We start from the raw sequence: 56,730 nt of genomic DNA, 5'->3' as shown, positions 1-56,730 counted from the left end.
GCGTGCCGTGATGGCCAGGCTGGCCGACGACATCCTGGCCGTGCTGGCGACCGCCGACGTGGCCAAGGCGATGGCCGACATGGGCATCGAGGTCAGGCCGCAAGGGCCGGACGAGTTCCAGGCCTTCATCCAGTCCGAGATGCGGCGCTTTTCCGAGATCACCAAGCCGCTCAACAAGCCATCCACCTGAACCGGCAGAACCTCCAGCGATGACCCAGCCCATGACCTCTCCGTCCGAATATTCCTTCAGCCGCACCATCCCCGTGGACGAAAGCTACGACCTGGTGGTGGCCGGCGGCGGCCCCGCCGGAACGGCCGCGGCCGTGTGCGCGGCCCGGCTCGGCCTGAAGACCCTGCTGGTCGAGGCCACCGGCTGCCTGGGCGGCATGGGCACGTCGGGCCTGGTCGCGTCCTTCGGCCCGGTGTCCGATGGCGAGCGCATGCTGGTCGGCGGCTTCATGAAGGAGCTGCTGGAGACGATGTGGCGCCAGAAGGCTTTCGGCCCGCACGTGGTTCGCGAATTCCTGGACGGCCAGCTCAATCGCTGGGTGCCCTTCAAGCCCGAGCATCTGAAGCGCATCCTTGACGATTTCGCCGTCGCGGCCGGTGTCGAGCTGCGCTTCTTCACGCGGCTGATCGAAGCGGACGTGCAGGACGGACGCGTGCGCGGCGTGGTGCTCAGCAACGTCGAGGGCCTGCGCTACGTCAAGGCGCGGACCTTCGTGGACGCAACCGGCGACGCAGCGCTGGCCGCGCTCGCGGGCGCCGAATGCAAGGTCGTGCTGCGCGACACGGACACCGTCGCGCCGAGCACGCTGTGCTCGCTCTTCGGCGGCATGCGCTGGGACGATCCGGCCTACGGCGACGACTGGCGCGGCATCGACGCGGCCAAGGCCCGCACCAAGACCGAGCTGCTGGAACGGGCCATCGCGGATGGCCACTTCACGCAGGCCGACCTCTTCATGCCGGGCATGAACAAGATCGGCGAGCGCACGGCCAGCCTGAATGCGGGCCACGTGTTCAACCTGAATCCGCTGTCCAACCGCAGCCTGTCGGACGGCATGGTTTTCGGACGCAAGCTGGCGGTGGAATATCTGGAGTTCTTTCGCAAGTACGTGCCCGGCTGCGCCGATCTCGAGCTGCTGGCCACCGCGCCGGTGATGGGCGTGCGCGATTCGCGGCGCATCGTCGGCGAGTTCGAGCTGGGCATCGAGGACTTTCGCAACCGGCGGCAGTTTCCCGACCAGATCGCGGTCTACAACCGGCCCACGGACGTCCATCCCACCGATACCTCCAAGGCCGAGTACGAACGCTTCCTGCGCGACTTCGACGGCAAGGACAACCTGGGCCGCGGCAACAGCGTGGGCATTCCGTACAGCATCCTGGTGCCGCGCGGCTCGCAGAACCTGTGGGTGGCGGGGCGCTGCCACTCGAGCGATACCAAGGTGCATGGGTCGATCCGCGCGCAATCGGCCGCCTACATGATGGGACAGGCCGTGGGCACTGCCGCAGCGCAGTCGGTCGCGAGCGGCGAGCCGGCCTGCGACCTCGACACGCAGGTGCTGGTCGAAAAGCTCCGGGAGCACGGCGCCTACCTGCCGCAGAAGACGCTGGCGAGAACGATGACGCGCTGAGCGGCTGCCCGGTGCGGAACGCGGGCACCGGCCACGGCGAAACAAGATGCCGCCACGGTGCCGATTGCGGAATCCCATGCCGATTCACGTGCCCACTTCGATCTGAAAAGGAACAGCGAGGCTTCTATGCTCGTGGTGAACGACCCCTGTCGTCTCTTCGCGGCTGCGGCACCCGCGCCTTTTCCATTTCGATTGGAGCTGTTCCCATGTCCCTGCAGGATTTCAAGGTTCTCACCTTCGACGTCGTCGGCACGTTGATCGATTTCGAGGGAGGCATGCTCGCCTACCTGCGTTCGGCAGTGCCCGATGCGCGCGTGAGCGACGACGAGTTCCTGGGCGCCTACCGCCAAGCCCGTGCCGACGGCCACGCCGGCTGGTATCCCGACGACCTGGAGCGCTGCTGGCACGCCATCGCGCCCGCGCTGGGCCTGCCTGACAGCGATGCGCTGGCCCGCGGCCTGCGCGATTCGGTGGCGCAATGGCCGCCCTTCCCGGACTCGGTGGAGGCACTGAAGCGGCTGCGCAAGCGCTTCAAGCTGGTGACGATGACCAATGCACAGCAATGGGCGCTGGCCCATTTCGACAAGACGCTGGGCTCACCCTTCGACATGCTGCTCAGCTGCGACGATGCGCTGTGCGAAAAGCCCGACGCGCGCTACTTCGCGTACGCGCGCGGCCGCTTCGAGGGCGCCTGGGGCTTCAGGCAGGCCGACAACCTGCACGTGGCGCAAAGCCAATACCACGACATCGGCATCGCCAAACAGCTGGGCATCACCACCTGCTGGATCGAGCGCCGCCATGCGCAGAAGGGGTCCGGCGGCACCATCGAGTCGAAACGCACCGAGCCCGACTACCACTTCCACACGCTGGCCGAACTGGCGGATGCTGTTGAGGCCGCGGTAGCTGCGCGCTGACCACGTGCGGATCGTTCCGCACCAGGCCGCGGGCCTGCGAGACCAGGGGTGTCCAGGCACAACTCGCCAAGAAACAACCTCTTGACGCTTCACACCTGGCCACTGGATCGGGGTCAGGGCACGCCTCCAGACCCTCGGTACTCGGTCGAGCAAAGCCCCTTTGATAAGCGCAGGCTCATGCCCGTGGTAAATTGCCACAAAACGCGACATCCTCGATGTCTTCGAACTCCATCCGTGTTGGCGCCGAACTCTTCAGCATCGCCCGCGAGCAGGGTGACTTGATGTCGCGCTCGGCTGCTCAGCAGATTGAGCATTGGGCCCGCATCGGGTCAGCCCTTGAAGCGTGCGGCCTGACGGTGCCTGAGGTTGCACTGCTCCTGAAACGACACACCGAGGGGGTGGCGGCCAAGGCTGCCGGCGATTTCGACCTCTGGGCCTTCAAACGTGAGCGCCAGTCGACGGACCTGGCCAATGCGCGCAGCGGCCGTGTCACGCAAGCGCAACTGAGTTGGTTCTCGGACGGCCGTGCGCGCAGCGTCAAGCTCGCGAACTCTCCGTACTGAGGAACGTATTCATGGCCACCGAGCCTGTGCTTCCTCCCGACGACAGTCCCCTCGACAAAGAGACGATCGATCTCTTCCTATCCAACATGGGCACTGACATGGTCCTTGTTGGCGGGCAAGCACTCGCCTTCTGGATGGATCGATTCGGCATCGAGGCGGAAGGCGCTGCCATTTCGAATGATGGTGACGCACTCGGCAAGGTGGCGCGAGCGATGGACCTCGCTCAGACAATCACAGCCCGCGTCGTGCTGCCGAAGAAAAGCAGCATGACGGCGATCGTCGCGCAACTGCGAATCCCCACGGCAGGAGGCAAGGAACGCAACATTGACGTCTTGCACACGCTCTATGCTGGCGCCAACCCAAAGAAGTCGACGCTCTTTACCAAAAGGGTTATCGCGGACAGCGTAGAGGCTGAATGGCGTCCAGGCCGTTTCATTCGTGTGATGGACCCACTCGACGTTCTTGAGTCCCGCGTGCAAAACGCGGTGGGTCTGCTCGAAGAGAAAGGCCCACACATGCTCACGCAGGTGGAGTGGGCGATCCGAGTGGCCAGTGAGGCTCTACGTCGCATCGCCCAGGACCCGGAGTCCTCTAAGGGGCTTGGCGGCAAGATCCGGCGGATCTACACGCTGGCGCGCAGTGGCGTCGGGCGGCGCCTTCTGTCAGAGCGCCACATCGAGATTCTGGGCGCTGTGGATGTGGAGCTCCTGAAATCGCTCTCGCCGGCGCACACCAAGCAACTCGATCTTGTTCAGAAAGCGAAGGTCGAGAGGCAAGCCCCGCGCGAATCTGGGCATCCTCCTCCGTCGGCGCCGCGCTAATGGGGAAGCATGCAGTCCTGCGGCGCATGAGCGCCTTGATGGCCAGATGAGGCCCGTGGCCGGGGGTGAATCCGCCCGCCTGCGGCAGGCCGAATAGGCGCTCTTGTGGTCGTTCGAGAACAGCCCAGGGGGTCCCAGCGGCGCAGAAAATCTGCCGCGCAGACTCCTAGACCGCTTGCCGCAGCGAGGCGCGCGCGCAGGCCAGGAAGGGCTCGATCAGGGGACTCTCCCAATCGCTGCGCCAACAGGCGGCGATGTCCATCCTTGCATCGGCGTTCCGCAGCGCCCTGAACACCACGCCCGGGGGCCGGCCGATCCGGGCGCAGGCGGGCAGGATGGCCACGCCCCTGCCTGCGAGGACGAGCGCCAATGCCGACACCATGGTCTCGACCCGCTGCGCGACCGGCATGCTGACATCGTGCCGCCGAAGCATCGAGGCAATGACGGATTTGTCGACGTCTCCATCGGGCACGGGCAGGCCGATCAAGGGCATGCCTGACAGCCGCTCCATCGGGATGCTGGACATGCGGGCCAGCGGCGAATCCGCACGCACGGCCAGCATCAGCGGCTGGGTTCCGATGCGTTCGGCCGCAATGCCCGCGTGGGCGATGGGCGGGATGCAGATCGCCACCGACACCTGCGAATCGGCGAGGGCCGAGACGTTGTTGGCGGCATTCAACTCCACATACTGGATCTCCACGTCCGGCAGCTTGGCCCGAAGCGTGTTTTCCAGGCGAGGAAGCACCAGGTAGGACAGCACGACCATGGTTCCGACCGTGAGCCGGCCCCTGCTGCCTGAGCCGATCGCCCGTGCCGCGTCGAAGCCTTCGTTGGCAAGCAGCAGTGCCTCCTTCGCACGCTGGAAGAGCGCATTGCCGGCGTCGGTGATTTCCATGCCGCGCGCCGCCCTGCGGAACAGCGGCGTGCCCACCGCCGCCTCCAGGTTCTTGATGTGGACCGACAGCGGCGGCTGGGCCATGTTGAGCCGGCGTGCCGCCTTGCCCACGCTGCGTTCCTCGGCCACGGCCACGAAGTAGCGAAGCGTTCTGAAGTCCGGTGCTGCCATACGCTGATCGTATGCCTTTTCAAGAAAACAGTATTGGACTCGATGTTGCCGCGCATCAATCATTTGCGCATGAAAAAGTTTCCGCGTCTTCCGAAGTCCGAAATCTGCGAGATGTCCGCCGTGGCGCTGCGCACGCTCGTCGCGCAGCGAAAGCTCTCGCCGGTGGAGATCGTCGAAGAGGTATTGCGCCGCGCCGACGCCGTCCAGCCGCACCTGAACTGCTTCATCACGCTGTGCCACGAGCAGGCGATGGCGCAGGCCCGCGAGGCGGAAAGCGCCGTGATGAGGGGCGAGCCGCTGGGCCTTCTGCACGGCCTGCCCTTCACCGTGAAGGACATCGTGGACACCGCGAACGTGAGAACGACCTACGGTTCCCTGCTGCATCGCGACCACGTCCCCACGCAGGATGCCGTCGCCGTGGCGCGCATGCGCCAGGCCGGCGCCATCCTCATCGGCAAGACGACCACCTCCGAGTTCGGCGCCAAGTGCCTGACCGACGCGCCCCTGTTCGGAAGCACCCGCAACGCATGGGATGCGACGCGCACGAGCGGCGGCTCGAGCGGCGGGGCGGCCGCATCGATTGCGGCGGGCATCGCGCCGCTGGCCATTGCCACCGACGGTGGCGGCTCGACCCGCATTCCCGCCGCCTGCAACGGCGTGGTCGGCCTGAAGCAGAGCCTGGGCGTGGTGCCCCACAGCCAGGTGCAGGACGCATTCGGCAACTACACCTACGTGACGCCCACCACGCGCAACGTGGCCGACACCGCGCTCATGCTGCAGGCCATGACTGGCGCCCACGGGTCCGACCCCTGGTCACTGGGTGTGCCGGCGCAGCCTTACTTCGACGCGCTGCGGCCCGGCGGCGATCTGCGCGGCAAGCGGATTCTTTATTGCGCAACACCCGCGGGACGCCCGATCTCCGCCGACGTCGCCGCCGCCTTCGAAGCCGCCCTTGCCACCTTGCGTTCGATGGGCGCGCAGCTCGAGCAGCTGCCCGGCGACGGCTACGACGTCGAGCCGGTGTGGCGGGTGATCAACCACACCAGCTGGCGCGGCCGCTTCGCGCCGCTGGCCGCGGCGCATGCCGACCAGCTGAGCCCGTCCTTGCTGCAACAGCTCGCGCTCGCGGAGCACGTCGACGGAGTCGCCTTCCAGCAGGCCATGTTCGCCAGGACCGCGCTCTTCCGCAGGGTCCAGGCCCAGCTGGAGAGCCACGACTTCATCTTCACGCCGACGCTCTCGCGCACGGCGCTGCCGATCGACCAGGACCTGTTCGGCAGCATCGAGATCGACGGCGAGGCGCATGCCGAAGTGCGGGCGAACTGGTTTCCGTGGACGATGCCCTTCAACCTCACGGGCCACCCCGCCATCAGCCTGCCGTGCGGCGCGGGCCGCGACGGCCTGCCCATCGGCATGCAGCTCGTCGGCCGGTTCCGCGAGGACCTGCAGCTGCTGCAGGCCGCGTCGTTCTTCGAAGCCGCGCACAGGCCGGCGAACGCGCTGCCCACCCTCGCTTTCTGAGTCCGCCCCTCCGTTTCGTTCTCAACCCAGCAGGTACCCACCATGGCCTCTTTCCTCAAGACACTCCTTCTCGCTGCGTCGATCACCCTGATCGGCGCCGCCGCGCATGCCGATGCGCCCATCCGGCTGGTCATCGGCTTTCCGCCCGGCGGCGCGCTCGACAGCCTGGCGCGTTCGCTGGCCGAGGACTTGCGCACCACGCTCAAGGAGCCCGTGCTGGTGGAGAACCGGCCCGGCGCCTCGACGCGCATTTCCATCGAGGCCGTCAAGGCCGCACGGCCCGACGGCCGCACCATCCTGCTGGGCTCGACGCCGCCCTTCGTCCTCTTTCCGATGACCTATGCGCGGCTGAACTACGACGTCGACAAGGACTTCATCCCGGTCGCGCACCTGGCGATCGTGCCCAGTGTCCTTTCCGCCGGCGCAGACCAGCCGTTCAAGACGGTTCCCGAATACGTCGCATGGGTGAGGAAGAACCCCGCCGGCGCCAGCGTGGGGCTGACCAACCTCGGAGGCGGACTGCACTTCAGCGTGCTGCAGCTGTCCAAGGCCATCGGCGTGCCGCTCGCGCCGGTCACCTACAAGGGCGGCGCGCCGCTCGCGACCGACATCGTCGGAGGCCACGTACCGCTCAGCGCCGACGCACTCGCCAGCCAGCTCGAACTCCACCGCGCGGGCAAGCTGCGGGTGCTGGGCGTTGCGGGCACCCGGCGGCTGAGCTGGCTGCCCGACGTTCCGACGATCAAGGAGTCGGGCTACGACGCCTTCGACCGCGCCAACGCCGCCTATGCCGCTTTCGTGCCGGCAGGGACGCCGAAGGACGTGGCCGCCAAGCTGGAGGCGGCCCTGCTCGCCGCCATGCGCAATCCGCAGGTGCGCGCACAAGTCGATCGCATGGGCCTGGAGCCGACGGGGCTCCCCGGCGCGGAAGTGACGCGGATCATGAACGAGGACCGCGCGTACTGGCGCCCCATCGTGAAGGCCTCGGGGTTCAGGAGCGAAGACTGAATCGACGATGGCCGACGACGACGACGCCGGCAGGGCCGACTGGGCGGTGCTCGTTGCCGCGAGTTCGGGCGCGCTGCTGTGCTTTCTCAATCTCAGCGCACTCAATGTCGCGCTGCCGGCCGTGGCGCGGAGCCTGCACGCTTCGCCGACGCAGGCGAGCTGGATCCTGCTGTCCTACATGCTGGTCAGCACCGTCTGCATCCTCAGCTTCGGACGCCTGGCCGATCTCTGGGGACGGCGCCGGCTCTTCCTCGCGGGGCTGTGGCTCTTCGTGGCCGCCTGCGCGGCATGCGCCCTCGCACCCACCGCCGAACTGATGCTGGCGAGCCGCATCGCCCAGGCTGTCGGCGCGGCCGGCGTCATGGCCAACGCCAGCGCCTTGGTGGGCGATGCCTTCGGCCGCCGCAGGATGGGGCTGGCGCTCGGCGTGCTCGCCATGGTTGCGGCGCTGGCCCAGGTCGTGGGCCCGCTGGCGGGCGGCTTCGTCGTGTCGTGGTGGGGCTGGCGCGTTCTTTTCATGCTCAACGTGCCGATCGGGCTTGGCGTGCTGGCGTGGTCCTGGAATGTGCTGCCCCGCAGTGCGGCCGCCGGGGCCGAACGCTTCGACCTCGCAGGCGCGGCGCTGTCCCTCGTCGGCATCGGATGCGTGACCTATGCCCTCTCGATGGCCGGCACCCGCGGATGGACCAGCACGCCGGTGTGGGCCTTCATGCTTGCGGGGCTGTGCGCCATCGCCCTCTTCTGCGGCGTTCAGATGCGCGTGGCCAGCCCGCTGGTCGACCCGTCGCTGTTCGGCGACCCGGGACGCCGGAGCGCTTACGCGGGCATCCTGCTGCTGTCGATGACGCAGGCGGCACCCCTGCTGCTCGTGGCCTTGTACCTGCAGGCCTGCGCAGGCCTGCAGCCGTCGCAGGCGGGCCTGCGCATCGCACCGGTGGCATTCGGCATGCTGATGGCTGCGCCACTGGCGGGTGCCCTGACGCGGCGCTTCAGGCCCGAGTCCATCTGCGTGGCCGGCATGCTGCTCGCGGGATGCGCCCTGGCGCTGCTGGCCGCCCTGCTGCAGCCGGCGATCGGCGCCGTGCAGCTGTCGCTGTGCCTCTGGGTGCTCGGCCTGGGCATCGGGAGCTTCGTGACGCCGAACAACACATCGATCCTCCAGAGCGTGGCGCCGCGGCGCCGGGGCATCGCCAACGGCGTCCGGTCGACGCTGCAGAACACCGGCATCATGATCGGCACCGCGCTGACGCTGAGCGTGGCGATGGCGCAGCTTCCGTCCGGCTCGCAGCGCCTGATCCTGGGCGGCGGCGGCGCAGGGCTTTCGAACGCGGATGTGGCGACCTTTACCCAGGGCGCCAGTCAGGCGCTGGTTGTGCTGGCGGTCCTTTGCCTTGCCGGCGCGGCGCTGATCGCGAACAACCGGTACCGAGCCGGCCGGCTGCAATCCGCACAATGAACACGGCGGCAGGACGGCATCGACGGCGCGCTGCGCCCTTCTCCGGCTCTGCGAGCAGATCCTCGACCCCGAGTCAGCGCGGATGGGGAAACAGCCGTTCGATCGGGCAATGCGTCTTGATGAACGGCGACTTGATGACGATGTAGCTGAAGTACTTGGAGATGCCGATGTTGCGTTCGAGCAGTTCCTCGATCACTTCCTGGTAGTGGTTGACGCCGCGCGTCAGAAAGCGCAGCAGGTAGTCGTAGCCGCCGCTCACCAGGTGGCACTCGAGCACCTCGTCGACCTCGCGGATCGCGGCCTCGAAGCGCACGAAGTCCTCGCGGTGGTGGTCCTGCAGCGTGACCTCGGTGAACACGGTGAGCGTGTCGCCGAGCTTCTCGAGCCGCAGGTGCGCGCCGTAGCCGGCGATGTAGCCGGCCTGCTCCAGGCGCTTGACGCGGATCAGGCAGGGGCTGGGCGACAGGCCGACCGCATCCGCGAGATCGACGTTGGTCATGCGCCCGTTCTGCTGCAGCTGGGCCAGGATGCGCAGGTCGAGTCGGTCGATCTTGAAAGCTTCAGACATGGCCATCCTGAAAAAACGAAAGAGGATCCGATTCTGCTTTGCCGGCGCGCTGCCGGAGTAGTGCTTTCCCGCTCAGGCCGCCAGCGCCGCGCGCACGTCGGCGGCGTCCAGCACCTCGTCGAGCGTTTTCTTCAGGCGCGCGAACATCTGGGCGAACTCGTCCTCGGTGAAGGTGAGCGCCGGCGCAAAGCCCAGGATGTGGTCGCCGAAGGAGCGGAACACCAGGCCGTTGCGGTACCCCGCGGCAAAGATGCGGTCCGCGAGGCCCAGCGCCGGATCGAAGCCGCGCTTGCCTTGCTTGTCGCTCACCAGCTCCAGCGCACCGAGCAGGCCGCGGTGGCGCGCATCGCCCACCAGCGGATGCGCGCGCAGCGCATCGAGGCCGGCCGCGAAATGCGCCGCGCCGCGCCGGCCGTTGGCGAGCACCCCGCCCTCTTCGTACAGGCGCAGCACCTCGAGCGCGACCGCGGCGCTCACCGGATGGGCCGAATAGGTGGCGCCATGGCCGACCGGCACGCCCGCCGGCGCGCCGTCGGCGATGCCGGCATAGACCTTCTCGGACATCATGGTCGCGCCCATCGGCACGTAGCCCGAGGTCAGGCCCTTGGCCATGGTCATCAGGTCGGGCTCCACGCCTTCGGCCTCGCAGGCGAATATGGGGCCGGTGCGGCCGAAGCCGGTGATGACCTCGTCGACGACGAACAGGATGTCGAGCTCGCGTGCGGCATCGCGCATGGCTTTCAACCAGCCCTTGGGCGGCACGATCACGCCGCCCGAGCCCTGGATCGGCTCGCAGAAGAAGGCGGCCACGTTGTCCGCGCCGAGCTCGGCCACCTTGGCGCGCAGCGAGGCCACCGACGCGGCGATCAGGGCCTGCGGATCGGCGCCGTCCGCGTGGCGGTACGGGTTGGGCGACGGGATGTAGTGCTGCGTGGGCAGCGGCAGGTCGAAGCCGCGATGGAAAACGGGCAAGGCCGTGAGGCCCGCGCCGGTCGACGAAGAGCCGTGGTAGCCGCGCTCCAGTGCGATGAACTGCTTCTTCGACGGTTTGCCGATGGCGTTGTAGTACTGCACGATGAAGCGCACGGCAGCATCGACCGCCTCCGAGCCGCCGAGCGTGAGGTACACGCGCGTCAGCGATGCGGGCGCGATCTGCACCAGCTTTTGCGCGAGGCGGATGGCCGGCTCGCTGCTGAAGTGGAAGTAGCCGGTGGCGTACGGCAGGCGCCGCATCTGCTCGGCCGCGGCCTGCACCACGCTCTCCTGGCCGTAGCCCACGTTCACGCACCACAGGCCCGCGAAGGCGTCGAGCAGTTCATGTCCGTTCGCATCGGTCAGCCATGCGCCGCGGGCCGAGGCCAGCACGGTGGGGCCGCGCTGCTCGTGCGTGCGCCAGGGCGAGACGGGGTGGATGAGGTGGGCACGGTCGATGGCGTCGAGCGTGGCGTGGTGCGGCAATGCGGTGGGGTGTGTCATGGTGGGCGGAGGTCGGGCCTTTGGATGTCCAAAAGCTTAGGCCGCACGCCCCTTGCGCGGGTGCTGCATTGAGGGCCTTGCACAAAGCAGACTGCGGTTGTGCGGGTCGCGGCAGCAGATCCTGCCGTCGTGCACAGGTCATGGCTGCCTTCACGCCGGCCGCACCCGGCCGGTGGCGGCCACACCCAGTGCCAGGGCAAAAATAGCCATCAGCCCGAGCCCCAGCAATTGACCCGCAGGCGTCTCCGAGGACCTGGCCGGCGGGCTGAAGCGCGGCTGGGCGGCGAAGTCGCGGAAGCCGAAGCGCACTTCGTTGAACAGGTAGGGGTAGTAGTAGGCCCGCAGCCGCGCGTGGAATTCCGCGATGCGATCCTGATAGGCCAGCTGCGCCTGCAGGTCGGTATCGGCCTGGCGGTGCAGTGCGGCCTGCACGCCGACGCCCGGCAGCAGCCATCCCAGCCGCGAGGTCCAGCGCTGGCGCGCGAGCAAGCCTTCGCGGTACGCCGCCACCTGCGGCGCCACGCTCTGGTCGCCGAGCTGCTGGAAGGCGTAGTACCACTTCCAGTGAAAGCCCGAAGGCAGCGGTGCCGTGTGCCGCCATTCGGGGTGCGTGCGGAAGAACTTCTCCATCGTGGCCTGCGGCGGCAGGTCCCAGGCGGCATGCACGGCCTGGCGCTGCGCCAGCATCAGCTCCACGCCCTGGTGCACCGGCAGGGCGCGCGCAAGCGCCGCGTTGGCGATGGTGGGCAGGACGAGCGTCAGCACGGCCCAGCAGCCCATGAGGGCCATGGCATTGGCGGCGGAGCTTCCGCTTCGCGTCGCGACCAGCAGCGCCAGGCCGCTCCAGAACGCGAGGTAGGCAGCCGTGGCGCACAGGACGGCGGCCACGGTTGCCATCGCGCTACCGCTGCCCGGCGCACCGGCGAGCACCGGCAGCACGAGGCAGCCGAAGACCAGCGCTGTCCGCAGGCCCGCGCGTCGCAGCCACAGGCGCCGGCCGGCGCCCGGCATGGCCAGCAGCGTGCCCAGCCGGCCCGAACGGCGCTCGCTCGAGACCAGGTCGTGCAGCAGCGCGATCAGGAACAGCGGCGCCAGGTACACCAGCACGAAGGCGAAATCGAAGCGTCCGGCCAGCGCCAGCTCGGGATTGAAGCTCTCGCCTTCGTGCAGTTGGGCCTGCAGCGCCAGTGCGCGCACGCGCAGCACGTAGGGCGCGGCGTCACGCAGGCCGAGCGCGAGGAACGCGGCCGGGGACGGCGCATCCCAGGTGCCGTGGAAGGTGTAGTACGCGGCGGAGCCGGCGTCGCCGCCCTGCGCGTACTTGCGCGCCTGCGCAGCCAGGTCCTGCTGCTGCAGCGCAGCCAGGCGCGCGATGGTCTGCTGCTGGCGGGCCACCTCGCGCATGCCCGAAAGCACGGCCAGGGCTGACAGCGCCAGCAGCAGCGCCAGCGCAGCGACCGCCAGCCTCGATCGCACCAGCAGGCGCCATTCGTGGGCGAGCCAGCTCATCGCGCGATCCTTCCCAGACGGCGCGTGGCCAGTGCCAGGAGGCCTGCGAGGGCCGCCAGCCAGAGCAGCAGCACACCCGCGGCAGGCGCCGCGCGGCGCAGCGCCTCGGCAGGCGCCGCGGCCTCGTAGCGGAAGTCGGCAACGCCGTGCCAGTGGTCATGGCCGATGCGGCTGTCGCGGCTGGAGCGGTCGCCGGCGAAGCTGAGCTTCTCGGCCTGCAGCCGGTTGAGCGTCTGCACCAGGCGGTAGCGGTGGCGCTCGGCCTGCTCGACGAAGCGGCGGTAGTTCTGCAGGTCGGTGCCCGCCGCGGCCATCGAGAGGCGGCGCAGCGCGATCACCGGGCTCAGCAGCGCGGCGCCATCGACGAGGCGCAGCTGTGCGGCCTGGCGCTCGAAGCCGGCGCCGGCGTAGCGCTCGAAGAGCGCGCTGGTGAGCCGCTCGCCTTCCATGCCCAGCAGCCCCTTGTAGTTGACGGGAAGGTCCTCCACGCGAGCGACGCCGTACTGCGCGAGCACCTTCTTCCTGAAGCCGGCGAAGTAGGGGTCGTCGGGATCGTGGCTGTCGCCCAGCGCGGCCAGGTCGTGCGCCACCGCAATGTCGGTCTCCAGGCGCGTGGACAGCGCCAGCGCCGAGGCCGCGAGTTCGGGCGCCAGGCGCGGCACGAGCACGACGCCGATCGCCCAGATCGCGAGCAACGCCACGAGCGCGTCGCGCCCGCGCGCGAACCATGCCGACAGGCCGACGATGCCGACGGCCCAGATCAGCAGCCACAGGCCGTAGCCCGCCGCCAGCGCGGCGGCGAGACTGGCAGGCGCCGGTGTCGTGGCGCCGATCCAGAAGAGCGCCAGCAGCGCCGGCAGCAACGCCGCCGCCGCCACGCCGCCCAGGGCCAGTACCTTGCCCGCCACGATCTGCCACGGCCGGACGCCCTGGGCGAGCAGCACGCGCAAGGTGCCCGATTCGCGCTCCCGCGCCAGCGCCGCATGGCCGATGAAGACGAGCAGCAGCGGTGCCAGCACCTGCAGCACGAACGCCGGCGTGAGCTGGCCGAAGCGCAGCAGCAGCGACGACTGCCGCACATCGCCGAAATTGGCGCTGTTCTGCCGATGCCCCTCGAGGAAGAGCGTGTGGCCCGTGTAGGCGTCCACGCCCGAATCGAAGGCCGCCAGCGGGTTCAGCGGCCGGAACACGAAATGCCCGTAGTGCACCATGCGGTGCGGGTGCCGGTCGGGCTGGGCCTCGAACTCGTGATCCACCTGCGCCTGGTGGCGCGAACGTTCGGCATCTGTCGTGCGGCGCTGCTCCCAGGCCGTGAAGGCGGCGACGGCCGTCAGCAGCAGCAGCAGCGCCAGGCCCAGTACCGCGACGTGGTCGCGCCGCAGCAGGCGCCATTCCTCGCGCGCGATGCGCAGTGCGGCGCTCATAAGGCAACCTCCTGGCCCGCGTAGCGCCGGTGCAGTGCGCGCACGTCGAAGCGCTCCGCGCCCTCGGCGGCGACTTCCTCGATCAACCGCCCCGCTTCGATGAAGCCGATGCGATCGGCCACGTCGGCGGCGCCGAGCAGGTCGTGCGTCACCATGAGCACGGCCACGCCCTGCGCCCGCAGCAGTCCGAGGATGCGGCTGAACTCGGTGGTGGCCTGCGGGTCCAGGCCCGAGGTGGGTTCGTCGAGCAGCAGCGCCGGCACGCGGCGCGCCAGCGCCAGGGCGATCGACACCTTCTGGCGCATGCCCTTGGAAAACCCGGCGACGCGCCGCTCGTGCGCCGCGGCATCCAGGCCGGCGGCCGACAGCGCCTCGTCGATGGCCTGCGCACCGGCGGGCTGGCCCGCGAGGTGCAGCAGGTAGGCCACGTTCTCGCGCGCGCTCAGGTGTTCGTAGAGCGCCACGTTCTCCGGGATGTAGGCGAGCTGGCGTCGCGCGGCCGTCGGGTCGGCCACGGGATCGGCGCCGTTCACGCGCACGCGGCCGCTCGCGGGCTGCACGAAGCCCAGGAACAGGCTCAGCGTGGTGGTCTTGCCCGCGCCGTTGGCGCCCAGCAGCGCGTAGATCTCGCCGGCGCGGACCGTGAGGTCCAGCCCATGCAGGATGGTGCGCGCGCCGTAGCCGGCAACGACGCCGTGGGCTTCGAGGGCGGGGTGGGGGGCGGCCGCGGCATGCGGCGGCAATGGCAGGTCGGTCGGGGTCATGAGGGGCATCCGCTCGCGTTCAGAACCTGGCCTGCAGGCCGACGGTGACGCTGCGCCCGCTGCCCGGCGTCACCCACACGCGGCTGTAGGAGCTCGTGTAGTAGGTGGTGTCGAACAGGTTGTCGACGTCGAGCGTCAGGCGCAGCTTGGGGTTGACGCGCCAGTACGCGACCAGCTTGGCGGTGGTGTAGGCCGGCAGGTCGAACGCAGGCGTGCCGGCATCGGCCTCGGCCTGCGTACGGGCCTGGCCCAGGCGCTTGCCCATGTGCGTGATGCCGCCGCCGATGCCGTAGCGCTGGCCGCTGGCAAAGGCATCCTCGTAGACCGCGAGCACGCTGCCGTTGACCCTGGGCACGTTGAGCAGTCGCCCGCCGACCTCCAGGCTGTTGTCCTTCGCGATCTCCACGTCGTTGAGCACCAGGCTCGCGTTGACGCGCCAGTTCTTCGTGACCTGGCCCGCGAAGTCGAGTTCGAGGCCGCGGCTGCGGATCTCGCCCGCGGAGACCGAGTAGCCGGTGTTCACCGGGTCGGCGGTCAGCACGTTGCGCTTGCGGATGTCGAACAGCGCGGCGGTGGCGCCGATGCGCTGGTCCGCGCTCTCCCACTTGGTGCCGAGTTCCAGCGCGCGGCCGGTCTCCGGCGCAAAGCTGGCGGCCGCAAAGTCGGAACCCACGTTGGGACGGAAGGAGCGGCCCGCGTTCGCATAGAAGGTCCACTGCGACGTCGGCAGCCAGCTCAGGCCGATGCGCGGCGAGGTCGCCGACGGATCCTGGTCGGCCGTGATGCCTGTGCGGCGGTTCAGCAGCGACTGGCGGTAGGTGTCCACGCGCACACCGGCCACCAGCCGCCATTCGGGCGCGAGCCTGACGGCGTCCTGCACGTAGAACGCGGTGCCCCGCTGGCGCTCCAGCGTATCGATGTTTGCCAGCGGCGTGGGCTGGAGCTGGCCGTACACCGGGTTGTAGATGTTGATGGCATAGGGCCGCGCGGCGCTGGGGTTGGCCCGCAGCATCAGCGAATCCATCCTGAAGCGGAAGCTCTCCACGCCGAACAGCAGCTCGTGCTCGATGGCGCCCGTGCGGACCTTGCCCTGGAGCTCGGCCTGCACGGCGGTGTCGCTGGAGTCGAAGTCGCGGAAGCGCCGCTGGCGCGTCAGGTTGCCACTGGCCTGCAGTGCGGCCGCTTCGGTGGCAAAGCCGTTGATCGAGGTCTCTCGGTAGGACAGGCCCACGCGGCTGCGCCAGTCAGTGTTCCATTCGTGCGAGAGGACGAACTGGTGGGTCTGGTTGTCGACGGTGATGTCGCCATCGGCGGGCTCGCCAAGAAAGCGGCTGCGCGGAATCGCGCCCAGCCAGTTGTTCACCGCGACCACGCCGCGGTCCAGCGGCGTCCTGTGGCGCAGCACCTCGCCGGCGTACTCCAGCATCGTGTCGCGGCCCAGCTTCCAGGTGAAGGCGGGGGCGATCACCTCGCGCCTGGCGCTTACATGGTCGCGGAAGCTGTCGCGGTCTTCCACCGCGACGTTGAGCCGGTAGGCGAGGTTCTCGCCGATGGGGCCGGTGCTGTCGAAGGCACCGCGCTTCAGGCCGTGGCTGCCGGCGTACCCTTCGACCGAATGCGCGGCCTGCCAGAGCGGCCGCTTGGACACGATGTTGAGCGTGCCGCCGGGCTCGCTGCTGCCGTAGAGCGCGGCGGCCGTCCCCTTGAGGAATTCGATGCGCTCGACGCCCGCGAGGTCGCGCGGCGCGTTGAAGCCGCGGTTCGAGGAGAAGCCGTTCAGCAGCGTCGCCATGCCGGTGCTCTCGTTGCCGGGCAAACCGCGGATGGCGATGTTGTCCCAAAGGCCGCCGAAGTTGTTCTGGCGCGAGACGCCGCCGACGTAGTCGAGCACATCATCGAGCTTGGTCGCGCCCAGGTCGTCGATGGCCTGGCGCGTGACGATGCGTACCGACTGCGGCAGCTCGCGCAGCGGCAGTTCGGTCTTGGCGCCCGCGGCTTCTTCCGAATGGTAGGCGCCCGACTCGGTGCGGCCGACCACTTCGACCGTGGACAGCTGGGCGGCCTCAACGGGGCTGGCCCCGGAAGACTGGGCGATTGCAGGACCGGCGATCATCGCCGCGACCGCGAGCGCCAGAGGAAGACGAAGAGGAAGAGGCGCGCTGGCCCTCGGGCATTGGATGGAAATCATGAGGAGACTCGGCAAGGCAAAAAGGGGCGCAGCGGCGAACCCGGCAAGGGCCGGCACCGCATGGCGCATGACTTCAGGCCGCAGAACGAGGCTGCGGCGCGAGCGAAGTTGCCGCCGCAAGGGCGGCCTTCAGGCCAGGAGTCGAGGTGGGTCGCGCGAGGCGAAAGGCCAACGGCCGGGGCTGGGAACGAAGGGCGGCAGTGCTTGCGGCCCTGGAAGACCGGCGCGCACCGGCAGCGCCTGCGCGGCCGGCGGCGAGCTCAGTGCCGCACCCAGGTGTGCGTAGGCCAGGCACCAGGCGCACGCGCCATCAGCTTCCTGGCCATGCTCCGCGGCATCGGCATCCCCGTTCGCTTGCGCGGCCGGCAGTGCCGCCACCGCGGCTCCCGCTTCCTGCAGATGCACGGCTTCGTGCAAGGGCATGCCGATGACCGTGTTGAAGAACACGGCCAGCAGCAGGAGTCGGGTCAGTGCGCGGCGCAGGAACATGGCGGGAGTGGAGGGCCGGGATCATACCCTTGGGGCCGCCCTTCCCCATCGCGGCCAGGGCAGTTCAATAGCCCCGCGCGCGATCCACGAGCCCGGCCATCGGCTCGCCGGCCTCGAAGCGGCGCAGGTTGTCGAGCACGGCTTCGGCGGCGCTCAGCGGCTGCGTCATGCTCGCGATGTGCGGCGTGAGCTGGATGCGCGGATGGCACCAGAAGGCATGCGCGGGCGGCAGCGGCTCGGGGTCGGTCACGTCGAGCACCGCATCGCCGATGCGGCCGCTGGCGAGCGCTTCGAGGAAGTCATGTTCGACCAGGTGCGGCCCGCGGCCCACGTGCACCAGCCCTGCGCCCATGGGCAGCATCGAGAACAGCTTCGCATCGAGAAAGCCGCGCGTCGAATCGGTGAGCGGCAGCAGGCACACGAGGACGTCGGTGCGCGCCAAGAACGCGGGAAGCTCGTCGCTGCCCGCATGGCATTGCACGCCATCGACCTCATGCCGCGAGCGGCTCCAGCCCGCGCAGTCGAAACCCAATGAGACCAGCTGCGCGAGCACGGCCTGGCCGAGCGAGCCCAGCCCCAGAACACCCACGCGCCGCTCGCTTGCGGGGCGTACCGGCAGCGGCTGCCACCGGCCTTCCTGCTGCTGGCGGCGGTACTGCGGCATGTCGCGGTGCAGGCCGAGCACGGCATGCGTCACATACTCGACCATGCCCTGCACGATGCCGGGCTCGACCATGCGCACCACCGGCAACCCGGGCGGCAGCGCCGCGAAGTCGAACTGGTCGACACCTGCGCCCGATGAGAACAGGACCTCGAGATTGGGAAAGCGCTCGGCAAGATTCTCCGGCGGCACCCAGGCCGCGAGAAAGCGCACCTGCGCCGGATCACCGACGTCGGGCCAGATTCGGAAGTCGATGTCGGGGCGTCGGGGCCCGAACACTTCGGCCCATTGGCGGCCGCGTACGGGGTCGGACTTGTAGAGGAAGGTGGTCTTCATGGCCAGGGCCTAGCCGACGGCCTGGGTAACGATGGCAAACAGCGACGGCCCCTGCGCCGCAACGGCAAGCGGCTCACCGCGCACCATCGTCGTCGGCGCATCCACGCGCAGCAGGCCGATGCTCTCGATCCACTCGGCCAGGCCGCTGTCGAAGTCGATGTCGATGCGCGTGAAGTGGCCGGCGTTCAAGCCCGCAAGGTGCGCGATCAACGCCTTCGCGCCCTCGGCGTCGGGCGCGACCACCGGGCCGATCGAATGGCCGCGGCCGAAGCGCCGCAGCATGGCAAAACCCTTCGGCTCGTTGTCGTGGTCGAGCACCACGCAGGCATCGGCGCTTTGCAGCAGCTCGGCGACCAGCGCATCGCGCGGCATGCCTCGCGCTGCCGCGTCGAGTGCCTGCAGCGCGGGCAACTCGTTCAGGCCGGCCGGCCGCAGCCGCCAGCCGGGCTCCAGTGCAACCAACGGCGCGGGCTGCGCAATGCCCTGGTGCTGCCGCATCTCGCCGGTGCGCACAAAACCGAGCCGTTCATAGAGCCCCCTTCCTTCCGCGGTGGCATGCAAGAGCACCGTGCGGTCCTCGAGCCCATCGAGCAGTGCGCTCATCAGGCGATGTCCGATGCGGCGGCCCTGGCAGGCGGGCGTGACGATCACCAGTCCGATGGTGGCGTGGTGCTGGCCCCAGCGCCAGCGCAGGCCGGTGGCAATGATCTGGCCGTCGCGCTCGACCGCAATGCCGTCGGCATGCGAGAACATCTGCTCCCAGTCTGCGGGACGGTGCGGCCAGCGCAGTTCGGCCGAGAGCGCATGCGCTTGTGGAAGATCGGCGGCCGTCATCGGCCTGAGCACCACGCCATCCATGGCGGGTGCGTTCGAAGTGGGTTCAGGCATAGGGAAAACTCTCTGTTGCGGCGAAATGGCGCATCCATCTTGGACGACATTGCCGCGCCGCACCAGAGCGAAACGGGCCTCTTTCGCAACTTGCAAGCTTCGGTTGCAGCACACCCCGGTTTCGCAATTCGCTGCGGCGGCGCGGCCGCATACGCACACAAATGCTGTGCCAACCTGCCTAGGATCGACCGCCACTTTTCACGACCCCCGCCATGCAAGCCTTCAATCTGCGAAACACCCGTCGGCAAGGATCCGGAACGCCAGATGGCCGGAGCCAGGCTTCGCTTCAAAAGCGTGCCCGCGGGCTTCGCAGCGGCGCACCGAGGTGCATGGCCGCACGCACGCAGGGCACACCGCACGGCATGCCGTCGGCGCCCCCGCAAACCGCAGCTTCGTTTCGCCAGGCGCCGTTTTTCCCTACATGCGTCGAGCGACGGCGTGCTGCAATCGCTTCGTAATGAGTTTGTCGCAATTGCCACCCTTCACAGAGGATTCGAGACCATGACCTTCCGTCCCAAGTACGTGACCTTCGACTGCTACGGCACCCTCACCCGGTTCCGCATGAAGGAGCTGACCACCGACCTCTTCGCCGACCGCATCCGGCCCGAGCAGATGGCGCAGTTCGTCGCCGATTTCACCGCCTACCGTTTCGACGAAGTGCTGGGCGCCTGGCAGCCCTACGAGGTGGTGCTGAAGAACGCGGTGCGCCGCCTGTGCAAGAAATGGAAGATCCAGTACTTCGACAGCGACGGCCAGGCGTACTACGACGCCGTGCCCACCTGGGGCCCGCATGACGACGTGGCCGCGGGCCTGGCCAAGGTGGCCAAGGAAATCCCGCTGGTCATCCTCTCGAACGCCTCGGACGACCAGATCCAGAAGAACGTGGCCATGCTCGGCGCGCCCTTCCACCGCGTCTACACCGCGCAGCAGGCGCAGGCCTACAAGCCGCGGCTGCAAGCCTTCGAATACATGCTCGACTCGCTCGGCTGCAATCCCGAGGACGTGCTGCACGTGTCGTCCAGCCTGCGCTACGACCTGATGTCGGCCGACGACATCGGCATCGTCAACAAGGTGTTCGTGAACCGCGGCCACGGCCCGGGCAACCCGGCCTACCGCTACACCGAGATCCAGGACATCGGCGGCCTGCCGGGCGTCGTCGGCCTCTGATCTTTCTTCTTTCACGCATTCAACCGCTCCCTGCCATGAAGCTCGACTCCTACTGGACCGATTCCGCGCCGGCCTTCGCTCCCGCAGTGCATGCACTGCCGGCGCAGGTCGACGTTGCGGTGGTGGGCGGCGGCTTCACCGGCCTGTCGGCGGCGCTGGCGCTGGCGAAGCGCGGTGCCCGCGTCGCGGTGCTGGAGGCCGGCGCCCGCGTGGCGGCCGAGGCCTCGGGCCGCAACGGCGGGCACGTGAACAACGGGCTCGCGGTGGACTACGCCGACGTGGCCGCCAGGGTCGGCATCGACAAGGCCCGCGCCTGGTACCGCGCCTACGACGACGCGGTCGACACCGTGGCGCGGCTGGTGCGCGACGAAGCCATCGACTGCGACTTCATGCGCCACGGCAAGCTCAAGCTCGCCACGCGTGCGCACCAGATGGCCGCACTCGAACGCAGCGCCGAGCGCCTGCTCGCCGACGGCGTGGACACCGATGTCGAGATCCTCGACGCAGCACAAGTGCGCAGCGAGGTGCAGAGCGAGCGCTTCCACGGCGGCCTGCTCTACAGGCGCAGCGGCCAGATGCACATGGGCCGCTTCGCCCAGGGCCTGGCCGCGGCCGCGCAGCGGCATGGCGCACAGATCCACACCGGCACCATGGTGAGCCGCATCGAGCGCCTGGGCCAGGGCCATGCGCACCGGCTGCACACCGCGGGCGGCATCCTCACGGCGCAGCAGGTGCTGCTGGCCACCGGTGCCACGCGGCATGGCGGCTACGGCAGCTTCGGCTGGCTGCGCCGGCGCATCGTGCCGATCGGCAGCTTCATCGTCGTCACGGAGCCGCTCGGCGCCGAGCGCGCGCAGGCGCTGCTCGCGGCCCGGCGCACCTACACGACGGTGGCCAACATCCACCACTACTTCCGGCTCACGCCCGACCACCGGCTGGTGTTCGGCGGCCGCGCGCGCTTCTCGGTCTCCAGCCCGCAGGCCGATGCCGCGAGCGGCGAGATCCTGCGTACCGGGCTCGCTGAAACCTTTCCGCAGCTCGGCGCCGTGCGGCTCGATTATTGCTGGGGCGGATTGGTCGACATGACGCAGGACCGCCTGCCCCATGCCGGCGAGCGCGACGGCCTCTACTACGCGATGGGCTACAGCGGCCACGGCACGCAGATGTCGATTCACATGGGCGAGCGCATGGCCGCCGTGATGGACGGCGACGCCGGCGCCAACCCCTGGCAGGGCCGCGACTGGCCCGCCATTCCCGGCCACTTCGGTCCGCCCTGGTTCCTGCCGGCGGTGGGCCTTTACTACTCGCTCAAGGACAAGCTGGCCTGAGCGCCCGCGAGTGCGCCGTATTCGTTCCGTGTTTGTTTGTTCTTCAACCCTCATCAGCCACCCGCCCCACAGGAGTACCCACCATGAGCGACAGCAGCAACAAGAGGTTCGAAAACCTCGTCGGTCCCGGCGAAAGCCTTCGCGTGATGGATTCGCTGAAACGCGGTGCATCGCGGCGCGACATCCTGGCAATGCTGATGGCCGGCGGCATGCAGGCCACGCTCGCCGGCAGCCTGGCGGGCATGGCGGTGTCCGCGCATGCGCAGACGCCGCGGCGCGGCGGCCGCATCCGGGTGGCGGGCGCGACCGCGGCGGCGACCGACACGCTCGATCCGGCCAAGCAGTCGAACCAGACCGACTACTCGCGCTGCAACATGGTCTACAACGGCCTGACCACGCTGGACCGCAGCCTCACGCCGCAGCCCGCACTGGCCGAATCCTTCAACACCAAGGACGCCAAGACCTGGGTCTTCACCTTGCGCAAGGGCGTGGTCTTCCACGACGGCAAGGCGCTCGCGCCCGCCGACGTGGTGTTCTCGGTGATGCGCCACAAGGACCCGGCCACCGCCTCCAAGGCCAAGATCCTTGCCGACCAGATCGAAAGCGCCAAGGCGACCGGCCCGAACGAAGTGACCTTCGTGCTCGGCGCACCGAACGCCGACCTGCCGGTGATCCTGGGCACCTTCCACTTCCACATCGTCAAGGAAGGCACCACCGACTTCAACGCCGGCATCGGCACCGGCCCCTACAAGCTCAAGGAGTTCAAGCCCGGCGTGCGCTCGCTGATGGTGCGCAATGACGCCTACTGGAAGCCCGGCAAGCCCTACCTGGACGAGATCGAGTTCGTGGGCATCGGCGACGAGAGCGCGCGCGTCAACGCGCTGCTCTCGGGCGGCATGGACCTGGTCGGCTCGGTCAATCCGCGGTCGGTGGAGCGCGTGAAGGGAACGCCCGGCTTCGGCATCTTCGTGACCCAGTCGGGCCAGTACTCCGACCTCGTGATGCGCAAGGACGTGGGCCCCGGCGCCAACCCGGACTTCGTGCTCGCCATGAAGCACCTGTTCGACCGCGAGCAGATGAAGAAGACCATTGCGCTGGACTACGCGGTGGTCGCCAACGACCAGCCCATCGACCCGACCAACCGCTTCTACTTCGCCGGCCTGCCGCAGCGCCCGTTCGACCTGGACAAGGCGAAGTTCCACCTGCAGAAGTCCGGCATCACGGGCAAGGTGCCGATGGTGGCATCGCCCGCGGCGCTCTATTCGGTGGAGATGTCCCTGCTGCTGCAGCAGACGGCGCAGCGCGCAGGGCTGGAGCTGGACATCAAGCGCATGCCGGCCGACGGCTACTGGTCGAACCACTGGCTCAACAGCCATGTGGGCTTCGGCAACGTCAACCCGCGCCCGAGCGCCGACGTGCTGCTGACGCAGTTCTTCCAGTCGGGTGCGGCATGGAACGAGTCGCGCTGGAAGAGCGAGAAGTTCGACCAGCTGCTCGTGGCCTCGCGCGCCGAGACCGACCTGGCCAAGCGCAAGCAGATGTATGCCGACATGCAGACCATGATCCACCAGGACGCCGGCATCGGCATTCCGCTGTTCCTCTCGAGCATCGACGGCCACAGCGCCAAGCTCAAGGGCCTGTCGCCCATCCCGCTGGGCGGCCTCATGGGCTACAACTTCGCCGAGAACGTCTGGCTCGAAGGCTGATCCGCGCATCGGAAGATCCTTCATGAACCATGTCATCCTGAAACTCCTGGCCCAGCGCATCGCGCTGGCGCTCGTATCGCTGCTGGCGGTCTCGGTGGTCGTGTTCTCGATCACCGCGGTGCTGCCGGGCGATGCCGCGCAGGAACAGCTCGGCCAGGACGCCACGCCCGAGGCGGTGGCCGCGCTGCGCGCGCAGATGGGCCTGGATGTGCCTGCGCCCGAGCGTTATGCCAAGTGGCTGCTCGGCATGGCGAAGGGCGACCTCGGCCGCTCGGCGACCACGCAGATGCCGGTGTCCGAGCTGGTCGCGAGCCGCCTGCCCAACTCGCTGCTGCTGGCCGCCGTCACGGCCCTCTTCTCGGTCCCGATCGCACTGGCGCTGGGCATCGCCTCGGCGGTGTGGCGCGGCTCGTGGTTCGACCGCGCAGCCTCGACGACGGCCGTGGGCGTGGTGTCGGTGCCGGAGTTCCTGGTCGCCACGCTGGCGGTGCTGGTGTTCGCGGTGCAGCTGCGATGGCTGCCGGCGCTGTCCTTCGTCAACGACATCGAGTCGCTGGGCCAGCTGCTGCGCGCCTTCGCCTTGCCGGTGCTGGTGCTGTGCTGCGTGATCGTCGCGCAGATGATGCGCATGACACGCGCCGCGGTGATCGACCAGCTGGAGGCGCCCTACATCGAGATGGTTCGGCTCAAGGGCGCCTCGCCGATGCGCATGGTGCTGGCACATGCGCTGCCCAACGCGGTGGGGCCGATTGCCAACGCGGTGGCGCTGAGCCTGTCGTACCTGCTGGGCGGCGTGATCATCGTCGAGACCATCTTCAACTATCCGGGCATCGCCAAGCTGATGGTCGACGGCGTCTCGCAGCGCGACATGCCGCTGGTGCAGACCTGCGCCATGATCTTCTGCTGCGCCTACCTGATCCTGGTGACGACGGCCGACGTCTGCGGCATTCTCGCCAACCCGCGGCTGCGGCACCGCTGAAGGAAGCTTCATGGAAACGTCCACCTCTCCAACGGCCGTGAGCGCCACGGCCTTGCCGGCACCAGTGCCGCAAGAGCGCCGGGCCGGTCCGCTGCGCTGGCTCGCCGGCTTCGGCCCCTCCGGCCTGCTTGGCCTGGCGGTGCTGCTGTTCTGGCTGCTCGCGACGCTGCTCGGCCCCTGGCTGCTCTCGCACAGCGCAGCGGCCATGGGCACCTCGAACGTCTTCGCGCCGGTCAGCGCAAAGCACTGGCTGGGCACCGACTACCTCGGCCGCGACATGCTGGCGCTGATCATCGAGGGCGCGCGCTACACGGTCGGCGTGGCATTGCTGGCCACGCTGCTGGCCAGCGGCACCGGCACCGTGCTGGCGCTCTTGGCCGCCGCCAGCGGCCGCTGGATCGACGCGGTGCTCAGCCGCGGCCTGGACACGCTCACGGCAATCCCGAGCAAGATGTTCGCGCTCATCATGGTGGCGGGCTTCGGCTCCTCGGTGCCGATGCTGGTGGTCACGGCGGCCATCATCTACGTGCCGGGCGCCTACCGCATGGCGCGCTCGCTGGCCGTCAACATCAACGCGCTCGACTACGTGACCGTGGCGCGCACGCGCGGCGAGGGCACGCTCTACATCATGCTGCGCGAGATCCTGCCCAACATCCTGGGCCCGATGCTGGCCGACCTGGGCCTGCGCTTCGTCTACGTCGTGCTGCTGCTGGCGAGCCTGAGCTTCCTGGGCCTGGGCATCCAGCCGCCGGCGGCCGACTGGGGCTCGCTGGTGCGCGAGAACATCGGTGCGCTCGCCATGGGCGGCGCCTCGGTGATCGTGCCGGCGCTGGCCATCGCGAGCCTGACCATCGCGGTCAATCTCGTCATCGACAACCTGCCCGGCCGCGCCGCGCGCGAAAGAGGAGCACGCTGATGGGCGCACCACTCACAGTCCAGGGCCTGAGCATCTGTGCCGGCGCGAACACGCTGGTCGACAACCTGAGCTTCTCGGTGCAGCCCGGCGAAGTGCTTGCGCTGATCGGCGAATCGGGTTCCGGCAAGACCACCACCGCGCTCGCGCTGATGGGCTATGCACGCAGCGGCTGCCGCATCTCGGCCGGCCGGGTGCAGATCGGCGACACCGACGTGCTGGCGCTCGATGCGGCGCGGCAACGCGGGCTGCGCGGCCGCACGGTCTCCTACATCGCGCAGAGCGCGGCCGCCTCCTTCAACCCTTCGCGCACGATCATGGACCAGGTGGTCGAGCCCACGGCCATCCACGGCCTGTGCAAGCGGGCCGAGGCCGAGGCCAAGGCGGTGCAGCTGTTCCGCGAGCTGGCGCTGCCCGATCCGGAGAACATCGGCGCGCGCTATCCGCACCAGGTCTCCGGCGGCCAGCTGCAGCGGCTGATGGCGGCGATGGCGCTGATCGGCGACCCCGAGCTCGTGATTCTCGACGAGCCCACCACCGCGCTCGACGTGACCACGCAGATCGAGGTGCTGCGCGCCTTCCGCCGCGTGGTGCGCGAGCGCCGCGCCACCGCCGTGTACGTGAGCCACGACCTGGCCGTGGTGGCCCAGATGGCCGACCACATCCTGGTGCTGCGCAACGGCAGGATGAGCGAGCTCAACGCCACCGGGCAGATCCTCTCGGCCCCGGCCGACGACTACACCAAGTGCCTGCTGGCGGCCGCGCGGCCCGCGGTGCGCGCATCGGGCCAGGCCTCGGGCGATTCCGCGCTGCTGCTCGACGTGCAGGAGCTTTCATGCGGCTACGGCGCGGTGGACGCCAAGGGCCGGCCGGCCAAGCTCATTCTGGAGGACATCAACCTCAAGCTCTACCGCGGCCAGGCCATCGGCGTGATCGGCGAATCGGGCTCGGGCAAGACCACGCTGGCGCGGGCCGTCGCCGGCCTGCTCAAGCCCTGCCACGGCAGCGTCACGTTCGACGGGCACGCGCTCGCGCCCACGCTGCAGCAGCGCGAGCGCGAGCAGCTGCGGCGCATCCAGATCGTGTTCCAGATGGCCGACACGGCGCTCAACCCTTCGCAGACCATCTGGCGCATCCTGGCGCGGCCGCTGCAGTTCTACAAGGGCCTGCACGGCGAGCCGCTCAAGCAGCGCATCTTCGAGCTGCTCGACCTGGTGAAGCTGCCGCGCACGGTGGCCGACCGCCTGCCGGGCGGGCTCTCGGGCGGGCAGAAGCAGCGCGTGAACCTGGCGCGCGCACTGGCGGCCGAGCCCGCCCTCATCCTGTGCGACGAAGTGACCTCGGCGCTGGACACCGTGGTGGCCGCGGCGGTGCTCGACCTTATGGCCGAGCTGCGGCGCGAGCTGGGCGTGTCCTATCTCTTCATCAGCCACGACCTGCACACGGTGCGCTCGGTGTGCGACGAGATCGTGGTGATGCAGCACGGCCGCAAGCTCTCGCAGGTGGCGCGCGCCGACTACGAACGCGGGCCGCACCATCCCTACTACGACCTGCTGGCGCGTTCCGTGCCCGAGCTGCGCCAGGGCTGGCTCGACGACATGGACCGCGCAGCAGCAGCCGCGGCAGCCACGCCATCAACCAGGGAAGCACTCGCATGACCCCCACATTCCGCATCGCACTGATCGCCGGCGACGGCATCGGCAAGGAAGTGATGCCCGAGGGCCTGCGCGTGGTGCTGGCCGCCGCCGAGCGCTTCGGCTTCGAGCTCGACTGCCGCACCATCGACTGGGCCAGCTGCGACTACCACGCCGAGCACGGCCAGATGATGCCGGACGACTGGAAGGAGCAGCTGCGCGGCGTGGACGCGCTCTATTTCGGCGCCGTCGGCTGGCCCGAGACCGTACCCGACCACGTCTCGCTCTGGGGATCGCTGCTGAAGTTCCGCCGCGAGTTCGACCAGTACATCAACCTGCGCCCGGTGCGCCTGTTCGAAGGCGTGCCCTGCCCGCTGGCCGGCCGCAAGCCCGGCGACATCGACTACCTGGTGGTGCGCGAGAACACCGAGGGCGAATACACCTCGCTCGGCGGCGTGATGTACGAGGGCACCGAGCGCGAGATCGTGATCCAGGAATCGGTGTTCTCGCGCCATGGCACCGACCGCGTGCTCAAGTACGCCTGCGAGCTCGCCCGGTCGCGCAAGCGCAGGCACCTCACGGTGGCCACCAAGAGCAACGGCATCGCGATCAGCATGCCCTGGTGGGACGGCCGCGCCGACGCCATCGGCCGCGACTATCCTGGCGTGACCATCGACAAGCAGCACATCGACATCCTGTCGGCGCGCTTCGTGCTGCAGCCCACGCGCTTCGACGTGGTGGTGGCGAGCAACCTGTTCGGCGACATCCTCTCCGACCTCGGCCCGGCCACCACCGGCACCATTGGCCTCGCGCCCTCGGCCAACCTCAACCCCGAGCGCAAGTTTCCGTCGCTGTTCGAGCCGGTGCACGGCTCGGCGCCCGACATCTACGGCCAGAACATCGCCAACCCGATCGCCATGATCTGGTCGGGTGCGCTGATGCTGGATTTCCTCACGCAGGGCCAGGGCGCAGGCCGCGCCGCGCACGACACCATCCTCGGCGCGATCGAGGCGGTGCTGCGCGACGGGCCGCGCACGCGCGACCTGGGCGGCACGGCCTCGACCACCGAACTGGGCATGGCCATTGCCGAACGCGTCGCCGCCGCCTGACCTCTCCATTCATCCAAGACCTTTTCGACCATGACACTGACCCTCGAACGCCAGGACCTGCTGCCCGGCCAACAGCTCATCGGCGCCGACTGGCGCGAAGCCGGCGACGGCCGCCGCCTCGACGTGACCGACCCCGCCACCGACGGCGTCTTCGCGAGCGTGCCCGACGGCACCGCCGCCGACGCGCGCGCCGCAGTGAACGCCGCACATGCCGCCTTCCCCGCCTGGCGCGCCGTGCCGGCCAAGCAGCGCGCGCAGATCCTCAAGCGCTGGAACGACCTGATGCTCGCGCACCAGGAAGACCTGGGCCGCCTCATCTCGCGCGAACAGGGCAAGCCGCTGGCCGAGGGCCGCGGCGAGGTCGCCTATGCGGCAAGCTATGTCGAATGGTTCGGCGAAGAAGCCACGCGCGCCAACGGCGACGTGATTCCCGCACCCGTCACGGGCCGGCGCATGCTCGCGCTGAAGGAGCCCGTGGGCGTGGTCGCCGCGATCACGCCGTGGAACTTTCCGGCCGCGATGATCGCGCGCAAGATCGCGCCCGCGCTGGCCGCGGGCTGCACCGTGGTGTGCAAGCCGGCCGAGGACACGCCGCTGACCTCGCTCGCGCTCGTCCGGCTCGCGCAGGAGGCCGGCGTTCCCGCAGGCGTGCTCAACATCGTCACGGCGTCGCGCGAACGCACGCCCGAGGTGGTCGACGTGTGGCTGGCCGATGCGCGGGTGCGCAAGATCAGCTTCACCGGCTCCACGCCGGTCGGCAAGCACCTGGCGCGCGCCTCGGCCGAAACCCTCAAGAAGCTGTCGCTCGAGCTCGGCGGCAATGCGCCGTTCATCGTGTTCGAGGATGCCGACGTCGATGCCGCGGTCGAGGGTTTGATGGCGGCCAAGTTCCGCAACGGCGGGCAGACCTGCGTGTGCCCGAACCGCGTGTTCGTGCAGGCCAGGGTGCACGACGCCTTCGTCGACAAGCTGGCCGCGCGGGTCGGTGCGCTCAAGGTCGGCCCGGCGACGGAGCCCGACTCGCAGATCGGCCCGATGATCAACGCACGCGCGGTCGACAAGATCGAGCGCCACGTGCGCGACGCCGTGGCCCGGGGCGCGCGCATCGTGGTGGGCGGCGAACGGCTGCGCTCCGCGCGCTGCGACGGCCCCAACTACTACGCGCCGACCGTGCTCGTGAACGCCGATGCGGGCATGGACTGCAGCTGCGAAGAGACTTTCGGGCCCGTGGTGCCGGTCACGCGCTTCGAGACCGAGGCCGAGGTGATCGCCGCCGCCAACGACACGCCCTTCGGCCTGGCCGCCTACTTCTACTCGACCGACGTGCGCCGCATCTGGCGCGTGGCCGAGGCGCTCGAATCCGGCATCGTGGGCATCAACGAAGGCGCGCTGGCCGCCGAGGCCGCGCCCTTCGGCGGCGTGAAGGAGTCGGGCTACGGGCGCGAAGGCTCGGTACACGGGCTCGACGACTACATGCACACCAAGTACCTGTGCCAGGGCGGGCTTTGAGGCGGCGATCGCGCCTTTTCGGCATTCGGGCTTGACCCGGCCCCAGGGGCATCCTCTAAAAGGGGAAGATCCATCGAAAGGAACACCTCATGCGATCTCCCGCCCCGCACCTGAATCCATCCGAAGCCGCGAGGCGGCTCGGCGTTTCGGCCAAGGCCTTGCGGCTGTACGAGCAGCGCGGCCTGGTCGAGCCCGGCCGGACCGCGGCGGGATGGCGGGCCTACGGCCCGGCGGAGATGGCGCGCGCAGGCGAGATCGTCGCGCTTCGCGCGCTCGGCTTCAGCCTGGCCCAGGTGGCACGGGTGCTCGCGGGCAACCCTGAAGGCCTGGAGCAGGCGTTGGCCGCGCACCAGACGGCCCTGGAGGCGCAGCTTCGCCAGCTCATGCACACGGTCGACAGGGTCCGCGGCTTGCGAAGCGGCGTTGCGCAAGGCCGCACGCCGAGCATCGGCGAGCTCGCGGGCCTGCTGGCACCCGCCGGCGAAGTGCGCCTTGCCTTCGACCTGCCGTGGCCCTGGGGCGGGGAGCGCTTCGAGCTTCGCGACATCCGGCCGCTCAACTACATCGTCGGGCCGCTCGGCAGCGGCAAGACCCGGCTGGCGCAGCGCATTGCCGAGACGCTGCCCAATGCCGCCTGGCTCGGGCTGGACCGGCGGGCGGAGGGCAGCGCCGCTGCGTCCGGGCCCCGGGTCGACCGCGCGCTGGCCTGGCTCGTGGAGGACGGCGCGACGCCATCGGACGCGCTGATTGCACTTCTGGCCGGGCTGGAAGCGGAAGGGCCGGATGCCCTGGTCGTGGACCTGATCGAGCACGGCCTGGACCCGGCCACCCAGGAGGCGCTGATCGCCCGGCTGCGCCGCCGGGGGCCGGACGCGCGCCCGATCTTCATGCTCACGCGCTCCTGCGCGATCCTCGACCTGTCAGCCGTCGGGCCGGACGAGGCGATCATCCTGTGTCCCGCGAACCACAGCCCGCCGAGCCTCGTCGTGCCCTGCCCTGGCGCGCCGGGCTACGAGGCTGTTGCCACGTGCCTGGCGTCGCCGCAGGTGCGGGCGCGAACGGCGGGGGTTGTCGCGTGGCGGCAGGCGGCCTGAGCACGCACCGAAGCAGGCCCTGTCACCGCAGCGCCGACAACTGCGCGCGCATGGCAGCAAAGGCATCCGCGGGATTCGGCGCGCGCGCTATCGGGCGGCCGACCACCACATGCGTCGCGCCCGCGTCGATGGCCTGCGCCGCCGTGGTGAAGCGCGCATGGTCGCTCTTCTCCGAGTCTCCGGCCAGCTGTATGCCGGGCGTGACGATCACCATGCCCGGTGGCAGCATCTCGCGAAGCAGCCGCGCTTCCCGCGGCGAGGCGACGACGCCGTTGCATCCCGCGGCAGCGGCAAGCCGCGCAAGGCGCAGCACCTGCTCGGCCACCGTCGAGCCCACGCCCACTTCGCGCAGGTCTTCGTCGTCCATGCTGGTGATGACGGTGAGCGCGAGCACCTTCAGCTCGGGAAAGCGGCGCGCGGCCTCGACCGCGGACCGAAGCACCGCCGAACCGCCCGAGGCATGGACCGTCACCATCGAGGCACCGACTTGCCCCGCTGCGGTCACCGCGGCCGCGACCGAACTCGGGATCTCCAGCAGCTTGAGGTCCAGGAAGACACGCTTGCCTCCCGCCACGAGCTCGCGGACGACCGAAGGTCCGGCCGCGGTCAGCAACTGCAGGCCGACCTTGTAGAACGTCGCTTCGGCGCCCAATTGCCGCACGAGGCCTGCTGCCGCTGCAGCGGTGGCGAAGTCGAGCGACACGATGATGCGACTGTCCAAGCGGTTACCTCGTCTGCAAGGCAGCCTCCCTTCACTGGGGACGTTGCCGAGTTGGCACAACTGCGCAGCCTATCACCTGGGGCACCCGACTTTCACAGCTCGCGCGCCAGCACCCGCCCCGGCCGCGCGCCCGTCGACCCGCCGTCGCGCCACACGATCGCGCCATTGACGATCACCGCCTCGATGCCACGGGCCGGGGCCATGGGCGCTTCATAGGTGGCGGCCTCGTCCACGGTGTCGGCGTCGAACAGGGCCAGGTCGGCGTATGCGCCTTCCTTCAGCACGCCGCGGTCCTTCAGGCCGAAGTTCTTTGCCGTCAGTTCGGTCATCTTGTAGATGGCGGTTTCCAGCGGGAACAGCCCGAGCAGGCGCCCGTAGTGCCCCAGCACGCGCGGAAAGCTGCCCCACAGCCGCGGATGCGGGGCCGCATCGTGCGGCAGGCCGTCGGAGCCGATCATGGTGTTGTCGAACTTCAGGATGCGCTGCACGTCGGCCTCGTCCAGCCTGAAGTAGATGCCGCCGGCCGGGCTGAGCTGGCGGATGGCTTCGTCCTGGCTGACGCCCAGTTTTTTCGCGATCGCGTCCAGGTCCTGGCCTGCATGCTCGGGCATGGGTTTCGACCAGCTCACGATCACGCGCGACGAGGTCGCGGCGCGGTCGGACGAGAGGATGGTCGAGCCGGCCGTGTAGGGATAGCAGTCCAGGCAGATGGGCTGGGTGGCCATGTTCTTCTCGATGAAGGACAGCGCCTCCTGCGAGCGGCCGTGGTTCGCCGGCCCCACCACCTTCATGTGCGAAATCACCACCTGCACGCCGACTTCCCGGCCGACACGGAAGGTTTCCTCCAGCGAATCGATCACCTGGTCCGCCTCGTTGCGCATGTGGGTGCAATACACGCCGTTGAACGCCCTCAGCGGGCGGCAGGTCTCAATCACTTCCTCGGTGGGCGCCGCGACCGCCGGTTCGTAGTAGAGACCGGTGGAAACGCCGATGGCGCCGGCCTCGAGTGCTTCCTGCACCAGCGCGCGCATGCGGGCGATCTGCTCGCCGGTGGCCGGCAGGCCCAGATCGTCCAGCGTTGCGACGCGCAGGGTGGTGTGGCCGACGAGCAGCGCGCAATTGGTGGCCGCGGGCTTGGCGCGCAGCTCCTCGATGTACGAGGCGAACGTGGGAAAGGAGAACCAGCCGCCTTCCTCGTCGAGCAGGTTCAACGGCGGCGTGACCGGCTGCGTGATGCCGCCCGGCATCGGGGCCAGCGAGATGCCGCAGTTGCCCGCGATCACGGTGGTGATGCCCTGGCTCACCTTGGGCGCCATGTCGGGGGCGGACAGCATGAGGCGGTCGTCATGGGTGTGCGCGTCGATGAAGCCTGGCGCCGCAATGCGCCCTGCCCGATCGATCTCCACCTCGCCGTGTGCTGCGGACAGATCGCCGATGCGGGCGATGCGGTCGCCGCGAATGCCGATGTCGCCGGTGAAGCGGGGCGCGCCGGTGCCATCGACAATGCTGGCGTTGCGGATCAGAAGGTCGAATTTTTCCTGCATCGGATACCTTGGGTGAAAGGGGTCAAAGCAGCGCGCCGCGCGCGGCGATCGGCCACAGGGCCTCCACCCGCTCGCCGCGCACGCAGACCAGGTCGTCGTAAAGATTGACGGTGGGATCGCAATGGCCGGGCACCAGCATCAGCGGCTCGCCCAGGGAAACCGCGGCGGCATCGGCCGTGGCCAGCACGCCATGCTCGTCGGAGGCTTTCACGTAGCGCAGCTCGCTGCGCTGCCACACGATGGGCATGCCCGAATCCACGCTGGAAGCCTTGAGGCCGGCGTCGACCACGGCGCGCTCGGGCGCGGCGCGGCTCATGACGGTGGTGCGCACGAACAGGGCATGCTCGAACGCGATGTCGTTCTCGCCGCGCTGGTTGTCGCCGTAGTCGCGGTCCATGAAGACATAGGAGCCAGCCTGGACTTCGTTGAAGACGCCGGAGTCGCGCTCGTGCAGGAAGCTGCCGGTGCCCGCCCCCGTCACGCGCTCGACGGCAATGCCGCAGGCCTCGATGGCCGCGCGGGTCGCTCGCGCGGCCTGCGCCGCTCCGGCGATGGCCGCGGCGCGGTCCTGCGGCGCGCGCAGGTGCTGGGCCGGTCCGTGGTAGCAGTGCAGGCCCATGAAGCGCAGCGGCGGGCTGGCCGCGACCTGCTGCGCAAGCCGCACGGCTTCTTCGCCGGGGGCCACGCCGCAGCGGTTGGCACCGACGTTGACCTCGACATAGACATCCAGCGTCACGCCCTCTGCCTGCGTCACGGCGGCCAGCGCCTGCACCTGCTCGGGGTGGTCGACCAGCACGCCCATGCGCGCGCGGCGGGCCAGCGCGGCCAGATGGCGCAGCTTGGTCTCGCCCATCACCTGGTTGGTGACCAGCACGTCGGCGATGCCTGCCGCCACGAACACCGCCGCCTCGCTGACCTTCTGGCAACAGATGCCGGCGGCACCCATGGCCACCTGGCGCAGGGCGATTTCCGGCGTCTTGTGGCACTTGGCATGGGCGCGCAGGCGCACGCCGCTGCCGCGCAGCGCCTCGGCCATGCGCGCGAGGTTGCGTTCGAATGCATCGAGGTCGAGCACGAGCGCGGGCGTGTCGATGGCGTGGATGTGATCGCCAGGCCTTGCGGCTTTCCAGGGGGGCATGAGTCAGCGAGGTTGGTTGGAGCGATGGGCGCCGGCGTTTTCAATCGATCTTCGCGCCCGAGTCCTTGATGATCCTGGCCCACTTGAGCGTTTCGCGGCGCGAGAGTGCGAGGAACTGCTCCGAGGTTCCGAAATCGGTCTCGGCACCGAGCAGCCTGAAGCGCTCGCGCAACGCCGGGTTGGCCAGCGCGCTGCGGATCTCGGCATTGAGCCGCTCCACCACCTCCCTGGGCATGCGGGCCGGCCCGATGATGCCGCCCCAGGCCTCCACCTCGAAGCCCGGCACGCCGGCTTCGGCAATGGTGGGAATGTCCGGATAGGTCGGTGAGCGCTGGCGGGAAGAGATGCCCAGCGCCCTCACCTTGCCCGCCTGGGCCTGCGGGCCGGACACCGGCGTGTTGACCATCATGAGCTGCACGCCGCCGCCGATCAGGTCGGTGATGGCCGCCGTCGCGGCCTTGTAGGGCACGTGCAGCATGTCGGTGCCGGTCATGGATTTGAAGAGCTCGACGCCCAGGTGCGCGGTGGTGCCGTTGCCGTCGGATGCGAAGGCCAGCTTGCCCGGGTTCTTCTTCGCATAGGCGATCAGCTCGGGCACGCTCTTCACCGGCAGGTCGTTGTTGACGATCAGCAGGTTGGACAGGCGCAGCGTGTTGGCGACCAGCGTCAGGTCTTTCTCGACGTCATACGGCACGTTGGGCAGCAGCGACCGGTTGGTGGCCAGCGAGACGATGTTGCCGTAGGCCAGCGTGTAGCCGTCCGGCGCCGAATGGACGAGGTCCATGGTGCCGATGGTGTACGAGCCACCGGGCTTGTTGTCGATCACGATGGGCACGCCCATCTGCTGCGACAGCTGCGCGCCCAGTGCGCGCATCAGCGCGTCGGGCGCGCCGCCCGGGGCCGAGGGCACGATCAGGCGGATCGCCTTGTCGGGGTAGGCCGCGAGGACCGGCATCGAAACCACCGCCACCGCGGCGAGAACGAGGGCACACAGCAAGGCACGTGGACGCATGGCAGAACTCCGGCAATGAAGAATCGGTAACGCCATGATCCGTTTGCAGGCCTGGTTGGACAAGCCATGTTTTATGGGTTTAGCATGAGCTTTTCTCATGCACGAGGCCGGTGCGCAAAGGAAGCATCAACGTGCACACGCACCATACCTGCTCTTTTCTCATGAACCATCACGTCCGCGCTCCGTCGACGATGTCCCTGATGTGCCTGGAAGCCAGCGCGCGCCTGCGCTCCTTCACCGCCGCCGCGCAGGAACTGCGCCTCACGCAGGGTGCGGTGAGCCGACAGGTCCAGACGCTGGAAGAGCGTCTTCGCGTCAAGCTCTTCACGCGGCGGCGCGAGGCCCTGGCCCTGACGGACGCGGGCCGCTACTACCTGGGCGAAGTCGCGCCGTTGCTGCAGCGGCTGGAACGTGCCACGGCCAACGTCATGGCGCTCAAGGGCCGCGGGGGCGAGTTGTCGCTGTCGGTCGGTGCGTCGATCGGCAGCTACTGGCTGATTCCGCGCCTGCCTGCGTTCACGCGCGAGCATGGAGAAATCACGCTCAACCTCGGCACGCGCGTGGGGCCGGTGGATTTCAGCGCCACGCCGGTCGATGCATCGCTGGAGTTCGGCGATGGCCAGCGTCCGGGCCTGCACAGCGAGTTCGTGCTGCCGCTGATTCTCTCTCCCTACGCGGCCCCCGCATGGATCGCCGCCCACGGCGCGGCCGTCGATGCGAACACGCCGCGCTCGGCCTTGATCCACCATCAAACCCTGCCCGGCGCATGGGACGAATGGTTCGCGCGCGAGGGCATCGCGGCCCAGGCAGGACGCGAGGGGCCGCGCTACGACATCATGTCCATGGCCCTGAACGCCGCTGTTGCCGGCATGGGCGTGGCGCTGCTGCCGCCCTACATGAGCGACGACGCGACGGCTTCGGGGCGCCTGCGGCGGCTGTCGCGCCGCAAATGGCGCTACGCCAAGGGTTACTACCTCGTCTACCCGGAAGAGTCTGCGCAGATGCAGTCGCTGCAGGTCTTCAGGGAGTGGCTGCTGGCGCAGGCGAGCGACACCTGAGGACGGGCGCGGCGGATGTGGCGCACATGCCTCCGCCTGCCGACAATCGCCTGACCATGAAAACCACCTCCTATGGCGTGCTCATCGTCAACGAGCAAGGCCAGCTTCTCATGGCGCACGCGACGGGCCAGAAGCACTGGGACATCCCCAAGGGCGGCGCAGAAGCAGGCGAGTCCGCGCGCGAGGCGGCCATCCGCGAGGTTCGGGAAGAGACGGGCATCGAGCTGGCCGCGGATTCGATGGAGGAGCTCGGGCGCATGCCTTACCGTCCGGCCAAGGACCTGCACCTGTTCCGTGCCTTCGTGCACACGCGCGACTGCGACATTGCGGCGTGCAAGTGCACGAGCTTCTTTCCTCACCACGCTTCAGGCGCGATGACGCCCGAGGTGGACCAGTTCAAGTGGGTGGACACCGCAGACGTACCGGCGCTTGCCGCAAAGTCGATGACGGCGGTGCTTCGGACGCTGCCCGGCTTCGGAACGACGAGGGACACCTGAGACCGTTTGTACCTTGATGAGCCCCGCTCAATCGGCATCCGGCGGCAGCACGAGCGGCCCGCAGTTCTTGTCGGCAACGAACACCGCCAGCAGCTTCGCCGGGCGCACCGGATCGGGGTTCTCCGCAAAGAGGTGCAGCGTGCGCGGCGGCTCGAAGAAGGTCTCGCCGCTCCTGTAGGTGCCCACCGGAGCGCCGCCGAGCTGCGAGCGGATGGTGCCTTCGAGGATGATCGCGGTCACCGAGCCCGGATGCCGATGGGCCGGCGAATAGGCCAGCGGCGGAAAGTCGACGAGCACGGTGGTCACCGCCTTGCCCGGCACGTTCGGCAGCGCCTCGCACGAGAGCACCTTGACCGAGGTCGCAGGCCTCGCATCGGCGCCCGAACCCGCGGGCGCCGGGGCCGACGAGAACATCGGCCGGGCCACGCTGCTGCACACATCGGCGAACCATTGCGCTGCCTCCTGCCGGTTGCCATGCGGCATCAGCGCCCAGCCGGCGGCCAGCACCAGGGAGAGCGCCGCAATGCCGGCGCCGAGCGGGCCGCGATGAAGCCGGCCCGCCTTCACGATGCAACTCCCTGCCGCTGGCGCAGCCGCAGCGACGCACTCCAGCCCAGCTCGCGCCTGGCCTTCTCGCTGCTGACTTCGGGGTTGTCCTCGGCGATGTTGAAGATACCGCCGTGTGCATGCCGCAGCGCCAGCACCGCTGCCCAGGCCGCGGCCTCCACGTGCACCGGGCACGCGCCCCTGGGCGCGGCGGTCGACGTGCCGGGACCGTAGAACTGCCCGTAGCGCAGCACCGTCCCCGTGAGGCCCACCGTGCCCAGCACGCTGCGCTCCAGCGCCGCCACGCCGCCCACGCTGACGCCGCGCGTGCCCTCGGCCGCGAGATCGAGCGGGTCTTCCTCGACATGCGGGGTCGCGCCGGGCGCATAGAGCCAGGCGATGCTCTGCGCCACCAGCCGGCGGGTGCCGGCCGCCACCGCGGAGGCCACGAGGTTGCGCGTGCCCTCGGTGCGCACGCGTGCATTGCGATGGGCGGCATCCGCCATCCGCTTGGGATCGAGGTCCGGCGGCAGGTCGGTGAGCTGGTGGATCACGATCGCCGGTGCGATGCGCATCAGCGCCGCGCGCAGCGCTGGCGCGTCGAACACGTCGACGACGACGGGCACCGCACCGCGTGCCTCCAGCGCCTGCGCGCGCTCGGTGCGCCGCGTGCTGCCGTACACGGCGTAGCCCGCGTCGACCAACAGGGGCACGAGCGCGCTGCCGATGGCCCCGGCCGCACCCGCCACGAATACCTTCTCGCTCATCGCATGTCCTTTTTCCATGGGCTGTACGAAGCTTAGGTTTTCGATGTCCCATTCCAAAGAGCCAAGATTCGTCAAAATGAATGGGCCATGACGCAAAAGAAGAAATCTCCAACCGCCCTCCTCGCGATCGACCGCGCAATGTCCACGCCGCTGCACCGGCAGATCTACGAGCGCTTTCGCACGGCCATCGAGCAAGGCCTGCTCCGCCCCGGCGACCGCGTGGCCTCGGCGCGCAGCCTGGCCAGCGAACTGGGCGTGGCGCGCGGCACCGTCGAAGCGGCCTACAACCAGCTCGCGGGCGAAGGTTATTTCTCGCCGCAGGGCCAGGCGGGCACGGTGGTCTCGCCCTCGCTGCCTTCTCCGCGGTCGGCGCGCCGCACGTCCCGCCAGGCCGAGGCGCGGGCCGCGGAACAGGAACTGGCCGCCCCCGCGCCGCCGCCGCCCCTGCAGCTGGGCATTCCGGCGCTCGATGCCTTCCCGCGCAAGCTCTGGGCGCGCCTGGTGTCGCGCCGCGCCAGGGCAACAACCGCGGCCGACATGTTCTATGGCGATCCCTCGGGCCACCCGTTGCTGCGCACGGCCATTGCCGCCTACCTGCGGGTGTCGCGCGGCGTCGCGTGCCATCCGTCGCAGGTCTTCGTGACCGGCGGCTACCGCGCATCGCTCGCGCTCATTTCGCATGCGCTGCTCGCAAGGGACGATCGCGTGTGGGTGGAAGACCCGGGCTATCCGCCAACGCAGGAGGTGCTGCGCAGCGCCGGCCAGCGCACGGTGCCCGTGCCGGTGGACGAAGAAGGCCTGGTCGTTGCGCGCGGCATGCGCAAGGCAGCGAAGGCGAAGATGGCCGTCGTCACGCCCTCGCACCAGGCACCGCTGGGTGTTTCGATGTCGCTCGCGCGCCGGCTGCAGCTGCTTGACTGGGCCTCGCAGGCGAAGGCCTGGATCGTCGAGGACGACTACGACGGCGAATACCGCTACGCCGGCCCGCCGCTGCCCGCGCTCAAGAGCCTCGATCGCCATGACCGCGTGCTCTACGCCGGCAGCTTCTCGAAGGTGCTGTACCCCGGCCTGGCGCTCGGCTACGTGGTAGTGCCCGATGCGCTGCGCGGCGCCTTCGGCGAGGCCGCGCGCACAGGGTCCAACGGATGTCCGCAGCTCACGCAGGCAGTGGTTGCCGATTTCATGCACGAAGGCCACTTCTCGCGCCACCTGAAGAAGATGCGGCTGCTCTACGCGCGCCGCCGCCACATGCTCGCGGCCGCGCTGCTGAAGGCCTTCGGCAACGAAGTGCGCATCGACCTGCAGGGCGGTGGCATGCACCTGATCGCGCGCTTCGACCGGCGGCGCGAAGGCGACGAGGAACTGGCGCGCCGGGCGCAGCGCGCCGGACTGAACTGCCAGCCGCTGTCCGCGCGGGGCACGGCAAGTTTCCGCGACGCGGGGTTGCTGATGGGCTTCACCAACATCGGCTCCGCGATACACGCGCAACAGCTTGCAACGATGTTGCGGACAGCCCTGGACCGAAAGCCATGAGAATTCACCGGCCTGTCATGCAGGCGGCCTAAGGTCCGCCCGCACAACAGCGAGGAGACTTCCATGCACACCCTGAAAAAGATCTGCAATGCGTTCTTCGGCCTGGGCCTGCTGCTCGCCGCCGCGGCGCCGGCCACCGCGCACGAGGAGAACGCAAGGCGCCGCGCCGACAATGCGCCGCTCGTGATCGGCCATCGCGGCGGTGCCAACGGCTACCTGCCCGAGCACACGCTGGAGGCCTATGCGCTCGGCATCTCGCTGGGCGCCGACTACATCGAGCCCGACCTGGTCGCCACCAAGGATGGCCACCTGATCGCCCGGCACGAGCCCAACCTGATCGACACCACCAACGTCAAGGACCTGCCGCAGTTCGCCAATCGCCGGCGAACGGTCATGCTCGACGGCGTGTCGACCGACGGCTTCTTCGCCAGCGATTTCACGCTGGCCGAGATCAAGCAGCTGCGTGCCGTGCAGTCCTTTGCCGAGCGCGACCAGTCCTTCAACGGCAAGTTCCAGATCCCGACGCTGGCCGAGGTGATCGACCTGGCCAAGCGCAAGTCCCGCGAAGAGGGACGGCGCATCGGGATCTATCCCGAGACCAAGCACCCCACCTATCACCAGAGCATCGGCCTGCCTCTGGAAGACAGGCTGCTGAACGTGCTGAGCGCGGCCGGCTGGAATCAGCGCAATGCCCCGGTCTTCATCCAGTCCTTCGAGACCGCCAACCTCCGCTACCTGCGCAGCAAGACGAGCGTGCGCCTGATCCAGCTGGTGGACGCCAACGACGTCAAGCCCGACGGCACGCTGGACCTCAGCAAGCCCTACGACAAACCCTACGATTGGGTGGTGTCGAACCGCGACGGCCTCTTCAGCGATCTGTTGACGCCACGCGGCCTGCAGGAAGTGAAGGGCTATGCGGATGGCATCGGCCCGTGGAAGCCGTACCTGATTTCGAGCGCATGCAAGACCGTGCAGGCAGGCGCATGCGCCGACGTGACCGGCGACGGCGCCATCGACGAGCGCGACCGCGTGCTGCTGCCCCCCACCAACGTGATTGCCAATGCGCATCGGCTGGGACTGCTGGTCCACCCGTATACCTTCCGCAGCGAACAGAAGCGCCTGACCGGCAGCTTCGGCGGCAACGCGGTCAATGAATACCTCGCGTTCTACGAGGCCGGCGTCGACGGCGTGTTCAGCGATTTCGCGGACACGGCGGTCGCGGCGCGCGCGATGTTCCTGCTCAAGCACGATCCAGACTACGCCGCCTGCCTCGTCAACTCGCGCAAGTGCGAGCGCAATAACGATTGATTGGGTGCTGCCGGGAATCGCGGCCCTCCGCGGAGTAGTTCTAGTGAGAGTCCACGGAAAGGCTGAGCCTCACCGGCATTGGCACGCCTTGGGGCCATTGGGGGCGCCCGTCGTGCCGTGTTCGGGAGCGACCAGGGAGCCATCCCTCCACCCTCGAGCTTCGCAGGTCGCGCGGCAAACCTCGCTGCCCATTGCGCCCGCCGAGTTACTGCTCCGGCCAAACCCGAACATCAGGCCCAGAACGCCAAAGGCGATGAACACGGCGATGGCAATCAGGCCGGAACGCAGTCTCCCATCAGATGGGGCTTTTGCGGATCGCGGGAGACTCTTCATGCCGCCATCCTAGGGGATCGCTACCATCCCGACATGCTCACGAACGGTTTCGCGCATGTCTCCATGGTCCTGGCCCGATGAATCTGCGGCCAGCCAGATCGTGGGTGCCTTTTGCCTGCGCATCCACTCTCAGCTTCCTGGCCTACAGGACCCTTTTCGCAAGCGAGTGGTACTACGCGCTCCTGTGGCTGCTGGCTGGCCTGAGCGCCGTGTTCGCGGCGAGACTTCTCCTGCAGACCGGCTTCAGGGCCTGGCCTGTCGCAGCAACAGCCGTCGGCCTGCTGGTCGGCCAATGGTGGCTGGTGGAGGCTCTGATCCTGCGAGCGTTCTGGCGCCTCAACGGCTTCGCCCCCTGATACACGCCCAAGTGCCGGCGCGGCCTTCGCCGCATGCGCTTCAGCGAGGTGCGCTTGCCTCAGGTCCCTTCGCTGCCGTCCGGCCTTTTTTGCTGAAGATCGATCCGCAGCCCCTCGGCGGTGCCATTCTCGACGTGGAGCGCGAAACGCATCGCCGGACCTTCGACCAGGATCTCGATCGCCAGCTTCGCCGTCGCCCGGTCGAAGCCCATCTGCGCACCCTTCCAGGCCGCCGCGGCATCGCGGGCCGCGAGTGACGCCATCTCCACCTTGAGGCCGCGGCCGACGGACCGGGAGTGCAGTCCGATCGCATGGCGCCCTTCCAGATGCACTTGCAGGCCCGGCACGGCAACGAGCCCCTCGCCAAGCCGCAGCTCGCCCGAGAGCGACGTGCGGCCCAGCAGCAGGCGCGCCTGCTGTGTCAGCCCGTGGCCAGGCCCGCTGTGGCCCTGGCGCAACATCGATTCGGCAAAGGCCTGCAGCTGCAACTTGCCGCGTTCGGAGACCCAAGGGCCCAGCAAGGCCCCGCGGTGCTCGAACACCACGCCCGCGAGCGGCGCCGCGGCGAACTGGTACAGGTAGCTGCGCCCGTTGGGCGCGTCGACGTAGATGCCCATCCGGCTCACGCCCATGCGCGAGTCAGGCCCGACATGCTCGACCGTCGCCTCGTTGAAGTCGATCTGCCCGTCGCGGATGGGCACCGCGACGTCGGCGTCGAACAGCAGATGCGCGTCGGTGATCTGGCCGCGGATCGTGCCTTCGGCCTCGCCGAGGGGTGCAAGATGCCACGCATCGGCAGCCGCATGGCCGGCTGCGCCGCGGGGCGTTGCTGCCGCTGCGCCCGCGCCGGGGCTTGCCTCGCGGATCTTCTGGATCTGCGGCGGCAGCACCAGCGGGCCATGCAGCTTCAATCCCGAGCACTCGGCCCTGTCCGCGTGGACGGAAACGAGGCGCGGCACGCCGGCCTCGGCGCGCAGCCGGGCCACCAGCTCATGCACGTCGATGCGGCCGATTTCAAGGACAAACGGATCCGACGCAAGCCGCAGCGCCATCGCCTCGAACCGCCGGACCCGGAGTTCGACGGCGCCGTCCGGCAGGGATTGCCACGTCACGCCCTCGAGCGTGCAGCGATTGCGCCCGGCATCGCCGGAAGCCCCGAGTTCCGATCCGAGTGCGAGTTCGATGAGGGAGGCCGCGAGCGAGACGGTCATGCCGTGCTTCTACCAGCCTCCCAACGCCTTCGCTACCGAGACCGAGTACGTGCTCACGCCTTCGCGGTGCGATATTTAGTCATTTATTGACAATTGACTAGTAATTGCAACAAACTAGCACAGTGACACTGCACTCCGATCCCACCCTGGAGCAAGCCGCGCTGGCACTCGCCGAGCGTCAGCCACTGCTGCGCGCGCGAGATCTTGCAACGCACGGCCTGCCGACGATGGTTCTCAGCCGGCTTGTTGCTGCCGGCAGGCTCGAACGCGTTGCCCGCGGCGTCTACAGCCTTCCGGGACGCGCGCTCAGCGAGCATCGGTCCCTGGCCGAAGCGGCGCTGCGGGTGCCGCGTGGCGTGGTGTGCTTGCTGTCAGCGCTGCGCGTCCACGGCATTGGCACTCAGGCACCGTTCGAGGTCTGGATGGCGATTCCCCATCACTCGCCCACGCCGCGGCTGGACCAGCCCGCGCTTCGCGTGGTGCGCATGTCGGGGGCGGCCCTGACCGAAGGCGTCGACCTCGTCGAGATCGACGGCGTGCAAGTGCCGGTATTCAATGCCGCCAAGACGGTGGCCGACTGCTTCAAGTACCGCAACAAAATCGGCCTGGACGCGGCACTGGAAGCGCTGCGAGATGGTTGGTCGCAGCGCAAGCTGTCGATGGATGCCCTCTGGCACTACGCAACGGTAAATCGCGTGGCCAATGTCATGCGGCCCTACCTGGAAAGCGTCATTGCATGAGCCGCAATCTCGCAGCGTCCGTCCGCGCCCGCTTGAAGCAGCGCGCCAATGCCACGAAGCAGGACTTCAACCTGACGCTCACCCGCTACGGGCTGGAGCGGCTGCTGTACCGGCTCTCGGTGTCGCCGCATGCAGCCAACTACCTGCTCAAGGGCGCGCTGCTGTTTTCGCTGTGGTACGACCAGCCGCATCGGCCGACGCGCGACGCAGATCTGCTGGGCTTTGGTCCGGATGACATCGACACCGCGATATTGGCTTTCCGCGAGATCTGCCAGATCGAAGTGGACGACGGCATCGCGTTCGACACAGCCTCGGTCAGGGGCTCGGTGATCCGCAAGGAGGCGGGCTACGGCGGTGTACGGATCGACTTGCTTGCGAAGTTGGACGGCGCGCGCCTCGCGCTGCAGGTGGATATCGGTTTTGGCGATGCAGTCACGCCGGCACCTGAAACCGTAAGCTACCCCGTGCTGCTCGAAGACCTGCCCGCGCCGCAGCTGCGCGCTTATCCGAAATACACGGTGGTGGCCGAGAAGTTTCATGCGGTGTGCCTGCTGGGCATGGCCAATACCCGCATGAAGGACTACTTCGATCTCTGGGTGCTGCTCACCGAGGGTGCGCTGGAAGCCGCCGAACTGGGCCGCGCGATCGATGCCACTTTCGCGCGGCGGCAACTGGCGGTGCCCGGTACCGTGCCCTCGGGGTTGAGCGATGCATTCGCACAGGATCCGGCGAAACAGGGGCAATGGGCCGCCTTCCTCCAAAGGAACCGGTTAGGCGACCTGGCCCTCTCCACGGTCGTCGTGCTGTTGCGCAGCGAATTCCAGAAGCTCGGAACTGCCTGAAGAACCGGCCCCGCCGCTACCGCACGCGCGGGCCAGCCCCCTGCAGGCTGCTGCGCAGCGCCAGCTTGCGCACGATGGTTGAGAACGCGCGCGTGGCCGCCGCGTCGCGCGCCACCGGCGACCACAGCATGCCGGGCGTGCGCACGGGCGTGGGGCTTTCGAGCCGGATGACGACGAGCCCCGAGAGCGGGTTGACCACGTTCGCGGCCACGATGGATGCGAGCTGCGTCTTGGCGACCAGGTCCATCATCGGCGCCAGCGTGTTGATCTCCGCCACCACGTGCGGCTGCGCACCGCAGGAGCGAAAGCATTCGTCCAGCATCTGGCGCGTGGCAAAGCTGGCCGGCAGCAGCACCATCGGCAGCCGGTGCAGCTCCACCATGCGCACGCGCTTGCGCCGCGCGAGCGCGTGCTTCTTCGCCACCACCAGCACCATCTCCTCGTTGTAGAGCGGCTCGAACTGCAGCGGCCCGGGCGCGCTCGGCCGGTAGGCGATGCCCAGGTCCAGCGTGCCCTGCTGCAGGCGCGCGGCGATCTGGTCGGCCGACAGTTCCTCGACCACCACCTTCACGCGCGGATGCCGCCCCTGGAAGCTCGCGATGCAGTCGGGGATGAAGCCGAGGTTGAAGGTGTGCGTGGAGCCCACGCGCAGCTCGCCCGCCACCTCGGAGCTGTCCTGGCGCAGCGCGCCGAGCCCCAGGTCGATCTCGTGCAGGGCCTTGGTGCAGTAGTGCAGGAACTCGTCGCCGGCGTCGGTCAGGCTCACGCGCTTGCCGATGCGGTCGAACAGCGCAACGCCGATCTCCTCTTCGAGCTGCTTGATCTGGTGCGACAGCGTCGACTGCGTGACGTGCAGGCGCTCGGCCGCGCGCGTGAAATTCAGCGAGCCGGACAGGGCGATGAAGTAGCGCAGGTGCCTGAGTTCCATGGCGTTTCCCGGAAGCAATGATCGATGGCATCGATGCTAACGATGGAAAACAATCATTTTCCGAATTCTCGGATGCAACCTAAAGTTTCTCCGGCCCCACAACAACGACAGGAGACCTCCCGGTGCAAAAAGTCCTCAGCGGCATCAAGGTGCTGGAACAAGGCACGTTCATCACCGGACCGGCCGCCGGCATGTTCCTCGCGGACCTGGGTGCCGAGGTGGTCAAGATCGAGCAGCCCGGCGCGGGCGATCCGTTCCGCGCCTTTCGCGGCGGCCTCTACAGCCCGCACTTCCAGACCTACAACCGCAACAAGCGCAGCGTCACGCTCAACCCGAAGCTGCCCGAGGACGCGGCCGTGTTCGACGAGCTGGTCAAGGACGCCGACGTCTACATCCAGAATTTCCGCCCCGGTGCGGCCGAGCGGCTGGGCGCTGGCGAGTCGCGGCTGCGGGCGCTCAATCCACGGCTCGTGTATTGCGCGATCAGCGGCTTCGGGCAGACCGGCCCCGCGGCGGGGCGCCCCGCCTACGACACGGTGGCGCAGGCCGCCAGCGCCTTCCTCAAGCTGCTCGTGAACCCGGCCAACCCGCGCGTGGTCGGTCCCGCGCTCGCCGATGCCATGACGGGCTTCTATGCCGCCTACGGCGTGCTCGGCGCACTGGTCGAACGGGGCCGCACCGGCCGCGGGCGCGCGGTCGAGGTGTCGATGCTGGAGGCCATGTGCCACTTCAACCTCGACGCGTTCACGCACTTCTTCTCGGAGAGCGAGGTCATGGGTCCGTTCAGCCGGCCGAGCGTCTCGCAGTCCTACGTGCTGGAGTGCGCGGACGGCCTGTGGATCGCGCTGCACATGTCCTCGCCCGAGAAGTTCTGGCAGGGCCTGGCCAATGCCATCGAGCGCCCTCGCCTGTTCGCGGACCCGCGCTTCGCCTCGCGCGAGGCGCGCATCGCGCACCAGGAAGACCTGATCGCGCTGCTCGGCGGGCTGTTCCGCCAGCAGACCCGCGCGGCGTGGTGCGCGCGGCTCGAGGCCGAGGATGTGCCGCACGCGCCCATGTACGACACGCGCGAAGCGATGGAAGACCCGCAGGCGCGGCACCTGCAGCTGCAGGTGAGCGCGCCGCACCCAGAGGGCGGCGAGTGGCACACGATCCGCTCGCCCGTGAGCTTCGACGGCGAGCGCGCGCTCGAGGTGACGGCGCCGCCCATGCTCGGCGCCGACAACGCGGCCATCGTCGATCCGATCCGCCAGCGCCTGGGGCAACCGCCCACCGTCGCGCGCTGACCCCGCACAGCCTTCCAGAACACAACGAGCCAGGAGACAAGAACGCCATGACCCCATCGAACGAAAGCGAGCTGACGCAGACCGTGCTGCAGAGCCTCAAGGGAACGCGGAACGCGCGCTTCCTGCAGCTCATGCAGTCGCTGATCACGCACCTGCATGCCTTCATCCGCGAAGTGGACCTGAAGCCGGACGAATGGATGCAGGGCATCGAATTCCTGACCGCCACGGGCCAGACCTGCACCGACAAGCGTCAGGAGTTCATCCTGCTGTCGGACACGCTGGGCGCCTCGATGATGGTCGTGATCCTGGACCAGCTGCGCGCCGCCGCGGGCAAGCGCGGCCGGGTCGAGGCCAGCGAAGCCACGCAAGCCACCGAGCTCACCGAGGCCACGCACGCCACCGTGCAAGGCCCCTTCTACTGGGAGGGCGCGCCCGACCTGCCGCTCGGCGCCGACGTGGCCCAGGGCGCCCGCGGCGAGCCGACTTTCTACAGCGGCCGCGTCACCGACACCCACGGCCAGCCGCTCCAGGGTGCGCTGCTCGACATCTGGTCGGGCGACGGCGAAGGCGTGTACGACATGCAGCTCGAAGGCGCCGCGATGCAGGCGCGCGGGCGCATCCGCACCGACCACGAAGGCCGCTACTGGTTCTGGTCGATCCGCCCGAGCTTCTATCCGATCCCGGTCGACGGCCCCGTCGGCCGCATGCTGGAGGCGATGGGCCGCCATCCGAACCGCCCCGGCCACATCCACATGATGGTCTCGGCGCCGGGCCATGTGCCCGTGACCACGCACCTCTTCGTGGCAGGCAGCCCGTACATCGAATCCGACGCCGTGTTCGGCGTGCGGCCGCGGCTCGTCGTGGACTTCGAGTCCCACCCGCCGGGGCGCGCGCCGGACGGCAGGCCGATGGAAACGCCCTACTGGTCCGCGCACTACGACTTCCGCCTCGAACCCCGACACGCCTGAAAGACCACGCCCATGAAAATCGGAAAGTCCACCGTCCCGCGCACCGCCATCTGCACCTCGGACGAACACACCATCGTCGTGCGCGGCCAGGACCTGTGCCAGGAGCTGATCGGGCACCTGTCGTTCACCGACTATTTCTTCCTGCTGCTCACCGGGCGCCGCCCCGATGCCGCGTGCAGCGCCATGCTCGATGCCACGCTGGTGGCGATTGCCGAGCACGGCCTCGTGCCGAGCGTGCAGGCCAGCCGCATGACCTTCGCGGCCGCGCCCGATGCGCTGCAGGGCGCGGTGGCGGCCGGCATCCTCGGCTGCGGCTCCGTCATCCTCGGCGCTTCGGAAACGGCCGGGCGCTTGTTCATCGACGTGGCAGCGCGCGTGGATGCGGGCGCCACGCTGCCGCAGGCCGCTGCCGCGGCCATCACCGAGCTCAAGGCCGCGCGCGCCGCGATCCCTGGCTACGGCCATCCGCTGCACAAGGAACGCGATCCGCGCGTCGACCGGCTGATCGACGTGGCGACACAGGCCGGTGCCGACCTGCGCTATGTGCGCATCGCGCAGGCGCTGGAAGAAGCGATCCCGGGCATCGTGGGCAAGGACCTGCGCATGAACGTCTCGGCGGCGATTCCGGCGGTGCTGCTCGGGGTGGGCTTTCCGGTGGCATCGCTGCGCGGCGTGCCGATCCTCGCGCGCACCGCGGGGCTGATCGCCCATCTCGCGGAAGAGGCCGAGACGCCGAGCGGCTTTGCGCTGTCCTACCAGGCCACGCGCGAGCTGCAATACGAAGGCACCGTGCCCGCGGGCTTCAGGGAGGCGCGGTGACGAAGCGCCGCATCATCCTGGCCGTTGCCGCAGCAGCAATGCTGGCCCAGGGCAGCAGCAGCGCATGGGCGCAGACAGGCGACGCGCGCCCCCTCAAGCTGGTCGTGCCCTTCGCGGCCGGCACCACGACCGACATCGTGGGACGGGTGCTGGCCGAAGCCCTCGGGCGCCAGCTTTCGCAGGCGGTGATCGTCGACAACCGGCCCGGCGCGGGCGGCGCCATCGGCAGCGAACTGGTGGCCCGCTCGGGGGCGGATGCACACACCGTGCTGCTGGGCACCGTGGGCACGCATGCCATCAACGCGACGCTCTACAAGCGGCTTTCCTACCATCCGCAGCGCGACTTCTTGCCGCTGGGCTTCGTCGGCGCCACGCCCACGCTGCTGGTCGTGCCCGCCGCCGCGCCGTGGAAGACGGTGGCGGATCTGCGTCAGGCCAGCGGCAAGTCGGTGAGCTTTGCCTCGGCCGGCAACGGCACCTCGGGTCACCTGGCGGGCGAGTTGCTCAACCTGCGGCTCGGCAAGGACTTCGTGCACGTGCCCTACCGCGACGGCGCCCAGGCGCTCACCGAGGTGATGGCGGGGAACGTGCAGTTCATGTTCTATCACCCGGCCGCCGTGCTGCCGCAGATCCGCGCCGGCAGGCTGCGCGCGCTGGGCGCATCGAGCGCGCGGCGAAGCATGGCTGCGCCCGACGTGCCCACGCTGGCCGAGCAGGGCATCCCGGACTTCGACCTGGTCGCGTGGTTCATGTTGTATGCGCCGGCCGACATGCCCGCCGCGCAGCGCGACCGCCTGCGCGAAGCCACGCAGGCGGTACTCGCCCAAGCCGGAGTGCGCGACAAGCTCGCGGCCCAGGGGATCGAACCCATGGCGATGAACACATCGGACATGGCCGCCTTCGGTACGGCAGAGATTGCGAAGTGGGGCGAAGCCGTGCGCCGCTCCGGCGCGCAAGTGGATTGAAGAAGACAGAACAACCCAACAAACGGGCACCCATAGCCCAAGGAGACAAGCCATGCTTTCAACAACAAACCTCGTCAAGATGATGTTCGGCCTGGTGCTGGGCCTCGCCGGCATCCTGGCCACGGGCCATGCAAGCGCCCAGGCCGCGGAGTGGCCCACCAAGCCGATCCGGATCGTCGTGGGCTTCGCGCCCGGCACGCCGCCCGACATCTTCGCGCGCATGTACGGCGACTACGCGAGCCGCAAGCTCGGCGTGCCGGTGCTCATCGACAACAAGCCCGGCACGGCCGGCAACCTCGCGTCGGACACCGTTGCCAAGGCGCCGGCGGACGGCTACACCTTCCTCTACAACCTGTCGACCGCGTTCACGATCAACCCCTACATCTACAGCAAGCTGCCCTTCGACCCCGAGAAGGATTTGGTTCCCGTCGCCACCACGATGCGCCAGGGCCTCGTGCTGATCGCCAACACCAAGTTCCCGGCCAAGACCATCAAGGAACTCGTGGCCGCGGCCAAGGAAAAGCCAGGCACCTATTCGCACGCCTCGTACGGCGCGGGAAGCCCCTCGCAGCTGATCGTCGAATCGTTGAAGGACGAAGTGGGCATCACCATGCTGCACGTGCCCTACCGCGCGAGCCCCATCGCCGACCTCGTCGGCGGACAGGTCGACACGCTGATGGAGCCCATCGCCACGGGCTATCCGCTGATCAGCAGCGGCCGCGTGCAGGCGCTCGCCTACTCGGGCCCCACGCGGCACCCCGCGCTGCCCGACGTGCCCACGCTTTCGGAGGTGATGCCGGGCTTCTCGATGATGTCGTGGCACGGCATCTGGGCGCCCGCGAACACGCCCGCCGCGGTGCTCAACCGGTTCAACGCGGTGTTTGTCGAAGCGAGCAAGGACCTGGACCTTGCCAAGCGCATCAAGGACCTCAACAGCGAGCCGCTGGGCGTCACGCGCACCGAGATGAGCGCGATGGTGCGCCGCGATGCGGAGATCTACAGCCGCGTCGTGAAGGCGCGCAATATCCGCGTGGATTGAGCTGCGGCGCCCATCGCCTCCCGCTCCTCACGGCCCTTAACATCGGCCGTGATGACCGCTTCACTGCCACCCGAAATCATCCCGCAGCTGGCGCGGGCGCGCGCCGTTCTCGCGCATCACCTGGCCGGCACGCTCCAGGCCATCCACCTGTTCGGCTCGGCCGTCGATGGAGGGCTCAAGCCGCACAGCGACATCGACCTGATGGTGACCGTGGAAGCGCCGCTGGCCGCACAAGTCCGGCATGCGCTGATGATGGACCTGCTGTCGGTCTCGGGCAGCCCCGGCGCCGATGGACCATGGCGCCCGCTCGAAGTGACGGTCCTGGTGCGGGACGAGGTCGTGCCCTGGCGCTATCCGCCGCTGCGCGAGTTGCAGTTCGGCGAATGGCTGCGCGAGGCGCTGCAGGCCGGCATCGTGGAGCCGGCCGTGCCGGACCATGACCTTGCGATCCTGCTCAGCAAGCTCCGGCAGCACAGCGTCTGCCTGCTCGGCCTTCCCGCGGACGAACTGTTCGACCCCGTGCCCCGCGCCGATTTTTCGCGCTCGCTGCTGGACACCGTGGCGCAGTGGAACGACGCGCCGGACTGGCAGGGCGACGAGCGCAATGTGGTGCTGGCGCTCGCGCGCATCTGGTTCAGTGCGTGCACCGGCCAGATCGCGCCCAAGGATGCCGCCGCCGCATGGGCGCTGGAGCGCCTGCCCGGCGAGCACCGGCCTGTGCTGGCGAACGCGCATGCGGCTTACCTGGGCCGTGCGCCGGACGGCTTAGCCGATCGCCCCGGCGACGTGGCCGCATACGTGCGCTACACGCGGGCTGTCATCGAGAGCCTCTGTTCGCACCGAAGGTTCGAACGCTGAACCATTTCGCTGGCACGCAGGCGGCGCCGCGGCCGCTCAGGCAGCGAGCACCTGCAGGTTGCCGGCACCCGGCAACACACGCAGCGTGGCGGCGGTCCTCACCGAATAGTCGCGGCTCAGCACCGTGCTGACCTCGATGTAGTCGCAGCGCGCCTCGGCCGGCGTGAGGGTCAGCACGACATAGCCACGCTTGCTGGTCTCGGCGTAGCGCAGGTCCTCGATCATGCGCCGGAAGCCATCGGCCAGCAGGTCGTTGGCGATCAACGGCAGCGCCCGCTCGAAGCCGGGCGACGACACCGAGGACGTGCCGAATTCCACGCCGACCCGCTGCCCGGAGGCGTCGGTGAGGTTCCCGGCCCAGGCGTTGTGCGTGTCGCCGGCCAGCGAGATCAGGTTCTTGCCCTGGTTGCGCGCCATGGCGAAGACGGCATCGCGCGCGGCCGGGTAGCCGTCCCACGCATCCAGGTTGTAGGGCACCTTCTGCTGCGTGACCAGCGCGCGCTGGCTGTCGCTGCGCGCGGAATCCGGAAGCGCCTGCGCCGTCAGGTAGGCGCTCAGCGTCTCGAGGCTGAAGTCGGTCGCGATGCTCAAGGGAATGACCATGCGCATCATGAGCACCTGCTGGCCGAGCACCTGCCAGGTGCAGGGCGATGCGGCCATGCGCTGGGACAGCCAGTCCACCTGCGGCTGGCCCATCAGCTGGCGCGTGGGGGCCGAGGCCTCGCCGGCCAGGTACTGCGAGAGCGTGACCTGCCTGTCGCGGCCGATCAGCCGGGTGTCGAGCATGTGCATCGAAGCCAGCGTGCCGAAGTCGAAGGAGCGGTAGATCCGCAGCGGGTTGGCCGGGTCGGGCAGCCGCGTCGGCAGCCACTCGTGGTAGGCCTGCACGGCCGCCGCGCGCCTTGCCGCAAAGCTGCCCTCGGTCGCCTCGTCGTGGTTCTCTGCCCCGCCGGACCAGGCGTCGTCGGCCAGGTCGTGGTCGTCCCATACCGCGATCATGGGCAGCCGCGCATTCAGGGCGCGCAGGTCGCCGTCGGTGCGGTACTGCGCATGCCGCAGGCGGTAGTCCGCGAGCGTCAGGATCTCGTGGTCGGGATTCGACTCGCGGTCGATGGCAATGGCCAGCTGCGACGCAAAGCCCACCCGGCCGAACTCGTAGATGTAGTCCCCCAGGTGCAGCACCACGTCGATGTCGGTGCGCCTGGCAATGTCGGCATAGACATTGAAGTAGCCGCTCGGGAAATTGGAGCAGGACACCACCGCCAGCCGGGCCTGCGATACGCCGCCCACCGGCAGCGTGCGGGTGCGGCCGATGGGCGAGCGGTCGTTGCCCATGAAGAAGCGATAGAAATAGGTGCTGGCCGGCTGGAGCCCCATGGCATCCACCTTGACCGTGTAGTCGCGCTCGGGGCCGGTGCTCGCGGTGCCGCGCGCAACGATGATGCCGAAGCGCTCGTCGCTGGCCACTTCCCACTCGACGTTGAGGGTGCCCGGCGCGGAGGCCGTCACGCGGGTCCAGAGGATCACACGGTCGGACAACGGATCGCCGCTCGCGATCCCGTGCTTGAACACCGAGCCGGCGTCGGGCGGACGGCCGCCCCCCACTCCGCCACCGATGCCGATGCCCCCTCCTCCGCCGCCGCCCCCGCCACAGGCGGTCAGGCCGATGCCGCTGCCCGAGAACATCGCGAACAGCACGGCGCTGCGCAGCAGCGAGCGCCGGGTGGTGCCGCTCAGGGCTTGCGGGGGGTCGGTGCCTTCATCGTGAACGGCATGGCTTGGCTCGCCGTTGTTGTTCTTCTTGTCGTGGATGCGCATGGCTGTCTCCTGATCCGCCGACGGCAAGGCGCACGGCACGCCTCGGTCCCCGTTCGACGTCGGCGCCATTGAATGTGAAGGCCTTGGTTTTCAACGTAGGCTGCCGCCGATGCGCGCGTCGGCCGGCAGCGCACGGCGTGCCGTCAGTTCAACGTGTCGAAGAGCCTGAAGATCCACGACAGCTGGTAGACCAGCGTGGCCGCCACGAAGACGGTGTGAAAGCGCTGGCTCGCCGTTTTGGCGGCCACGATGCACAGCGTCACGAGAACGGGCGTGCGGATCAGGTACTCCAGCGCAAAGCGCGCATAGTGCGCCTCGCCCTTGATCAGCGTGTCGACCACGTCGAGCAGGTAGGTCGCGGCCAGCAGGCCGAAGAACCAGGCGCGCCGGGCATAGAAATAGTCTTCATAGCTCGCGTAGTCGCGCATGCTGTCCGGAAAGAGCAGCGCGCACAGCAGGAACAGGACGATCGCGTAGCTCACGATGAAGGCATAGGTGCCGAAGGTCCAGCTCTCGATCTGGTAGAGCCCGAACTCCCACCACCAGAAATGCACCAGCGCCAGCAGGACCGAAGCGACCCAGGCAAGGTGCACCGCATAGAGCCGGTACTGCGCCGGGTGCTGCACGATGCGCGCAACGCCCGACAAGAGCCGCGTGACGCCAAGGCCGATCACCATGCCCATGACGATGCGGATGTGCGGGAAGATGTCGTGGGCGGAGATGACTTGTTGCTGCATTCGGGGCTTGATGGTGTTGGGACGATGCCGAGGGTGGCCAGGCTGCCGACGCCACGCTACAGCACCTGAAGGTGAAGCTCTGCCAAGACCCTGCTGCGACCGGGCGTTTTGCTCACGGCAGGTCGGGCCGCCTCGTCGGTCGCCGCCAGGTGCACGGCCAACTCACAATGCCGTCTTTTGCCTTGAGAGCCGAAGATGGACGAAACCGGAGATGTCGCGGACGACCTGATGGCCCTGGTCGCCGTGGTCGAGGCAGGAGGGTTCAGCGCCGCGAGCCAGCGCTTCGGCATTCCCGTGTCGCGGCTCAGCCGCCGCATCTCGGGGCTCGAGAAACGCCTGAACGTCAGCCTGATCGTGCGCAATTCGCGCAGGTTCAAGGTGACCGACATCGGACAGCGGATGTATGCGCACGGCGCGAACATCCGGGCCGAAGCGCAACGCGCGCTGTCCGCCGCGCGCGACAGCCTGGGCGAGGCATCGGGGACGCTGCGCATCTCGTGTCCCATCGCCTTGAGTGCCATGCTCGTGGGCCCGCTGGCCATCGACTTCAGCCGGAGACATCCGCGCGTGGCGATCACGCTCGACGCGACCGACGGCCGGCCCTCGGCGTTCAGCGATCCCGTCGACCTGTTGATACGCCCTTCGGTCAAGCCGCTTCGCGACTCGAGCCTGGTGATGCGCAAGCTGGCCGACGTTCCCTACGTGCTCGTCGCATCGCCCAAGGTCCGCGACGCGCTGCCGGGCGCCATGATTCCCGCGCAGTTGCAGGGCTGCCCGGCGATCGGCTGGACTTTCATGCCGCATGCCGCGCGCTGGTTGCTGAGCCACGCGCACGAGGGCGACGCAGAGATCGATGTGCGCGTGCAGTTCACGAGCGACAGCCTGCTGCAGATCCGCGAAGCTGCGCTCGCGGGGCTCGGTGTGGCGCAGCTGCCCGCGTCGATGTGCACCGCGGACTTCAAGGCCCGGCATCTCAGCCTGATCGCACCCGGCTGGACGCCGCCGCCGATCTCGCTTTTTGCGCTCTACCCCTCGCGGCGCGATCTCACCATCGCGGGACGCCTTTTTCTGGACGAACTCTGCGAAGCGGCCTCGGTACTCGGAAAGCCCGGCCAAGGCAACGCATTTTTGGAAAGCTGAGTTGCGCCGCCGGCCCTGTCATGCGGCGGTCATCCTTCCTAGACTCGCGGCCGCTTCGGCACCATCCCGGGCCGGCGAACAAGGAAGCACATGACGACTTCGAGCGACCCATGCGAGCATTCGGCAACCAGCCGGCGCCGTTTCATCCTTTCCGCCGGCGCATTGGCCGCCGTGCCGCTGAGTGGCTGCGGCGGTGGTGGCAGCAACGGCGGCGGCTTTCTCCCATTGCCCGCTGCGGCGACGCCTCCCGCGCCCACACCCGCCCCTGCACCCGCGCCGGCCTCGGCACCCGTGGTCGAAACGAGCTCCGGCACATTGAAAGGCCAGCGCACGGCGGATGACGCCGTCGCTTTTTTCCTCGGCGTCCCGTATGCGCAGCCGCCCGTCGGCGCCCTGCGGTTTCGCTCGCCGCAGCCGTACCAAGCCCCGGGCGGCGTGTTCGATGCAACGGCTTTCGGGGCAGCCAGCCTGCAGACCTTGCCGGCGTACGTGACCTGGATCTATCCCTCTCCTGCTGTCCAGAGCGAGGATTGCCTGACGCTGAACGTGTGGGCGCCAAGCCAGCGCCGCAAGCTGCCCGTCGTGGTGTGGCTGCACGGCGGCGCATGGCGCACCGGCGCCACCAGCATGCCGCTGATGAACGGCGAGGCTCTCGCGCGCAAGGGCATGGTCGTCGTCACCGCCAATTTCCGGCTCGGCGCGATGGGCACGCTGTCGCATCCGGACCTCGTCGATCCCGACACGGGGACGCAGGCCAACTGGCAGTTGCAGGACCAGATCGCGGTGCTGCAGTGGGTGCGGCGCAACGCCGAGGCTTTCGGTGGCGATCCCGCCAATGTCTGCCTCATCGGGCAGTCCGCCGGCGGCACGAGCGGCGCGATCCTGGCGCAGAACCCTGTGGCGCGGGCCTGCTTCCAGAAGGCCATGCTGTTGAGCCCGGCCGGGATGCCGGCGCCCACCGGCTTCACCCTGGCCGATGCTGGAAGGTATGCCGAAGCGCTGGCCGCCAGGCTGCAGACAACGCCCTCGGGCCTGCGCGACATTCCGGCTTCGACGCTGCACCAGGCCGAACTCGCGCTCAATGCGCAGCCATTGCCGGCGGGCATCACCTCCGGCAGGGGCTTGCGCGCAGCACCGATCATGGACGGCCAAGTCTGCCTTTCCGACTGGACGCGCACTGCATGGCCGGGCGATCTTCCCCTCGTGATCACCAATACGCTGACGGAGGGATCGTTCTTCCTCGATGCCTACGACCCGATCACCCAGGCACGGCTGACGCCGGCGTTGCCCGCCAGCCGCGCCGAGCTCCTGGCCCTCGTGACACCACAAGCAGGTGGCTCGCAGGCGAATGCCGATACGGTCATCGACGCATACACCGATGCAGCTGCACGCGAAGGCCGGTCGACCGCGCCGGGTGATGTGTGGATCGAGATCTATGGCGACCGCGTCCTTCGCAACTTCAGCGTGCGCTATGCCGCCAAGGTCGCCGGCGACGGAGGCAATGTCCGATACGCCACCTATGCGCATCAGATACAGGCGCCGGGGCGCGGCGTGCCCCATTGCGCGGAATTGCCCATGCTGTTCGGCAGCTTCGGGCTCGACTACTACCGGGACAAGGTGGGGGCAGGCGCTGCCGAAGCGCAGCAGTCGGACGCATGGATGACCGCGGTGCTGTCGTTCGCAAGCGATGGAAATGCACGGCTGGCGCCGGAGCTCGGCTGGCCGCGCTTTTCGGGCGCATCGGACTCCGCGGCGTCGTTCGGTGGACAGAACGCCGCGGTGGCGACGATCGGCCCCGTGCCCAAGTTCGCACAACTGGGTGTCTGGGACGCCCTGCTTGG

52 protein-coding genes (1 of these 52 only partly in view) are annotated in these 56,730 nt (G+C 68.9%); 32 read left to right on the top strand and 20 right to left on the bottom strand.

Annotation, left to right across the window (positions count from 1 at the left end):
- The 5 genes from EJO66_RS29365 to EJO66_RS29345 all read left to right on the top strand — a co-directional run.
- A protein-coding gene (locus tag EJO66_RS29365; protein ID WP_125966862.1) for a Bug family tripartite tricarboxylate transporter substrate binding protein crosses the window boundary here: on the top strand, window positions 1-190 show its 3' end. The gene continues 800 nt to the left of window position 1, outside the view; 190 of the gene's 990 nt are visible here — the last part of the coding sequence; its start codon lies off the left edge, out of view; the stop codon is at window positions 188-190.
- Between the two features lie 31 nt (window positions 191-221).
- A complete protein-coding gene (locus EJO66_RS29360; RefSeq protein WP_240648878.1) occupies window positions 222-1,634 on the top strand; it encodes an FAD-dependent oxidoreductase in 1,413 nt (470 codons plus the stop codon).
- A 206-nt stretch (window positions 1,635-1,840) separates the two neighbouring features.
- Window positions 1,841-2,548 (top strand): HAD-IA family hydrolase, encoded by a 708-nt coding sequence (locus EJO66_RS29355; RefSeq protein ID WP_125966860.1) that lies wholly within the window; start codon window positions 1,841-1,843, stop codon window positions 2,546-2,548.
- 215 nt (window positions 2,549-2,763) lie between these two features.
- On the top strand, window positions 2,764-3,111 hold the full coding sequence (locus EJO66_RS29350; RefSeq protein ID WP_125966859.1) for a TA system antitoxin ParD family protein: 348 nt from the start codon (window positions 2,764-2,766) through the stop codon (window positions 3,109-3,111).
- 11 nt (window positions 3,112-3,122) lie between these two features.
- Entirely contained in the window at window positions 3,123-3,932 is an 810-nt protein-coding gene (locus EJO66_RS29345; RefSeq protein WP_125966858.1) for a hypothetical protein, read from the top strand.
- Between the two features lie 166 nt (window positions 3,933-4,098).
- Here the strand turns inward: EJO66_RS29345 and EJO66_RS29340 are convergent, their stop codons facing one another.
- Entirely contained in the window at window positions 4,099-4,998 is a 900-nt protein-coding gene (locus EJO66_RS29340; RefSeq protein WP_125966857.1) for a LysR family transcriptional regulator, read from the bottom strand.
- Between the two features lie 69 nt (window positions 4,999-5,067).
- Between EJO66_RS29340 and EJO66_RS29335 the strand changes: the two genes are divergently transcribed.
- Genes EJO66_RS29335 through EJO66_RS29325 form a run of 3 tightly spaced genes read left to right on the top strand, consistent with a single transcriptional unit; the run spans window position 5,068 to window position 8,983 of the window.
- On the top strand, window positions 5,068-6,519 hold the full coding sequence (locus tag EJO66_RS29335) for an amidase (RefSeq protein ID WP_240648877.1): 1,452 nt from the start codon (window positions 5,068-5,070) through the stop codon (window positions 6,517-6,519).
- Between the two features lie 42 nt (window positions 6,520-6,561).
- A complete protein-coding gene (locus tag EJO66_RS29330) occupies window positions 6,562-7,527 on the top strand; it encodes a tripartite tricarboxylate transporter substrate-binding protein (protein WP_124960850.1) in 966 nt (321 codons plus the stop codon).
- A 7-nt stretch (window positions 7,528-7,534) separates the two neighbouring features.
- Entirely contained in the window at window positions 7,535-8,983 is a 1,449-nt protein-coding gene (locus tag EJO66_RS29325) for an MFS transporter (protein ID WP_124960849.1), read from the top strand.
- Between the two features lie 73 nt (window positions 8,984-9,056).
- Here the strand turns inward: EJO66_RS29325 and EJO66_RS29320 are convergent, their stop codons facing one another.
- The 9 genes from EJO66_RS29320 to EJO66_RS29280 form a co-directional block, all read right to left on the bottom strand.
- Window positions 9,057-9,551 (bottom strand): Lrp/AsnC family transcriptional regulator, encoded by a 495-nt coding sequence (locus EJO66_RS29320; RefSeq protein WP_015865681.1) that lies wholly within the window; start codon window positions 9,549-9,551, stop codon window positions 9,057-9,059.
- 72 nt (window positions 9,552-9,623) lie between these two features.
- A complete protein-coding gene (locus EJO66_RS29315) occupies window positions 9,624-11,027 on the bottom strand; it encodes an aspartate aminotransferase family protein (RefSeq protein WP_125966856.1) in 1,404 nt (467 codons plus the stop codon).
- Window positions 11,028-11,177: 150 nt separating this feature from the next.
- Window positions 11,178-12,536, bottom strand: coding sequence for an ABC transporter permease (locus EJO66_RS29310; protein WP_125966855.1), 1,359 nt, complete (start codon window positions 12,534-12,536; stop codon window positions 11,178-11,180).
- Window positions 12,533-13,960 (bottom strand): ABC transporter permease, encoded by a 1,428-nt coding sequence (locus EJO66_RS29305; RefSeq protein ID WP_125966854.1) that lies wholly within the window; start codon window positions 13,958-13,960, stop codon window positions 12,533-12,535. The genes EJO66_RS29310 and EJO66_RS29305 overlap by 4 nt, the downstream gene beginning before the upstream one ends.
- Window positions 13,957-14,724, bottom strand: a complete 768-nt coding sequence (locus tag EJO66_RS29300; RefSeq protein ID WP_125966853.1) for an ABC transporter ATP-binding protein — start codon at window positions 14,722-14,724, stop codon at window positions 13,957-13,959. Before EJO66_RS29300 ends, EJO66_RS29305 begins: the two co-directional genes overlap by 4 nt.
- Before the next feature lie 19 nt (window positions 14,725-14,743).
- A complete protein-coding gene (locus tag EJO66_RS29295) occupies window positions 14,744-16,912 on the bottom strand; it encodes a TonB-dependent siderophore receptor (protein ID WP_125966852.1) in 2,169 nt (722 codons plus the stop codon).
- 129 nt (window positions 16,913-17,041) lie between these two features.
- Window positions 17,042-17,401, bottom strand: a complete 360-nt coding sequence (locus tag EJO66_RS29290; protein ID WP_223262405.1) for a DUF2946 family protein — start codon at window positions 17,399-17,401, stop codon at window positions 17,042-17,044.
- Window positions 17,402-17,465: 64 nt separating this feature from the next.
- Window positions 17,466-18,398, bottom strand: a complete 933-nt coding sequence (locus EJO66_RS29285; RefSeq protein WP_125966851.1) for a 2-hydroxyacid dehydrogenase — start codon at window positions 18,396-18,398, stop codon at window positions 17,466-17,468.
- Window positions 18,399-18,407: 9 nt separating this feature from the next.
- Window positions 18,408-19,286 (bottom strand): GNAT family N-acetyltransferase, encoded by an 879-nt coding sequence (locus tag EJO66_RS29280; protein ID WP_124960842.1) that lies wholly within the window; start codon window positions 19,284-19,286, stop codon window positions 18,408-18,410.
- 501 nt (window positions 19,287-19,787) lie between these two features.
- Between EJO66_RS29280 and EJO66_RS29275 the strand changes: the two genes are divergently transcribed.
- From EJO66_RS29275 to EJO66_RS29235, 9 genes are all read left to right on the top strand, one after another.
- Window positions 19,788-20,453 carry a haloacid dehalogenase type II gene (locus EJO66_RS29275; RefSeq protein WP_124960841.1) on the top strand — a complete coding sequence of 222 codons (666 nt, stop codon included), beginning with the start codon at window positions 19,788-19,790 and terminating at the stop codon, window positions 20,451-20,453.
- A 35-nt stretch (window positions 20,454-20,488) separates the two neighbouring features.
- A complete protein-coding gene (locus tag EJO66_RS29270) occupies window positions 20,489-21,781 on the top strand; it encodes an NAD(P)/FAD-dependent oxidoreductase (RefSeq protein ID WP_125966850.1) in 1,293 nt (430 codons plus the stop codon).
- Window positions 21,782-21,864: 83 nt separating this feature from the next.
- Entirely contained in the window at window positions 21,865-23,487 is a 1,623-nt protein-coding gene (locus EJO66_RS29265; RefSeq protein ID WP_124960839.1) for an ABC transporter substrate-binding protein, read from the top strand.
- Window positions 23,488-23,509: 22 nt separating this feature from the next.
- Window positions 23,510-24,466, top strand: a complete 957-nt coding sequence (locus EJO66_RS29260; protein WP_124960838.1) for an ABC transporter permease — start codon at window positions 23,510-23,512, stop codon at window positions 24,464-24,466.
- A 10-nt stretch (window positions 24,467-24,476) separates the two neighbouring features.
- Window positions 24,477-25,382 (top strand): ABC transporter permease, encoded by a 906-nt coding sequence (locus EJO66_RS29255; protein WP_124960837.1) that lies wholly within the window; start codon window positions 24,477-24,479, stop codon window positions 25,380-25,382.
- On the top strand, window positions 25,382-27,037 hold the full coding sequence (locus EJO66_RS29250; protein ID WP_125966849.1) for an ABC transporter ATP-binding protein: 1,656 nt from the start codon (window positions 25,382-25,384) through the stop codon (window positions 27,035-27,037). Before EJO66_RS29255 ends, EJO66_RS29250 begins: the two co-directional genes overlap by 1 nt.
- Entirely contained in the window at window positions 27,034-28,122 is a 1,089-nt protein-coding gene (locus EJO66_RS29245; RefSeq protein WP_124960835.1) for a tartrate dehydrogenase, read from the top strand. The genes EJO66_RS29250 and EJO66_RS29245 overlap by 4 nt, the downstream gene beginning before the upstream one ends.
- 30 nt (window positions 28,123-28,152) lie before the next feature.
- The gene (locus tag EJO66_RS29240; RefSeq protein ID WP_125966848.1) at window positions 28,153-29,631 is read left to right on the top strand and encodes an NAD-dependent succinate-semialdehyde dehydrogenase; all 1,479 of its coding nucleotides are present in this window, start codon (window positions 28,153-28,155) and stop codon (window positions 29,629-29,631) included.
- Window positions 29,632-29,720: 89 nt separating this feature from the next.
- Window positions 29,721-30,725, top strand: a complete 1,005-nt coding sequence (locus EJO66_RS29235) for a MerR family transcriptional regulator (RefSeq protein WP_124960833.1) — start codon at window positions 29,721-29,723, stop codon at window positions 30,723-30,725.
- A gap of 22 nt (window positions 30,726-30,747) precedes the next feature.
- Here EJO66_RS29235 and pyrF read toward each other — a convergent pair whose 3' ends face one another.
- From pyrF to EJO66_RS29215, 4 genes are all read right to left on the bottom strand, one after another.
- On the bottom strand, window positions 30,748-31,446 hold the full coding sequence (gene pyrF / locus EJO66_RS29230; RefSeq protein WP_124960832.1) for an orotidine-5'-phosphate decarboxylase: 699 nt from the start codon (window positions 31,444-31,446) through the stop codon (window positions 30,748-30,750).
- A gap of 92 nt (window positions 31,447-31,538) precedes the next feature.
- A complete protein-coding gene (locus EJO66_RS29225; protein ID WP_125966847.1) occupies window positions 31,539-32,990 on the bottom strand; it encodes an N-acyl-D-amino-acid deacylase family protein in 1,452 nt (483 codons plus the stop codon).
- 22 nt (window positions 32,991-33,012) lie between these two features.
- Window positions 33,013-34,128, bottom strand: a complete 1,116-nt coding sequence (locus EJO66_RS29220) for a DSD1 family PLP-dependent enzyme (protein ID WP_125966846.1) — start codon at window positions 34,126-34,128, stop codon at window positions 33,013-33,015.
- 40 nt (window positions 34,129-34,168) lie between these two features.
- Complete coding sequence (locus tag EJO66_RS29215) at window positions 34,169-35,140, bottom strand: Bug family tripartite tricarboxylate transporter substrate binding protein (protein ID WP_125966845.1); 972 nt, start codon at window positions 35,138-35,140, stop codon at window positions 34,169-34,171.
- Window positions 35,141-35,301: 161 nt separating this feature from the next.
- Between EJO66_RS29215 and EJO66_RS29210 the strand changes: the two genes are divergently transcribed.
- A complete protein-coding gene (locus tag EJO66_RS29210; RefSeq protein WP_223262404.1) occupies window positions 35,302-36,198 on the top strand; it encodes a LysR substrate-binding domain-containing protein in 897 nt (298 codons plus the stop codon).
- Window positions 36,199-36,254: 56 nt separating this feature from the next.
- Window positions 36,255-36,695: an NUDIX hydrolase gene (locus EJO66_RS29205; RefSeq protein WP_125966844.1), complete on the top strand. Its 441-nt coding sequence runs from the start codon at window positions 36,255-36,257 to the stop codon at window positions 36,693-36,695.
- Window positions 36,696-36,722: 27 nt separating this feature from the next.
- Here EJO66_RS29205 and EJO66_RS29200 read toward each other — a convergent pair whose 3' ends face one another.
- Both EJO66_RS29200 and EJO66_RS29195 read right to left on the bottom strand, forming a co-directional pair.
- Window positions 36,723-37,262, bottom strand: a complete 540-nt coding sequence (locus tag EJO66_RS29200; RefSeq protein ID WP_125966843.1) for a cupin domain-containing protein — start codon at window positions 37,260-37,262, stop codon at window positions 36,723-36,725.
- Window positions 37,259-38,008 carry an NAD-dependent epimerase/dehydratase family protein gene (locus EJO66_RS29195; RefSeq protein ID WP_125966842.1) on the bottom strand — a complete coding sequence of 250 codons (750 nt, stop codon included), beginning with the start codon at window positions 38,006-38,008 and terminating at the stop codon, window positions 37,259-37,261. Before EJO66_RS29195 ends, EJO66_RS29200 begins: the two co-directional genes overlap by 4 nt.
- Before the next feature lie 87 nt (window positions 38,009-38,095).
- Here EJO66_RS29195 and pdxR point away from each other — a divergent pair, with 87 nt between their 5' ends.
- From pdxR to EJO66_RS29180, 3 genes are all read left to right on the top strand, one after another.
- On the top strand, window positions 38,096-39,541 hold the full coding sequence (pdxR, locus tag EJO66_RS29190) for a MocR-like pyridoxine biosynthesis transcription factor PdxR (protein ID WP_125966841.1): 1,446 nt from the start codon (window positions 38,096-38,098) through the stop codon (window positions 39,539-39,541).
- Between the two features lie 63 nt (window positions 39,542-39,604).
- A complete protein-coding gene (locus EJO66_RS29185; RefSeq protein ID WP_125966840.1) occupies window positions 39,605-40,849 on the top strand; it encodes a glycerophosphodiester phosphodiesterase in 1,245 nt (414 codons plus the stop codon).
- Window positions 40,850-41,259: 410 nt separating this feature from the next.
- On the top strand, window positions 41,260-41,538 hold the full coding sequence (locus EJO66_RS29180) for a hypothetical protein (RefSeq protein WP_125966839.1): 279 nt from the start codon (window positions 41,260-41,262) through the stop codon (window positions 41,536-41,538).
- A 59-nt stretch (window positions 41,539-41,597) separates the two neighbouring features.
- Here the strand turns inward: EJO66_RS29180 and EJO66_RS29175 are convergent, their stop codons facing one another.
- Window positions 41,598-42,749: a hypothetical protein gene (locus EJO66_RS29175; protein WP_125966838.1), complete on the bottom strand. Its 1,152-nt coding sequence runs from the start codon at window positions 42,747-42,749 to the stop codon at window positions 41,598-41,600.
- Window positions 42,750-42,871: 122 nt separating this feature from the next.
- Between EJO66_RS29175 and EJO66_RS29170 the strand changes: the two genes are divergently transcribed.
- Together EJO66_RS29170 and EJO66_RS29165 are read left to right on the top strand one after the other, a co-directional pair.
- Entirely contained in the window at window positions 42,872-43,489 is a 618-nt protein-coding gene (locus EJO66_RS29170; RefSeq protein ID WP_125966837.1) for a type IV toxin-antitoxin system AbiEi family antitoxin domain-containing protein, read from the top strand.
- Window positions 43,486-44,331 carry a nucleotidyl transferase AbiEii/AbiGii toxin family protein gene (locus EJO66_RS29165; RefSeq protein WP_125966836.1) on the top strand — a complete coding sequence of 282 codons (846 nt, stop codon included), beginning with the start codon at window positions 43,486-43,488 and terminating at the stop codon, window positions 44,329-44,331. The genes EJO66_RS29170 and EJO66_RS29165 overlap by 4 nt, the downstream gene beginning before the upstream one ends.
- Before the next feature lie 16 nt (window positions 44,332-44,347).
- Here EJO66_RS29165 and EJO66_RS29160 read toward each other — a convergent pair whose 3' ends face one another.
- Entirely contained in the window at window positions 44,348-45,259 is a 912-nt protein-coding gene (locus EJO66_RS29160) for a LysR substrate-binding domain-containing protein (RefSeq protein WP_125966835.1), read from the bottom strand.
- A 122-nt stretch (window positions 45,260-45,381) separates the two neighbouring features.
- Here EJO66_RS29160 and EJO66_RS29155 point away from each other — a divergent pair, with 122 nt between their 5' ends.
- From EJO66_RS29155 to EJO66_RS29130, 6 genes are read left to right on the top strand one after another with little or no spacing between them, the layout of a single operon-like run.
- Window positions 45,382-46,545 (top strand): CaiB/BaiF CoA transferase family protein, encoded by a 1,164-nt coding sequence (locus EJO66_RS29155; protein ID WP_125966834.1) that lies wholly within the window; start codon window positions 45,382-45,384, stop codon window positions 46,543-46,545.
- 47 nt (window positions 46,546-46,592) lie between these two features.
- Complete coding sequence (locus EJO66_RS29150) at window positions 46,593-47,513, top strand: dioxygenase family protein (protein ID WP_125966833.1); 921 nt, start codon at window positions 46,593-46,595, stop codon at window positions 47,511-47,513.
- Window positions 47,514-47,525: 12 nt separating this feature from the next.
- Window positions 47,526-48,332 (top strand): citryl-CoA lyase, encoded by an 807-nt coding sequence (locus EJO66_RS29145; RefSeq protein ID WP_125966832.1) that lies wholly within the window; start codon window positions 47,526-47,528, stop codon window positions 48,330-48,332.
- Window positions 48,329-49,297 carry a Bug family tripartite tricarboxylate transporter substrate binding protein gene (locus tag EJO66_RS29140; protein ID WP_240648875.1) on the top strand — a complete coding sequence of 323 codons (969 nt, stop codon included), beginning with the start codon at window positions 48,329-48,331 and terminating at the stop codon, window positions 49,295-49,297. The genes EJO66_RS29145 and EJO66_RS29140 overlap by 4 nt, the downstream gene beginning before the upstream one ends.
- Before the next feature lie 52 nt (window positions 49,298-49,349).
- Window positions 49,350-50,336: a Bug family tripartite tricarboxylate transporter substrate binding protein gene (locus EJO66_RS29135; protein WP_125966831.1), complete on the top strand. Its 987-nt coding sequence runs from the start codon at window positions 49,350-49,352 to the stop codon at window positions 50,334-50,336.
- 51 nt (window positions 50,337-50,387) lie between these two features.
- Window positions 50,388-51,194, top strand: a complete 807-nt coding sequence (locus EJO66_RS29130) for an AadA family aminoglycoside 3''-O-nucleotidyltransferase (protein ID WP_125966830.1) — start codon at window positions 50,388-50,390, stop codon at window positions 51,192-51,194.
- Between the two features lie 36 nt (window positions 51,195-51,230).
- On the opposite strand, the gene EJO66_RS29125 is transcribed toward EJO66_RS29130, so the two are convergent.
- Both EJO66_RS29125 and EJO66_RS29120 read right to left on the bottom strand, forming a co-directional pair.
- Entirely contained in the window at window positions 51,231-53,012 is a 1,782-nt protein-coding gene (locus EJO66_RS29125; protein ID WP_125966829.1) for an alkaline phosphatase D family protein, read from the bottom strand.
- 143 nt (window positions 53,013-53,155) lie between these two features.
- A complete protein-coding gene (locus EJO66_RS29120; RefSeq protein ID WP_125966828.1) occupies window positions 53,156-53,749 on the bottom strand; it encodes a hypothetical protein in 594 nt (197 codons plus the stop codon).
- Window positions 53,750-53,944: 195 nt separating this feature from the next.
- Here EJO66_RS29120 and EJO66_RS29115 point away from each other — a divergent pair, with 195 nt between their 5' ends.
- Together EJO66_RS29115 and EJO66_RS29110 are read left to right on the top strand one after the other, a co-directional pair.
- Window positions 53,945-54,889 (top strand): LysR substrate-binding domain-containing protein, encoded by a 945-nt coding sequence (locus EJO66_RS29115; protein ID WP_125966827.1) that lies wholly within the window; start codon window positions 53,945-53,947, stop codon window positions 54,887-54,889.
- A 90-nt stretch (window positions 54,890-54,979) separates the two neighbouring features.
- The coding region (locus tag EJO66_RS29110; RefSeq protein ID WP_240648872.1) for a carboxylesterase family protein at window positions 54,980-56,730 on the top strand (1,751 nt) is incomplete at its 3' end.

The organism is Variovorax beijingensis (assembly GCF_003951285.1).
GTDB classification, from domain to species: Bacteria; Pseudomonadota; Gammaproteobacteria; order Burkholderiales; family Burkholderiaceae_C; genus Variovorax; species Variovorax beijingensis.
Note: the sequence above shows the minus strand (reverse complement) of the source record. Positions and strands in the feature narration are given on the sequence as shown.

Coding starts and splice junctions, on each gene's coding strand:
- EJO66_RS29225 (WP_125966847.1), bottom strand. CDS start 32,990: ATGCAGGAAAAATTCGACCTTCTGATCCGCAACGCCAGCATTGTCGAT.
- EJO66_RS29270 (WP_125966850.1), top strand. CDS start 20,489: ATGAAGCTCGACTCCTACTGGACCGATTCCGCGCCGGCCTTCGCTCCC.
- EJO66_RS29360 (WP_240648878.1), top strand. CDS start 222: ATGACCTCTCCGTCCGAATATTCCTTCAGCCGCACCATCCCCGTGGAC.
- EJO66_RS29285 (WP_125966851.1), bottom strand. CDS start 18,398: ATGAAGACCACCTTCCTCTACAAGTCCGACCCCGTACGCGGCCGCCAA.
- EJO66_RS29325 (WP_124960849.1), top strand. CDS start 7,535: ATGGCCGACGACGACGACGCCGGCAGGGCCGACTGGGCGGTGCTCGTT.
- EJO66_RS29220 (WP_125966846.1), bottom strand. CDS start 34,128: ATGCCCCCCTGGAAAGCCGCAAGGCCTGGCGATCACATCCACGCCATC.
- EJO66_RS29210 (WP_223262404.1), top strand. CDS start 35,302: ATGAACCATCACGTCCGCGCTCCGTCGACGATGTCCCTGATGTGCCTG.
- EJO66_RS29125 (WP_125966829.1), bottom strand. CDS start 53,012: ATGCGCATCCACGACAAGAAGAACAACAACGGCGAGCCAAGCCATGCC.
- EJO66_RS29350 (WP_125966859.1), top strand. CDS start 2,764: ATGTCTTCGAACTCCATCCGTGTTGGCGCCGAACTCTTCAGCATCGCC.
- EJO66_RS29130 (WP_125966830.1), top strand. CDS start 50,388: ATGACCGCTTCACTGCCACCCGAAATCATCCCGCAGCTGGCGCGGGCG.
- EJO66_RS29115 (WP_125966827.1), top strand. CDS start 53,945: ATGGACGAAACCGGAGATGTCGCGGACGACCTGATGGCCCTGGTCGCC.
- EJO66_RS29235 (WP_124960833.1), top strand. CDS start 29,721: ATGCGATCTCCCGCCCCGCACCTGAATCCATCCGAAGCCGCGAGGCGG.
- EJO66_RS29310 (WP_125966855.1), bottom strand. CDS start 12,536: ATGAGCTGGCTCGCCCACGAATGGCGCCTGCTGGTGCGATCGAGGCTG.
- EJO66_RS29185 (WP_125966840.1), top strand. CDS start 39,605: ATGCACACCCTGAAAAAGATCTGCAATGCGTTCTTCGGCCTGGGCCTG.
- EJO66_RS29150 (WP_125966833.1), top strand. CDS start 46,593: ATGACCCCATCGAACGAAAGCGAGCTGACGCAGACCGTGCTGCAGAGC.
- EJO66_RS29255 (WP_124960837.1), top strand. CDS start 24,477: ATGGAAACGTCCACCTCTCCAACGGCCGTGAGCGCCACGGCCTTGCCG.
- EJO66_RS29215 (WP_125966845.1), bottom strand. CDS start 35,140: ATGCGTCCACGTGCCTTGCTGTGTGCCCTCGTTCTCGCCGCGGTGGCG.
- EJO66_RS29165 (WP_125966836.1), top strand. CDS start 43,486: ATGAGCCGCAATCTCGCAGCGTCCGTCCGCGCCCGCTTGAAGCAGCGC.
- EJO66_RS29290 (WP_223262405.1), bottom strand. CDS start 17,401: ATGTTCCTGCGCCGCGCACTGACCCGACTCCTGCTGCTGGCCGTGTTC.
- EJO66_RS29280 (WP_124960842.1), bottom strand. CDS start 19,286: ATGCCTGAACCCACTTCGAACGCACCCGCCATGGATGGCGTGGTGCTC.
- EJO66_RS29340 (WP_125966857.1), bottom strand. CDS start 4,998: ATGGCAGCACCGGACTTCAGAACGCTTCGCTACTTCGTGGCCGTGGCC.
- EJO66_RS29345 (WP_125966858.1), top strand. CDS start 3,123: ATGGCCACCGAGCCTGTGCTTCCTCCCGACGACAGTCCCCTCGACAAA.
- EJO66_RS29295 (WP_125966852.1), bottom strand. CDS start 16,912: ATGATTTCCATCCAATGCCCGAGGGCCAGCGCGCCTCTTCCTCTTCGT.
- EJO66_RS29305 (WP_125966854.1), bottom strand. CDS start 13,960: ATGAGCGCCGCACTGCGCATCGCGCGCGAGGAATGGCGCCTGCTGCGG.
- EJO66_RS29175 (WP_125966838.1), bottom strand. CDS start 42,749: ATGACCGTCTCGCTCGCGGCCTCCCTCATCGAACTCGCACTCGGATCG.
- pdxR (WP_125966841.1), top strand. CDS start 38,096: ATGACGCAAAAGAAGAAATCTCCAACCGCCCTCCTCGCGATCGACCGC.
- EJO66_RS29300 (WP_125966853.1), bottom strand. CDS start 14,724: ATGACCCCGACCGACCTGCCATTGCCGCCGCATGCCGCGGCCGCCCCC.
- EJO66_RS29320 (WP_015865681.1), bottom strand. CDS start 9,551: ATGTCTGAAGCTTTCAAGATCGACCGACTCGACCTGCGCATCCTGGCC.
- EJO66_RS29195 (WP_125966842.1), bottom strand. CDS start 38,008: ATGAGCGAGAAGGTATTCGTGGCGGGTGCGGCCGGGGCCATCGGCAGC.
- EJO66_RS29245 (WP_124960835.1), top strand. CDS start 27,034: ATGACCCCCACATTCCGCATCGCACTGATCGCCGGCGACGGCATCGGC.
- EJO66_RS29145 (WP_125966832.1), top strand. CDS start 47,526: ATGAAAATCGGAAAGTCCACCGTCCCGCGCACCGCCATCTGCACCTCG.
- EJO66_RS29335 (WP_240648877.1), top strand. CDS start 5,068: ATGAAAAAGTTTCCGCGTCTTCCGAAGTCCGAAATCTGCGAGATGTCC.
- EJO66_RS29260 (WP_124960838.1), top strand. CDS start 23,510: ATGAACCATGTCATCCTGAAACTCCTGGCCCAGCGCATCGCGCTGGCG.
- EJO66_RS29275 (WP_124960841.1), top strand. CDS start 19,788: ATGACCTTCCGTCCCAAGTACGTGACCTTCGACTGCTACGGCACCCTC.
- EJO66_RS29160 (WP_125966835.1), bottom strand. CDS start 45,259: ATGGAACTCAGGCACCTGCGCTACTTCATCGCCCTGTCCGGCTCGCTG.
- EJO66_RS29330 (WP_124960850.1), top strand. CDS start 6,562: ATGGCCTCTTTCCTCAAGACACTCCTTCTCGCTGCGTCGATCACCCTG.
- EJO66_RS29120 (WP_125966828.1), bottom strand. CDS start 53,749: ATGCAGCAACAAGTCATCTCCGCCCACGACATCTTCCCGCACATCCGC.
- EJO66_RS29205 (WP_125966844.1), top strand. CDS start 36,255: ATGAAAACCACCTCCTATGGCGTGCTCATCGTCAACGAGCAAGGCCAG.
- EJO66_RS29265 (WP_124960839.1), top strand. CDS start 21,865: ATGAGCGACAGCAGCAACAAGAGGTTCGAAAACCTCGTCGGTCCCGGC.
- EJO66_RS29250 (WP_125966849.1), top strand. CDS start 25,382: ATGGGCGCACCACTCACAGTCCAGGGCCTGAGCATCTGTGCCGGCGCG.
- EJO66_RS29135 (WP_125966831.1), top strand. CDS start 49,350: ATGCTTTCAACAACAAACCTCGTCAAGATGATGTTCGGCCTGGTGCTG.
- EJO66_RS29180 (WP_125966839.1), top strand. CDS start 41,260: ATGAATCTGCGGCCAGCCAGATCGTGGGTGCCTTTTGCCTGCGCATCC.
- EJO66_RS29355 (WP_125966860.1), top strand. CDS start 1,841: ATGTCCCTGCAGGATTTCAAGGTTCTCACCTTCGACGTCGTCGGCACG.
- EJO66_RS29240 (WP_125966848.1), top strand. CDS start 28,153: ATGACACTGACCCTCGAACGCCAGGACCTGCTGCCCGGCCAACAGCTC.
- EJO66_RS29315 (WP_125966856.1), bottom strand. CDS start 11,027: ATGACACACCCCACCGCATTGCCGCACCACGCCACGCTCGACGCCATC.